Origin of the sequence: Neisseria sp. P0009.S008 (assembly GCF_051958615.1) — a bacterium.
GTDB classification, from domain to species: Bacteria; Pseudomonadota; Gammaproteobacteria; order Burkholderiales; family Neisseriaceae; genus Neisseria; species Neisseria subflava.
Map to the genome: position 1 here is coordinate 1 of NZ_JBQCVG010000005.1, position 57,285 is coordinate 57,285.

A 57,285-nucleotide genomic window follows, 5' to 3' on the forward strand; every position below is an offset into this window, starting at 1 on the left:
CATGGCTTGTGCGGTTTATTGAAAGAAGGTGGTCATGGAAAATCCCCTAAATGTCTTGGTAGGAATTTAGGGGATTTTGGGGAATTTTGCAAAGGTCTCGGCCTTTTGTTCTTTAAACTCTTAGTCCAGATTTAACACGGCAGAAGTGTAAATGTCTTGTACGTCGTCCAAATCTTCCAATGCGTCAATCAGTTTTTGCATTTTAACCGCATCTTCGCCGCTCAACTCGGTTTCGTTTTGGGCGCGCATGGTAACGTCGCCGTCAACAGATTTGTAACCTGCCGCTTCCAAAGCCGATTTCACACCGGCCCAGTCGTTCGGCGCGGTAACCACTTCGATGGAACCGTCGTCGTTGGTGATGACGTCTTCCGCACCGGCTTCCAAAGCCGCTTCCATCAGCGCATCTTCGTCAACGCCCGGTTCAAACACCAAATAGCCTTGATGAACGAAGTTGAACGCTACGCAACCGTCGGTACCCAAATTACCGCCGTTTTTAGTGAACGCATGGCGCACATCGGCAACGGTACGGGTTTTGTTGTCGGTCAGACAGTCCACCATCAAAGCCGCGCCGCCAATGCCGTAGCCTTCGTAACGCAACTCGATATATTCCACGCCTTCCAGATTGCCCGTACCTTTATCGATGGCACGTTGCACGTTGTCTTTAGGCATATTGTTTTCAGCGGCTTTTTCCAAAGCCAGGCGCAGGCGCGGATTTGCACCGGGGTCGCCGCCACCCATACGGGCAGCAACGGTAATTTCTTTAATCAGACGGGTGAAGATTTTGCCGCGTTTGGCATCTTGTCGGGCTTTTTTGTGTTGGATATTTGCCCACTTACTATGGCCTGCCATATTGATTCCTTTCGTTTTTTCACGCGTTGAGGCGGAATTTGCTTCATTTGTAAGGCGTGCATTTTATCATAAGTTGCCTTTAGCCAAAATATTCAGACAGCCCGAATATTTGCAAAAACAGGCCGTCTGAAAACAAAGAAACCTTTTTTAAATAAAGAAGCACATTGGCGGCAAACCTTTGTCAGTTTTTCGTTTTAATTCACGAAGGTTTACGGTATGATGACAAAATCGGTCAAAATTGTTAACAACTTAACCGGTATCGAATGGCAAAACGGCCTGCTCGCCGATATTGCCAAACGCGAAAAATGAGTGGGAGTAGTTACCCGTATCATTTTATTTTTATTGTTTTTATTAAAGGTTTTATTATGGAAGAAATATTGTCTGCTCTGGTGGGTGCAGTCAATCTGGTTCTTTGGGACTACCTGCTGATTTATGCCTTAATCGGCATCGGCCTGTTTTTTACCCTGTACTTGGGTGCGCCGCAAATAACCAAATTGGGGACGGGTTTCAAATCCGTTTTCGGTGGCTTGTTCAGCAAAAAAGACAAAGACCACGAAGGCAAATCTCTGTCTCAATTTCAAGCCCTTGCCGTGGCGATTTCCGCGCAAATCGGTACCGGTAACGTAGCCGGTGTCGCCACTGCGATTACCGCTGGCGGCCCGGGTGCCATTTTTTGGATGTGGTTGTCTGCCATTTTGGGCATGTCTACCATTTTTGCAGAAGCCGTTTTGGCGCAAAAATACCGCGTGGTCAGCCATGGCAAATACATCGGCGGCCCTGCGTTTTACATTACGCACGGCCTGACTCCGAAAATCGGCCGTGGCGCGGCGCGTTTTCTGTCCGGCTTTTTCTCCATCGCCTTGATTATCGCGCTGGGTTTCATCGGTAACGCGACCCAATCCAACTCTATTGCCTCTGCCATGAATTTGGCTTTCGATGTTCCTCCGATGGCTGTCGGTATTACTTTGGCGGTATTCGCCGGCCTGATCATCATCGGCGGCATCAACCGCATTGCCGGTATCGCGCAATTTGTCGTGCCGTTTATGGCGGTAATTTACATCTTGTGTGCCGTGATTATTTTGTTCAAATTCTCCGACCACATCATCCCGATGTTCCACAATATTTTTGTCGCCGCCTTCAATCCGGAAGCGGTATTGGGTGGTGCGGCCGGTATCGGTATGCGCGAGGCAGTCCGCTTCGGTGTGGCACGCGGCCTGTTTTCCAATGAAGCCGGTATGGGTTCGACCCCGCACGCTCATGCGACCGCCAACGTCAAACACCCTGTGCAACAAGGTATGGCTGCATTTATCGGTATCTTTATCGATACGCTGATGGTCTGCACGGCAACCGCGCTGATTATCCTGCTGACCGACGCCGACCTTTCCGGCGAAACCGGCGCTGCGGTTACCCAACTGGCGTTTAACAAAGCCTTCCCGGGTTTCGGCTCGCAACTGCTCGCCGTCTGTCTGACCTTCTTCGCCTTTACCACCATCATCGGCTGGTACTACTTCGGCGAATCCAATATCCGCTTCCTGTTCCGCGGCAAACATTTGGGCATCTACCGCGCGCTGGTTTTGGTGGCCATCGTATTGGGTACATTGGGCAAAGTGGATTTGGTTTGGAGTATGTCCGATATGTTCAACGGCTTTATGGTCTTACCAAACTTAATCGCCCTCTTCCTGCTGCGTAAGGAAATCCGTGCGGTTTACGACGATTATCTGGCGCAAACCAAAGCCGGAAAAGAGCTGACCTACAACTATGAATTCCACGAATTCCACGACAAAAACCCAGTTTAACGACAAACAAAAACCTCTCAGTCAAACTGAGAGGTTTTTTATTCCAGGCCGTCTGAAACTACAACACATAAAAATAAATGCTGATAAATTGCGTCAAACTGCCTGCTAAGACAAACAAGTGCCAAATACCGTGGCCATGGCGGATTTTCGTATCGTTGATAAACCAATAAATCCCCGCGCTATACAATACGCCGCCCAACACCAGCCAAAACAACCCGCCGGCCGAAAGCGACTGTATCAGCGGCCATACCGCCACCACAATCAGCCAGCCCATCAACACATAAATCACCATCGACAGCAGCCGCTTCTCGCTTTTGCGCCCAATTGTCAGCTCTTGAACAATGCCCAACAAAGCCAGCCCCCATGACACGCCGAAAAGCGACCAGCCCCAACCGCCCTGCAGGGTAATCAGCGTAAACGGCGTATAACTGCCTGCAATCAAAAGATAAATCATGCAATGATCGACCTTTTGCAAAATCGCCTTGGCCTTCGGCTGCGGAATACTGTGGTATAAGGTTGAGCCCAAATACAGGAGCAGCAGGCAGACTCCGTAAGTCAGTGCACCGGCAATCCGATAGCCGTCCGCCGATTCTACCGCTTTCACCAGCATCAGCACCAAGGCTGCCACTGCCAACAAGAAACCGGCCAAATGGCTGTACGCATTAAATCTCTCGCCGTGATACATAAACCATTCTCATTTATAAAAGACCAAAGTGTACGCCAAGACAGGCGCTTCGTCAGAGAAATCGGGTTAAAAATAAGTTAAAGCGTAAAGGCCGTCTGAAAAACACGGCCTTGCAATATAACAAAAACATCTTTGCAACAAACAAACCATTCTTTCCCTTTTTCAGACGGCCCCTATATATTTCAAACCCGAACAACACGGCAACGCCATCCGCCCCTGCCGTGTTGTTTGCTTTATTATTCTTGCAAATATCATTTAACAACAAAAGCTTAATCAACCATCCTTACAAAGCGGCAAACAATAAAACATAAACAAACATGGTATAATAAACGCTTACAGGCAGAGATTTAGACAAAATCTCAGGCCGTCTGAAGGAGGAGAAACATGAATCGACGCGTTTATATCGTACATGGCTTTGAAGGCAATCCGCACGGCAACTGGTTTGACTGGCTTTGCGCCCAAGTCAAAAGCACCGGCGCACAAGCAATCTCCCTCGCCATGCCCAATCCCGACAAACCAAGCACGACCGCGTGGCAGTTTACCCTTGACCAGCACATCGGCAAGCCTGATGCCCATACCTTCCTAGTCGGCCACAGCCTCGGTTGCATTACACTCCTTCACTTCCTCAGCCGCCAACAGCCGCAAAAAATCGGCGGTCTGCTGCTTGCCGCCGGTTTTGCCGATACGTTGCCGCCCCTGCCCGCGCTCGATGCCTACATTAAAGCAGCGTCCCCCGATTTCGACATCCTGCGCAAAATCGATATGCCCAAACACTGCCTGGTTTCCGACAATGACACCCATGTTCCACCCGAACTGACTTTGGACATGGCGGCCAAACTCAAAAGCCCTGTTACCCATATTCCAGAAGGCGGCCATTTGATGGCTTCGGACGGTTTTACCCAACTGCCGCAGGCTTGGGAAGCACTGAAACCCATGTTGACCGAATAAATACACACTCTAATCCTATTTTCAGACGGCCTTGACTGTCTTCCCTCCCCATAACAGGCCGTCTGAACGACAATAAAAAACAACCTGCCCTTTCAAGCAGGTTGTTTCTTTTTATGCCTAATTGGCGGCAAATTTAATATTGTACCGTCCATTCAATCTCGCCGCCGGCCCTCATCGGTACAAGCTCGCCATCGCCGTAAGGCACACTGGCAGGTACGGTTTGCGTTTGTTTGACCAATGTAATGGTATCGGTATTTTCAGGCAGACCGTAGAAACGTGGGCCGTTTTTAGAAGCAAAGGCTTCCAGTTTGTCCAACGCGCCTGCTTTCTCAAACACTTCGGCATAAAGCTCGATAGCAGTCATTGCGCTGAACATACCGGCGCAACCGCAAGCATTTTCTTTGGCAGTTTTAGCATGTGGCGCAGAGTCCGTGCCGAGGAAGAATTTGTGCGCCTTATCGCCGGTAACGGCGGCAACCAAAGCCTGACGGTGGGTTTCGCGTTTGAGTACGGGCAGGCAGAAATGATGAGGGCGCACGCCGCCGACCAAAAGGTCGTTGCGATTGAGCAGCAAGTGTTGCGGCGTCACAGACGCGGCCACATTATCGCCTGCTTCCAATACCAGTCGTGCAGCCTCGACAGTGGTGATGTGTTCAAACACGACTTTGAGGTTGGGCACTTGCGCCAAAACCGGCTTCATCACGCGCTCGATAAAGGCGGCTTCGCGGTCGAAAATATCGATTTCAGGATCGGTTACTTCGCCGTGAACCAAGAACAAAATGCCCTGTTTCGCCATTTCTTCCAACACGGGGATCAGCTTAAACAAGTCGGTCACGCCGGAATCGGAATTGGTGGTCGCGCCTGCTGGATAGAGTTTGAAAGCCACAATACCGGCAGCCTTGGCTTCACGCACGAGTTCGGGAGTGGCGTTATCGGTCAAATAAAGCGTCATCAACGGCTGGAAGCTACTGCCTTCTGGCAGGGCGGCCATAATGCGCTCTTTGTATGCTTGGGCATCGGCAACGCTGACGACGGGCGGCTTCAGGTTGGGCATGATAACCGCGCGACCCATTTGTCGGGCGGTGTACGGGGCAACGGCTTTGAGCGCGTCGCCGTCGCGCAGGTGTAAGTGCATATCGTCGGGGCGGATGATGGTCAGGGTTTGCATAGCTTACTTTCGAGTGGTTTGGTTTGATAATGTTTCAGACGGCCTTTATTCGGCGGTAACGTTTCTATCGATTTGATGTTTCAATCGTCAACCGGCCTAAGGCAAAACGGGGGCCTTATTGTCGTAAGAATGATGGGTCAAATAAAAAGCAGCCTGTACCGGAAAATGCTCGGACGACGTTGTTTTGACGGTCAGCAAGGTTTCTTTCGGACTGCCGGACGCGCGCCATGCGTAGGAAATCTGACGCATAGGCAACGGGGTTTCCGCCAAATTATCGGCACGCAACTCAGCGTTCAAACCTTGCGGCGGATTTTCTGCCAAAGCCAAAAATTGTTTGAAAATCAGATGGTCGTCGGCTTTAGCCGTGCGCACGCTGCAACTGTCTTCAGTCAGGCTCAAATAATAATCTGCGCCGTTTACCGTTTTCTTCCAAATGCTTAATGCCTCCAAATCCATCATTCCGGCAGGCAAATCGGCAATATCTTTTTTCGACAATAAAATCAGCTTGTTGGCATTGGCAAACTCGCCAACAAGGGCGGCATCGCCGTCTGCGGCCACGCAGCTTTGGCGGAACAAGTCGGTTACATTTTGGGCATAATCGGCAGCGTTCTGCGGCGAAACGCCTTCATTGCCGCATGCACTCAGGCAGACAGCCAATACAGCGGCAGACAACGCGACGGCTTTAGACATTTCAGACGGCCTTTATTTGTGCTTCAACACCAGCTTGAACACGCCGTCGGCTTCGCTCGATTCCAACAAGACATGTCCGGTCTGACGGCAAAACGCTTCAAAATCGCCGGGCGCGCCGCCATCGGTGGCCAATACGGTCAGCACTTCTCCTTCCTGCATTTGCGCCAAAGCTTTTTTGGCACGCAAAATCGGCAACGGGCATTTCAAACCAATGACATCCAGAGTTTGTGTATTCATGATGAAAACTCGTCATATTAATCAGAATTAACGTCAATTATACCGCACTTACTTGCACCCCACCCTGCAAGCCCATAAAATAAAGCCGTTTTTCACTTTGGAGCTGTCTATGCGCCGTTTTGCCCTTCTTGCCCTCAGCCTTGCCGCGACTCAAGCATTTGCTTTGGGTTTCAGCCAAAAGGATACGCTGACCAACACGCGTTATCAGGAAAGCCCTGAAGAAGTTGCCGCACGCGAGTTTAAAGAACACAAAGCCGAGTTGCCGCCCCTGCCCGATACCCAATCGGGCGATTGGTTCGACCTCTATGTCAACGAAACCTACGGCAAGCAGCCTAAAATCCTGCTCAGCAGCCTGCAAATCATGCCTGCGCCTGACAACAGCATCCGCTACGTCTTGAACGTGCGCTCCGACAAAGGCTACGACAACCTCTCCGTCGAAGGCCTCTATTGCGCCCGCACATCCTTTACTTACAGCAACGATAAGCGTTCGTCTTACAAAGTATTCGCTTACGGCGACACAGTAAACCACCGCTGGATCGAGCCGCGTAAAGGCGATTGGAAGCTGATCGGCAATGCGTTCAGCCGCAACGACGCCCTGCACACCGCCCTGTATCAGGCATTCTGTATCGACGGTATGCCGACAACGATCGAAGGCTTGGTACAACGTTTGAAAGAACGCGGCGGCCGTCACGGTACAACGCTGACCAAACACGACAAATAAACCGCTTTAATCAACAAAAAGGCCGTCTGAAATTTTTCAGACGGCCTTGTCTTTCAAGACGGCTTAGAATTTGTGATACAGGCCCACAGAAGCGGCTTTTTGTTCAACGCCGCCTTTGTTGGCTGCAGTCAGACGGGTTTTGTTGCCGACTTTCAGATACGCCAGTTGGGCAACTACGCCGGTGCGTTTACTGAAGGTGTATTGGCCGCCGACAACAACTTGGTCGAATTTATCCACCAATTTCTCGCCGCTGTTCACGCCCTTGGCAGGCCAGCCGTGTGCGTAAGTAATGCGTGGGGTGACATTGCCCAATTTGTAGCCGACAGTTACCGCTGCATCAACCACTTTCACGGCTTCAGATTTGCCTGAATCGGCAGTGATGTCACTGCCCTTGTACTCATTAAAACCATCGGTGAAATAGCCTAAATATTCGTTGGCTGTCTCATGGCCTTTGGCATAGTGTACGCCGCCGCCGACAAAGAGATTGTCTTTGTCGTAATAAGTTTCGACTTTGGCGATTTGTGCCGCTTTGACCTTGCCGGAATTATCGGTGTACGCGCCGTTATAGTGGCCGTAAGCCGCATTGGCAGTAAAGCCGTTTTTAGAGAAGCTCACGCCGCCGGTGTATTGATCCTTAGCCGCTTGGGTGTGCGTGTATTTGTCTGAAGGATTGCGGTTGTCGCGCGGTGCGTAAGACACGTTGAATTTAAATCCGCCAAAATCCGGGCTGTCGTAGCGTACAGCAGCATTGCGGTTGCCGGTACGGGTAAAGATGCCCAAGCCTGCGGCATTGGTTTTGTACATCCATGGATCGATGGTATCCATTTCATTCAGCATATTGCTGAGTTTACCGGCACGGACTTTACCGAATTTACCTTGCAAACCAATAAAGGAATCGCGATTGGCAAAACCTTGAGAGCCGCCGGTAATGGCTGTTTTTTGTTCAACTTGCCAGATGGCTTTCAAATCGCCGCCGAGGTTTTCGCTGCCTTTAAAACCGATACGGGAGGTATTGTCATTGATGCTGGTTGCGGTAGAGCTGGTTTCAGAACCTGCGTCACCTTTGATTTTTACTTGACCAACGGTCACGCTGCTTTTGATTTGACCATAAAGAATCACTTCTGCAGAGGCAGCCAGCGGCAAACCGGCAATAACCAAAGCGATAATCGATTTTTTCATTATTCTCTCCAAAACAAAGTTAAAATCTCGTGAAAACACGTTTGGCAATATTAATGTTTTCCAACGCTACAAACAACTACTTTCATCTTGATAGACACTTTTATTCATTAGAGTTTAGACTTTTTACAACATTTTTAAATAAAACAGGCCGTCTGAAAACAATTGAACTGGCCCCCAAATCTTGGACACTCATAAAAGCCTATTCAGGCGCTCTGTGCAAGCTGGGTTCTGTATGCGACAGGACTCAGCTTTTTCAATTTCAAACTGCAACGCTCGCGGTTGTAGTAATCCATATAGTCATCTATCTGTTTCATCAATTCGTCCACCGTCAATTCCCCTGCGTTATAGAAACACTCCGTCTTCAACACCGCAAAGAAGCTTTCCATCGGCGCATTGTCCCAACAATTCGCCTTACGCGACATGCTTTGAATCATGGAATGCTCCGCAAGCAATTCCCTATACCCCGCCGTACGGTACAGCACACCCTGGTCGGAATGCAGCATCGTTCCCTTATCAGTCAGACGGGGGGCGGCTTTTTCGAGCATTTCCTTCACCATTTCGCTGTTAGCATTGCGGCTCATGGCATAGGCGACGATTTCGCGGTTGAACAGGTCCAATATCGGAGAGAGGTACAGTTTGCCGTCCTTCCTTTGAGTTCGGTCACGTCGGTCAGCCATTTTTCGTTGGGCTTTCGGGCTTTGAACCGGCGTTTGAGGAGGTGTTCCGATATTGCGCCCATGGCGGGATGGCGGTAGGCTTTTTTCGCCCGTATGAGGGCTTTCAGTCCTAGCTGCCTCATCAGCTGCGCTGCTTTTTTGCGGTTCCAATCCAATGCTGCGGCAATGCGCCTTTGCCCGTAGCATCCTTTATGCCGTTCGTAGATTTCGGCGATAAGGGCTTTGTCGGCTGCGTCGGGGTCGGGCCGGTCTTGATGGTGGTAGTAAAAGCTGCTTTTGGGCAGGTTTGTGATGTGCAGCAGGTATTTGAGCGGGTGTTGCGCCCTCAGTGTTTGGACGGTTTGGCTTTGTCCTTTTCTGTCTGCTTTTGGCTTTGTCCTTTTCTGTCTGCTTTTGGCTGAGGGCTTTTAACTCCTTTAGGTAGGCGACCTCTGCGCGCATATAGCACAACTCTTCGATAAGCTCTGCCTGTGTTTTTTCTTGATCGGGTTTGTCGGCGATGAAGGGGTTTTTGCGGTGTTGGGGCATGGTTTTGGATTGGGGATGTTCGAGTGCACCGATACCGCCTTCCTGATAGGCGCGTATCCATCGTCGCAGGTGGGTTCGGGAAATGCCGTAATGATCTGCGGTACGCTGTTGGCTGCGTATGTGCAGGTAGTGGAGTACGGCTTGGTATTTGAAGTGTAATGTATATTTGCTCATAAAAAAAACTGCACCTTGTGAGTTGGAGGGGATGTCCAACTTTTGGGGTGCAGTTCAAAGCTTTCAGACGGCCTTTCCTATTTAAAGTTGCGACAAAGACAATCATCCCTATTATTGTAATCATTTAATCAAAAATGATTGCTTGATAAATGTTTGCCATATATCAACCCAATATTCCCAAATTGCCACTATCATTAACTTTCTTATTATGAAAAAGCTTTTTTATATCGATAATTTATTTTGTATAAATTTTTCATTTTACCTAATATAAATAAATAGAAGCCCTTATGTTGAACAAACATCTCTTTTTATCTTTGCTAATGGCTGTCTCTACTGCAACGGTATCCGCCGAAACCCATCATGCACATTGGTCTTACACAGGTGAAAACGGTGCTGCACACTGGGGTGATTTGAGTGAAGACTTTGCTGTCTGCAAAACAGGCAAACAGCAATCTCCTGTGGACTTCTCCACGACAAAAGCAGTAAAAGGCAAACAACTGGCATACCGTTACAACGTTGCCGACTACAAAGTAGAAAATAACGGCCATACCCTTCAAGCCACGCCGCAAGGCAAGGCCCAAACCATCGTGATTAACGGTAAAACCTATACCTTCAAACAATTCCACTTCCATACGCCGAGCGAACATACTTTCAAAGGCAAACATTTCCCAATGGAAGCGCATTTCGTCCATCAAGCCGAAGACGGTACTTTGGCGGTCATCGGCTCTGTATTTAAACCAGGCAAAAACAATCCTGCCCTGTCCGCACTCACTGCCAAAAAACTGAAAGCGGGCGAATCCGTAACGTTGAAAAACTTGAATATCCAAGCCCTGCTGCCTAAAGATAGCAAGTCCTTTCAACTGAAAGGCTCTTTGACAACGCCGCCTTGCAGCGAAAACGTTACTTGGGTTGTCTTAAAAACTCCGGTTCAGGCAGATGCGGCGCAGTTTAAAGCCATGCGCGACATTATCGGCGGCGAAAACAACCGTCCCGTACAACCTTTGAACGACCGTGAAGTCAATGAAGACAAATAACTTCTAAGGCCGTCTGAAAACAAAAAAGCACCCGGATAACGGGTGCTTTTTCAATCAAATCAATCAGGCTTTTTTGTTACCCAACGCGGCTTTCACAAACGCGCTGAACAAAGGATGGCCTTTGCGCGGATTGGAAGTAAATTCCGGATGGAACTGACACGCGAAGAACCAAGGATGATTTGGCAATTCGATGGTTTCAACCAAACGCTCGCGGCCTGCGGATACGCCGCCGATGACCAAACCGGCTTTTTCCAACTGAGGAACATAGTTGTTGTTAACTTCGTAGCGGTGGCGATGGCGCTCGCGGATATGTTCGCTGCCGTAGATTTTTGCGGCAAGGCTGCCCGGTTTGAGATCAACTTCTTGCGCACCCAAACGCATGGTGCCGCCCAAATCGGCAGATTCGTCACGGGTTTCTACGCTGCCGTCGGCAGTTTGCCATTCGTCAATCAGGGCAACGACAGGCGTGGCGCATTTCAAGTCAAACTCGGTAGAGTTCGCACCCTTCAAGCCTGCAACATCGCGGGCGTATTCGATCAGGGCGATTTGCATGCCCAAGCAGATGCCCAAATATGGTACGTTGTTTTCACGCGCATAGCGTACGGCGGCAATTTTGCCTTCCACGCCGCGTGAACCGAAGCCGCCCGGCACCAAAATCGCGTCCATGCCTTTGAGCATGGAAACGTCGCCATTGCCCTTCTCGATGCTTTCGCTGTCGACAAAGGTAATTTGTACGTCGGTTTCAGTGTGAATACCCGCGTGCTTCAGGGCTTCGATCAATGATTTGTAGGACTCGGTCAAATCAACGTATTTGCCGACCATCGCGATTTTGACGGTATGTTTCGGATTTCGAATCGCGTGAACGATTTTCTTCCATTCGGTCAAATCGGCTTGTTTGACATTCAGTTGGAGCTGCTCGGTAATAATGCTGTCGATGCCTTGGTTATGCAGCATTTCAGGACATTCGTAAATGCTGTCCACATCGTAACTGCCCACGATGGCACGTTCTTCAACGTTACAGAACAAAGCAATCTTACGGCGCTCGTCCGCAGGCATTTCTCTGTCCATACGGCAGATCAGGATGTCCGGTTGCAAACCGATGCTCAACATTTCTTTAACGGTATGTTGGGTCGGTTTGGTTTTGATTTCACCGGCAGCGGCAATGTAAGGAACATAGCTTAGATGGGCAAACAATGTATTGTTGCGGCCGAGCTGGCTGCGCATTTGACGGATGGCTTCCAAGAAAGGCAACGATTCGATATCGCCGACTGTACCGCCGATTTCGACAATCGCTACATCATAACCGGCTGCGCCCTCATGGATACGGCGTTTGATTTCATCGGTAATGTGCGGAATCACTTGTACGGTACCGCCCAAATAGTCGCCGCGGCGCTCTTTGGCAATCACGTTTTCATAGACTTGGCCGGTACTGAAGCTGTTGCGGCGGGTCATGGTGGCGTTGATGAAGCGCTCATAGTGACCCAAATCAAGGTCGGTTTCCGCGCCGTCATCGGTCACGAATACTTCGCCGTGTTGAAACGGGCTCATGGTACCCGGGTCAACGTTGATATACGGGTCGAGCTTAAGCATGGTCACGTTCAAGCCGCGCGACTCAAGAATAGTAGCAATAGAAGCGGCGGCGATACCTTTACCCAAAGAAGATACAACGCCGCCGGTTACGAAAATAAATTTAGTCATGATGTGATACCCATGTTGGAATGTGTGATTTTAACTTGAAGCAGCATATTCTGGCAAACGGCAAAAGCCTCAGGCCGTCTGAAAATAGCGTTTTCAGACGGCCTTATCATACTGATTTTATGTATCAGCGCAGCTCACGGCGCAGGATTTTGCCAACGTTGGATTTTGGCAACTCGTCGCGGAACTCGATGTCTTTCGGCACTTTATAAGCAGTCAGTTCTTTGCGGCAGAAATCGATCAGCTCTTCCTTAGTCAAAGACGGATCTTTACGTACGACAAAAACCTTAATCGCTTCGCCGGTTTTTTCACTTTTCACGCCGATACAGGCGACTTCCAAGACTTTATCGTTTCCGGCCACCACTTCTTCAATTTCGTTCGGATACACATTGAAACCAGATACCACAATCAAATCTTTTTTGCGGTCCACCAGCTTCAGCCAGCCTTTTTCATCCATCACGGCAATGTCGCCGGTCTCCAAAAAGCCGCGTGCATCGATTGCTTTGGCGGTTTCTTCAGGACGATTCCAATAGCCTTTCATCACTTGCGGGCCGCGCACCCACAATTCGCCCGGTTGTCCGATAGGCACTTCTTTGCCGTCTGCATCGCGCAATTCTATCTCAGTTGAAGGAACAGGCAGGCCGATACCGCCGCTGTAAGCTTCGATATTCAAAGGATTGCAACATACGCCCGGACTGGCTTCGGTCAAGCCGTAGGCCTCCACAATCGGCGTACCGGTGATTTTTTTCCATTTTTCCGCCACGGCTCTTTGCGTTGCCATACCGCCGCCCAAAGTCAGCTTCAAACGGGAAAAATCGACTTCGGCAAAATCCGGACGGTTGACCATCGCATTAAACAGGGTATTCACACCGATGAATACGCTAATCGGCTCTTTTTTCAATTCACCGATAAATCCTTTCATGTCGCGCGGATTGGTAATCAGGATGATTTTAGAACCGGTATTCGCAAAGATCATCAGGTTCACCGTCAAGGCAAAGATATGATACAGCGGCAACGCGGCAATAACCGTTTCTTTGCCTTCGTGCAGGCTGTTTTTAATCCATTCTTTTGCCTGCAACATATTGGCGCAGATATTGCCGTGAGTGAGGACGGCGCCTTTCGCCAAACCGGTCGTACCGCCCGTATATTGCAGCAAAGCAGTATCGTCGCGCGTCAACTCGACTGGTTTGAACGAATTGGCCGCACCTTGCTTCAAGGCCGTCTGAAAAGTCACGGTATTGGGAATGCGGTATTCCGGCACCATTTTTTTCACTTTGCGGATGACGAAGTTCATCAACGCGCCTTTAATCATGCCGAACATCTCGCCGACCGACGCGACAATCACATGTTTGATTTGCGTACGCGGCAACACCAACTCCAACGTATTGGCAAAGTTCTCCAACACGACAATCGTTGTCGCGCCACTGTCTTTCAACTGATGCTCCAACTCGCGCGGCGTATAAAGCGGATTGGTATTCACTGCCACCAAGCCTGCCTGCAAAATACCGAAAAGCGCAATCGGATATTGCAAAACGTTCGGCATCATAATCGCCACACGCTCACCGCGCGGCAGTTTCAATACGTTTTGCAGGTAAGAAGCAAAGTCGGTAGCCAACTTGCCCACTTCGGCATAAGTCAGCGTTTTGCCCATGTTTTGAAAAGCAGGTTTATCCGCAAATTTCTCGACACTTTGACGGAATACGTCGCTGATGGAGCTGTATTGAGAAATATCGATTTCAGGGTTTACGCCTTGTTCATAGCTTTTGAGCCAGAGTTTTTCCATATTGATCAGTCTTTTATTTAGTCGTTTTTTGAAATCGAGGCCGTCTGAAAGGCTTTATTCAATCTCCGCTTCGTTTTCAGACGGCCCTTTTATTAAGCAGTAATGATGACAGGCTTGTCGGTGGACATGATGATACCGCCGCCCAAGCATACATCGCCGTCATACAGTACCGCAGATTGTCCGGGGGTTACCGCCCATTGCGGCTCGTCAAAGACAAGCTCGACGGTTTCATCATCCAAGTAACGCAACGTACAAGGTGCGTCAGCCATACGGTAGCGCGTTTTGCAGGTATAGCGTCCTTCTTTCGGGCGTTCGGGCAATGTGAAACTCAAATCGTTCATCACCAGGCTTTGCGTATAAAGCAAAGGATGGTCATGGCCTTGTACGACAATCAGTTCGTTCTGGGTCAAATCCTTGGCCGCGACAAACCATGGCTCGCCTGCGCCGCCGATACCCAAGCCTTTGCGTTGGCCCAGCGTGTAAAACATTAAGCCGACGTGTTCGCCGACTACTTTTCCTTCAGGGGTAACCATTTTGCCATTATTGGTCGGCAGGTATTTTTGCAGAAATTCGCGGAACGGACGTTCGCCGATAAAGCAAATACCGGTACTGTCTTTTTTGGTTGCAGTCGGTAATTTGAATTCTTCGGCAAGACGGCGGACTTCAGGCTTTTCTAACTCGCCCAATGGGAAAATCGCGCGCTCAAGTTGGAAAGGTTTGAGGCGGTACAAGAAATAGCTTTGGTCTTTGTTTTGATCCAAGCCTTTGAGCAAGTAATGCACGCCATTGCGAACTTCTTTGCGGGCATAGTGTCCGGTGGCAATGGTATCGGCGCCCTGCTCAATGGCATAATCCAAAAAGCATTTGAATTTGATTTCGGCATTGCACAAGACATCCGGATTTGGCGTGCGGCCTGCGCTGTATTCTTTGAGGAAATAGGCAAATACATTGTCTTTATATTGCGCGGCAAAATTGACGATGTCGATATCGATACCGATGATATCGGCAACGGCAATGGCATCAAAGGAGTCTTGTTTGATGCTGCAATATTCGTCGTTGTCGTCATCTTCCCAGTTCTGCATGAACACACCGCTGATTTGATGGCCTTGCTGTTTGAGCAGGGCCGCGGTAACGGATGAATCGACGCCGCCGGAAAGGCCGACGATGATGTTTGTTGGTGTGTTGGTAGTATTCATGAGGGGAATGTGGGTTTTAAATACATTTTTTAAAGCGTGATTTTAGCACATTTTGATTTAACGACAGAAAAGGCCGTCTGAAAGCCTAATGACTTTCAGACGGCCTTTATATGAAAATTCAAGCAATTAGTGTTGATGCGCGCCACCGTGACCATGACCGTGACCGTGATCCATGCCGGATTGCGGTGCGGTTTTCACTTCCAGTTGTACGGTTTGAGGTTTGGCATTTTTGAATTTCAGGGTAACAGGTACTTTTTCGCCTTCTTTCAGCGGTTTTTTCAGACCCATGAACATAACGTGGTAGCTGCCTGGTTTCAGCTCGGTTACGTCTTTTGCTTCCAGCGGGATGCCGCCTTTAACTTCGCGCATGCGCATTACGCCGTTGTCGTTTACATGGGTATGTACTTCGATACGCTCGGCTACCGGGCTGCTGCCGCCAACCAAGAAGTCTTTTTTAGCTTCATCGTTGTGGATTTTCATGAATGCGCCACCCATTTTCATACCTTCAACGGTAGAACGTGCCCAACCGTCTTCAATATGGATACCGGCTGCAGATACGGAAGTTGCCAAGCCTGCCAGAATCAGGGTTGCCATTAATTTTTTCATGTTTTGCTCCTTATGTTTGCCAAATGGCTGGGATATACAGCTTTCATCTTACAACCGAAGGCCGTCTGAAAACTTTGATATAGATTAAGTAATACTATCTAATCCTAATGAATTACCATATTACCACATTTCTAAGCAGTTAATGCAACAATCCAAACAATAAATAACATTAACAAAGCCATCAGTTGCGCGGCCGAACCGGCATCTTTGGCACGCTTGGCCAGCTCGTGTTTTTCAGTAGAGGTATGGTCAACAGCTGCCTCGATGGCGGTATTAAACAATTCGGTAATCAGTGAAATAAACGATGCGACAACAAGCACCATTTTGGTGACCGGGCCGAAATCAAGGAACAAAGCCAAGACAATTAAAATCAGGTTCAGCCAAAAAACTTGGCGAAATGCGCTTTCATAACGATACGCGGCAGCCAGTCCGTCTTTGGAATAACCAAACGCATTGATAATGCGCTTGATACCGCTTTTTCCTTTTTTCTCTGAAGCGTAGGAAGATGGTTTCATCATATACTCAACATAAAAAGGCCGTCTGAAAAAAACGGTCGGATCAATTTTCAGACGGCCTTTGGATTTATTGTTTTGCCCAAGATGCCACGGCATCTGCGAACATGGCGGCAACGTCGAAATCTTTTTGCTTCATGATTTCTTGGAAGCCGGTCGGGCTGGTTACGTTGACTTCGGTCAGGTTGCTGCCGATGACATCCAAACCAGCAAGCAAAATACCGCGGTGCTTCAATTCAGGCGCAAGGGTTTCTGCAATCTCACGGTCGCGCTCGCTCAACTCCTGCGCCACACCGCGGCCACCGGCAGCCAAGTTGCCGCGTGTTTCGCCATTTTGCGGAATGCGCGCCAAAGCATACGGAACAACTTCCCCGCCGATAATCAGAATGCGCTTGTCGCCATGTACGATTTCAGGAATATAACGTTGTGCCATGATGGTGCGTGAATCAAGCTGTATCAGGGTTTCCAAAATACTGCCGATATTGGGGTCGGATTCGGTCAGGCGGAAAATGCCCATACCACCCATGCCGTCCAAAGGTTTGATGATGATGTCGCCGTGTTCTTTCAAAAAGGCACGGACATCGGCGGAACGTGTGGTAACCAAAGTCGGCGCGGTAAACTGGCTGAAATTCAAAATCGCCAATTTTTCATTGAAATCGCGCATTGCTTGCCCGCTGTTAAACACTTTTGCGCCCTGCTGCTGCGCCAACGTCAAAAACTGGGTCGCATACAGATATTGCATATCAAACGGCGGATCAGTGCGCATAATGACCGCATCGAAATCTTTTAAGGCCGTCTGAACTTTTGCCTCTGCTTTAAACCATTCATGATCGTCATCGTTCTTCGCGCCGACAAACTCAAATGCCGCTGCCTGAGCCACCACCAAGCCTTCACGGACGGACAATTCTCCGCTCAAGGTATGAAAAAGCTGCCAACCGCGCTTTGCCATTTCACGCATCATGGCGTAAGTAGTGTCTTTATAGGTTTTAAAACTTGCCATCGGATCGGCGATAAACAGGACTTTCATCAAAATTTCCTAGTAAACAGACAATATAATCATACCTTGTATTCTGCCTGCCTGAAAAGGTGGCAAAATATAGAAAAGGCCGTCTGAATTCTATTTTCAGACGGCCTTGAGGCTTTTAGGCGGCTGCCAAATGCAAGAGTTCGGCGGCATGGCTGCGTGTGGTATCGGTAATGATTTCGCCACCCAACATACGCGCGATTTCCTCAATGCGCTGATGATGGTTCAAGACGCTGATTTCGCTGACGGTTTGTTCGCCTTCGCTATGCTTGCGCACCTGCCAATGGTTTTCACCGCAAGAGGCAACTTGAGGAAGATGGGTTACCGCCAAGACTTGATGTTTTTTACCTAAGGCACGCAAAGCTTTACCGACCATTTCAGCGACGCCGCCACCAATACCGGTATCCACTTCGTCAAAAATTAATGTCGGCACTTGCGTGTATTGGCTGGCAACCACTTGCAAAGCCAAGCTGATACGCGCCAATTCGCCGCCGGAAGCCACTTTGTTCAAAGGGCGGGACGGATTGCCTTTATTCGCCGCCACTTGGAATTGTACCTGCTCCAGACCATGTGCGGTCGGCGAAGACGGCAACAAGACGATATCAAAACGTGCGCCTTTCATGGCCAAATGCTGCATATGCTCGGTGGTCTCTTCGCCCAAACGGCCGGCCGCCTGATGGCGCATGGCGGAGAGAATATGCGTGGCTTCGTGGTATTCTGCAAGATTACGTGCGACTGTATTTTCCAAGGCTTCCAAATCGGCAGCCGCTTGCAGGTTTTGCAGGCGTTCGTCGATTTCTGCCAACTTTTGCGGCAACTCTTCCGGTTCAATGCGGTATTTGCGCGCCATGCTCATTAATTCGCCCATACGACTTTCTTGTGCGGCCAATTCATTAGGATCGATATCGCTGCGACCGGCCACATCGCGCATATTGGCACTGATTTCACCCAATTCTGCTTCAATACTTGCCAACATATTCAGGCTCTCGGCAAAGCGCGGCTCAATGTTTTGCAGATTGCCCAGTAATTTTTGGCATTGGTAGATTTGACGTTGGATGCCGTTGTCCCCGTCTATACTGTCGCCTACTTGTTCGGCGGTTTGCAGCAACTCGGCCGAATGCGCCAGGCTGTCGTGGCTTTGGCTTAAGGTTTCCCATTCGTTGGGTTTGAGCTCCAATTGGTTCAATTCATTAAACTGCCATTCCAAACGCTCGCGCTCGATGGCCATGGTTTCTGCCTGCTCTTGCGCTTCTTGTAATGCCTTTTTCGCATTGACCCAATTTTGATAAAGCTGCTTGACTGTTTCTGCCTGCTCTTTGCTGCCGGCAAACGCATCCAACAACTCGCGTTGCGCAGATTCTTGATTCAATGAGTGATGGGCATTTTGGCCGTGAATATCGATTAGCTGCTCGCCGATGGCTTTCAGTTGCGCCAATGTTGCTGCCTGATTATTGATATAACTGCGGCTTTTGCCCTTGGCATCGATAATACGGCGGATGCTGAGCTCTTCGGCATCTTCTTCCAAAAGGCCTTGTTCCTGCAGCTGCGCTTTCAGTTCGGGCAAACCGCTGATGTCGAACAAAGCCGACAACTGCGCTTCTTTGGCGCCGCTGCGCACTTGGCTGTAATCGGCCTTATCGCCCAACAACAAGCCAATCGCATCCAGAGTAATCGATTTGCCTGCACCGGTCTCACCCGTCAATACGGTAAAGCCGTTTTGAAAATCAAGATTTAGGTTTTCAACAATGACAAAATCACGCAAAGAAAGTGCCAACAGCATTGTAGTATTCCTTAGTAAATTACCCGCACCTATGCGGAATAGCTTTAGATAATCTGATTATAACTAAGATTTTTTATAGTTTGAATCAGATTTTTCTTATAATTTATCTAAGATATTTATTTTAAACAAATTATTTTTAAAGCAGTCAATAAAAAGGCCGTCTGAATATTGCTACATGTTCAGATGGCCTAAATTTATTTTACTCTGCCAGTTCTACTTGTTCATGCCCCATCAATTTCTGCCCCACTCCGGCAAGCAGGTTCAGATAACGCTCATACTGCTTGAGCATATCGGCAATCAATTCTTTTTGCGTCATATATTGCACATCGTATCTATCGCGCCCATCTGAGAAATACGTCAACGGTATGAACGTTGCCGCATATTTGAAATGAGGCAGACCGTCTTCGCGAATCAACTGGTCGGTAATTTCCCGCTTTACGGATTTAATCCCATAGACAAAATCCCTTACCGTCCCTTTATGTACCACCAGCTCCACCGACGGCTCATCCTGTTGCAACAGGCAACGAATTTCTACGTCCATATTGTATTTTTCGGTCAATTCGTCTTTCAATTCCTGCATTGCCGGAAGCGCCGTATTTTTCATAAATTTGATGATATCGACTTCCTGCGTCTGATTCATCATTTGCCAAGGCGTTCCCTCCAATGATCGCCCGACCAGAAAATACTGCCCGGATTGACGGCGGTTGCAAAATATTTGGCATCGTTGTTCAGGGCTTTCCACAAAGAAACCATCATAAAAATCATCAACACAACAAACGGCAGAGACGCAATCAGAGTCATGGTTTGCAAGATGAGCAAACTGCCGGCACCCAGCAACACAATGGCCACAGCCGAAATCAACAAGCCCCACATAACATCATGATGTTATACAACAATAAAGGCCGTCTGAAACACGATTGTTTCAGACGGCCTTTACATTCAAATCAGTTAATCAGTCTATTTCCTGATTCAACTGCTTCTTCAGCTTCCTCATCGCCTGTCGGCGGCGTTTCCATCAAATCAGGCAACACCAGCTCGCCCAATTCAGTCAGCGGCGGCAATTCTTCCAAACTTTCCAAACGCAAATCGCTTAAGAATGTTGCCGTCGTCGCCCACAAAGCCGGACGGCCGACAGAATCACGGTGGCCGATGACTTCAATCCAGCCTCTATCCTGCAAGATTTGCATGACATTTTGCGACACCGCCACGCCGCGTATACCTTCGATATCGCCACGCGTTACCGGTTGCTGATAGGCAATAATCGCCAGCGTTTCCATCACGGCGCGGGAATAACGCGGCGCGCGCTGCTCTTGCAGGCTGCCCAGTCGTTCAAATGCGGCTTGGGCGATTTGGAAGCGCCAGCCCTCATGGGTATGCACCAGTTGCAAAGCCCTGCCCTGCCAGCGAGCCTTCAGTTGCGCCAACACATCAATCAGCTTGTCTTGCGACAACGGCGGCACGCACAATTCGCGCATGGTTTTTTCGTTTAAGGGTTCGACTTGCGTCAACAGCGCCGCTTCAATCAGCGCATCGGGAGAAAGTTTTTCAGTCATAATAAAATCAATGTTCAGACGGCATGAACAACCAAAGGCCGTCTGAAAGATAATATGGTCAACGGTTTGTTACGCGCTCAAATGCGCTTTCAGTTTTTCTTCGTCCAAAAACCAATGGCAGATTTCGGTATCGCCATCCAGTAAAACAGGCACCAGCTCATTGTACTTTTCTTCTAAAACCGGATCTTCATCAACATCGACAATATCCAGCTCAAATCCAAACTGCTCCTGATAAGGCTTTAATTGTTCGCGCATTTTGTGGCACAGGCTGCAATATTCCCGAAACATCAAGGTCAGTTTCATGGCGGTTACTCTCGGAGTGACAAAAGCGGCCATTGTATAGCAAAATGCTTCCAAACCATACAGGCATAACAAAGGCCGTCTGAACAGGCGCGAAACGAAATCAAGGATTTCTGTCACGCCTTCAGACGGCCTTTGTGTACATTCTAAAATTAAGACTGAACGTTGATACCGGCAGTCACAGTATTTTGGGCACTGCTTGCAGTCAAAAATGACGCTGCCAATTCGCCACAACAACCGCAACAAGTCGCCACACCTAATTGAGCCTGCAAATCGCTCATGGTGGTTGCACCAGCGGCGATAGTCTCTTTGATGTCGTGGTCAGTAATGGCATTGCAGATGCATACGAACATGATGTGCTCCAATTATTTTGTTACTCTCTATAATTGAGAGTAGGATTTATTCTTAAACGTAAATATAAATAAAAACGGTTTGCATTGCAATATTGACACAGCCCTTTTACTTTGAAATTTTTCTATGAAATTTTATATTTTGATTGATATTTTATAATTCTGAAGTTTGATAACCTTTCAGACGGCCTTAATAACAAAAAGTGGCATCTTCGAGATGCCGCCTTTATTTATGAACGGGAATGGTGTTCATCGACCATGTTTTTCAAACGGATATTGGCAACATGGGTATAAATCTGCGTGGTGTTGATATCGGAATGTCCCAACATCATCTGGACTGAGCGCAAATCGACGCCGTGATTGACCAAATGCGTAGCAAAAGCATGGCGCAAACCGTGCGGGCTGAGCGAAGTAATACCGGCCGCTTCGGCATATTCTTTGACTATCATCCATGCAAGCTGACGGCTGATGCCGCTGCGTTTTTGGCTGACAAACACTTCGTCGCAGATTTTGTTTTTCAGCAACAACGGGCGCGATTCGTTGCAATAGCGTTCCACCCAATATGCCGCTTCCTGTCCCAATGGAACCAGACGCAATTTGTCGCCCTTGCCTATGGTGCGGATACTGCCGCGATGTAAATCGATATCACTGAGCGTCAATTTGACGGCTTCGGTCACGCGCAAGCCTGTTGCATACATGACTTCGAGCAAGGCTTTGTCGCGCAGTCCGTGCGGCGTTTCCACATCCGGCGCAGCCAGCAGCGCGTCGATTTGGACTTCGGTAATCAGCGTGGGCAGTTTGCGTTCCGATTTCGGCGCTTTGAGAAAACGGGTGGGATTGTCTGCTCTTTGGCCCGTTTCTTCCAGCCAGCCGTACATGCGCTTGCAAGCCGACAATGCCCGCGCTTGGGACGTGCTTTTTTCCCCCTCCGCATACACGGAATCAGACAGGGCAAATTCATCGGCACTCAACCAATCCTGCCCGCACTCGGCCAAACGCGCTGCGATTTTAACCAAATCACGGCGGTAACTTTGCAGCGTATTGTGGCTGAGCCTGTCTTGCAACCAAAGGGATTCAAGCAGCTTGTCTATTAAATCGTCCATATTCATCAAACTGTATTGAAAGGCCGTCTGAACGGCATGACTTTACATCCATTCAGACGGCCTTAGGTTTTCAAAGCCCTATTTAAGAGGCTTGAGAAATGGTATCCAACACTTCCTGCGCGTGTCCGGCCACTTTGACTTTGCGCCATTCATGGGCGATTTCACCGTTTTCGTCCAACACAAATGTGCTGCGCTCGATGCCGAGGGATTCTTTGCCATAAAGCTTTTTCAGCTTGATCACGTCAAACAGTTTGCAGACGGTTTCTTCTTTGTCGCTCAACAATTCAAACTGAAAGCCTTGTTTGGCGCAGAAATTCTGATGCGATTTGACACCGTCGCGCGAAATACCGACAACGGTATAGCCCAATGCTTTGAATTGTTCCAATCGGGCATTGAAATCCAAGCCTTCAGTGGTACAGCCGGGCGTGCTGTCTTTAGGATAAAAATAGACAACCAACGGCAAATGTTCGGCGGAGTTAAAATCACTGCCGGAAGAAGATGGGAGTGTGAATTGATATTTTGACATATTATTCCTTTCAGACGGCCTAAACCTAGCCTGCATTTATTTTTCGCTTAAATTCAAATAACTTCGCGTACCTTGAAAATCTTCTAATGCGCGCAACAAAAGCTGGAAATGATCGTCATTGCCGGCTAAATCTAACTCATCGGCATTGACGGTCAGCAAAGGCGCACTTTGATACAAATGGAAGAAATGGCTGTATTCGTCATGCACCCGTCCCAAATAACCTTCGGGAAACAAGCTGATGATGCCTTCGTGACGTTTTTGCAGGCGTTTGCGGTTGTTTTCGACGGCGGTTTGCAGATAAATCACCACATCGGGCTCCGCGTATTGCGGCAGAATGCGTTGCTTCATATCGGCAAAAAGCTGCTGCTCGTCATCATTCAAAACGATAGGTGTAAAAATACGGTCTTTTTCCGGCAGAAAATCAGCCACAACCATTCCGCCTTGCGCGCATTGGTCTTCAATAATATTCACGCTTTCAGCGCGGCGCGTTAGGAAGAAAAGCTCGGCAGCCAAGCCATTATTGGAAACATTGCTGTAAAACTTCATGAGAAACGGATTGTGATCCGGATTCTCCGACAACAGCAACGCGCTGAAATGCTCTGCCAAACGGCGGCTCAAAGCGGTTTTGCCGCTACCGATGGCGCCTTCGACAACAATATAACGAGGATTCATAGTAACTCTTTGTAATGTGTTTCCCAACAATATTTTATAGCAAAAAAGGCGTGTCCAACACGCCCTTTCTTGTTTTAGTCCGTTTTCAGACGGCCTTTATTCTTTCAACAGGCGAATCCCCTGCCCGCCCAAAGCCTGAGCCAAATCAGCCGCACGGCCATGCTCGCCCAACTCAAAATCCGGCAGAATTTCAGCCAGCGGCAACATCACGAAACTGCGCTCATGCGCGCGCGGATGCGGCAAAGTCAGATGCGGGTCATCGCTACGGATACCGTCAAAATCGATGATGTCTAAATCCAAAGTACGCGGCGCATTACGGAAGGTACGTTCGCGCCCAAATTCGGCCTCGATGCGGTTTAACTCCGCCAACAGCGCCACGCCGTCCAATGAAGTTTTCACGGTACAAACGGCGTTCACAAAATCGGGCTGATCGTCATAGCCGACTGGTGCAGTCAGATACAGGGAAGAAGCCTTTTCGAGCCGGATATGCGGATGCGCGTCCAATTCGGCCAATGCAGCGCAAACCTGTTCGGCAGGATTGGCGAGATTACTGCCCAAAGCGATAACGGCAAAATGCGGATACATTTCAGACAGCCTCGTTTAAAACGGCAGCGTTTTGGTTTTAGCAAGGAAAACAATCGTGGCAACACACGACATGGCCAAAACGTAAACAATATAGAATTTCGGCGAACGCGGACGCGAACGCATCATAATCATGCCCAACACAATATAAACCAGCAACAGCAGGATTTTCATGCCGAGCCACGGCGCATTGAACGGCGAAAAATGGGTAATCTTCATCAGCCACAAGCCGGTAAACAGCAACATGGTGTCGTTCAAATGCGGCATGGCCTTCCAAATGCCTGCCAACGGCTTCTCAGGATGACGCCAGAGCAGGAAAAAACGGATGTTGAACAACAGGATGGTAATGGCAACGAAAATCTGATGGCTGTATTTTACAAACAGATATTGCATGGCAGTTTCTTATGTTGAGGGTTGAAAAACAAAGCAGCTATTTTACCGCAAACATCTATTTTTGACGCAACTTTTCAATCGCCAGCAGATAGGGCGGCGCATTGCGGCGGTTGACAAAGCCATAGCGTAACACGGCAAAGGCTTCCTGCGGCAAAGTTTCCGCCCATTGCACAATCGCTTCAGCCTCTATTCGGCCGGCTTCATGCCCCGGGTACAATACCGCCACGGTAAGGCCGCCCTCTTTCAGCAAACCCAAAGTATCCGTCAGCGCACGGATGCTGCTTTCCGCTTCAGTCGTACAGCTTTTATCGCCACCCGGCAGCCAACCGAAATTAAATACCGCGGCATCTAAAGGCTCGTCGATATAAGATAAAAGGTTTTCATGGCCGTCATGTATCAGGACTACCCAACCATCTACGCCGTTTTCTTTCAGACGGCCTTGGGTCTGCATTAATGCTTTAGATTGCACATCAAACGCCCACACCCTACCCGTCTCGCCAACCAACTGTGCCAACAGCAAAGTATCATGCCCGTTTCCGGCCGTCGCATCCAAAGCGCGGCCACCTAATTTTAAGGCTTGTCGTAACAGGGAGTGTGCAAAGGTAAGAATGTTTTCAAGCAGCATGATAAAGGTCGTCTGAAAATAAAAATACCCTACCGCAAAAGCGGTAAGGTATTGAAAAACAGGAATGCGTTACATCATTTATTCGGCAGGTTGTTGCGCAGTCTCAACTTGAACCGGAGCAGCTGCGACAGCGGCTTGAGGTTGTTTATTCTCGTGTTGCAGGCTGACTGCGCGTGCAGGAACGATTGTTGAGATAGCGTGTTTGTAAACCATTTGAGTGACGGAAGTATTACGCAGCAGAACAACGTACTGGTCGAATGATTCCACTTGACCTTGCAGCTTGATGCCGTTTACCAAGTAGATTGAAACCGGAACGTGCTCTTTACGCAACGCATTCAAAAAAGGATCTTGTAACATTTGTCCTTTAGCTGTCATATTCTTGAGCTCCATTATTATGATTGTAAAGACGCCAAAATCGGCGTTTGATGGGATTGTAGCCCCGAATAGGATAAATTACCAACTATTTTTTTCTATCACACCGTTTAGGAATCCAGCAATAAGGGAACTTTCAGTCAAACCGACTGTTTCATTTCCATATTCACAACAATCCCAAATTCAAATTGGATGATTTTTTAAAATTCGGCAAACCCTATCGAAAATATGCCATAAAGCTCTAACAATCTGTTTTTCATTATAAAAAGGCCGTCTGAAATTGTTCAGACGGCCTTTGTGTTTATTTGCTGAATTGTTTTTTCACGCTGACTTTGGTTTTCTTCTTGAAGCGGTTTTTCTCTTCCTTGCGGCCTTCGCGTTTCTCAATACGGTTGCTCAAGCTGACACGGCGCAGTGGTTTTTTCTTCGGTTTGTCTTCCGCATTTTCATACGGGTTTTCCGAAACATTGTATTGAATTCTGAGCGGCGTACCTTGCAGATTGAAGGCTTTGCGGAAGGTTTGGGTCAGATAGCGTGTGTAGCTGTCAGAAATGGCGTGCAACGAATTACCGTGTACCACAATCACCGGCGGATTCATGCCGCCTTGGTGGGCATAACGCATTTTCGGACGCACCAAGCCAGCACGCGGCGGCTGTTGACGCTCAATCGCGCTTTGCAATACGCGCGTGATTTTCGGCGTCGGCATCTTAATCATCGCCGCATTATAGGCAGCCTGAATGCTTTCAAACAAACCGTCTATACCGCGCTCTTTCAACGCAGAAATAAAGTGAAACTTAGCAAAATCAAGGAAATACAGTTTACGGTTGATATCGCGTTTCACTTGCTCGCGCCGCTCTTCGCTGATGCCGTCCCATTTATTGACTGCCACCACCAAGGCACGGCCTGCTTCCAAAGCGAAACCCGCAATCGTCGCATCTTGATCGGCGATATCTTGTTGCGCGTCCAACACCAAAACAGCAACGTTTGCCGCTTCAACCGCCTGCATGGCTTTAATAACGGAGAATTTTTCCACCGCTTCATCCACTTTGCCGCGACGGCGTACACCTGCGGTATCGATGATGGTAAACGGTTTGCCTTCACGTTCAAAATCAATATGGATACTGTCGCGCGTCGTACCTGCCATATTAAAGGCAATCACGCGCTCTTCGCCGAGGATGGCATTTACCAAGGTCGATTTACCGACATTTGGGCGGCCGATTACAGCAAAAACAGGATGTTTCGCTTCTTCCTCTTCCTTTTCAGGCTCAGGGAAGGTTTCCAAAATATCTTCAATCAGATAATACACGCCATCGCCGTGCGCACCTGAAATCACATAAGGGTCGCCCAAGGCAAGTTCGTAGAACTCGGCGGCAAGTACGGCCCTATTGCCACCCTCGCCTTTATTCACGGCCAAATAAACGGGGCGTGGGCTTTGGCGCAGGCGGTCGGCGATGATTTTGTCTTGCGGGGTCAAGCCGGTGCGGCCGTCCACCAAGAACACGACGGCGTCGGCCTCATCGACAGCCTGCAAAGTCTGCTTCGCCATTTCGTGCAAAATCCCGCTGTCCACAACCGGCTCAAAACCGCCGGTATCGATGACGAGATAAGGTTTGCTGCCGATTTTGCCGTGTCCGTAATGGCGGTCGCGGGTCAGGCCGGGCAGGTCGTGCACAAGCGCGTCTTTGGTGCGCGTCAAACGGTTGAATAAAGTAGATTTGCCGACATTGGGGCGGCCGACAAGCGCGATGGTTGGTTTCATGATTGAGTCTTTCTGTGTCAAGTGCCGCCTAAAAACGTGAGCGGAACACAAGCAGGTGTTTTAAAAACACGGTTGATAAGGATAAGTGTAGGCCGTCTGAAAAGTCATTGCAACTTCAGACGGCCTTGATTTCAAACAAACTTATTTCAAGCTGTCGATTTTCATTTGCAGCAATTCGCGGCCTACTGCGGTTTGCGGCATTTTGCTCAAAGCAGCTTCGTAACTTTGTACGGCTTCTTTGGTTTTATTTTGGGCAACGTAAACATCGCCTTTGGTTTCCAGCATCAAAGGCTCGAAGTCAGCCTCAACCTGAGCATTCAGGGCATTGATGGCGGCATCGTATTTTTTCTGCTGCAACAGGACAACGCCCAAACGTTGCGCTGCCAAAACTTGAACCAGCGGTGCGTTTTGATTTTTCAGCACCCAATTCAAATGACCTTCCGCCACATCATAACGGCCGGCATCAAACTCGGTCGCCGCTACCATCAACGTAGCTTGAGCTGTCGAAATAGAATCAGGATAGTTTTTTTGCAATTCGGCCAAATCGGCGTTGATGGCTTTTTGATCGGTTTTTTGCTGCGCCTTTTCCACCATTTGCGCCAATACAGCGGCGGCTTCCTGATCTTTTGAAGCTTTTTGGCCTTGGTAAATGGTGTAACCCAAATACCCCAAAGACGCCACGATCAGCAAGGCAAAGATCCAACGACCGGTGCGTTTCCAAAAATATTTAAAGTTGTCTAACTCTTGTTGTTCTTCCAAATGGGCTGCCATTTATGCGTTCTTCCATTGTTGTAAAGTGTCTGTCAAATCAGCAGCGGCAACGGTTTGTTGTTCGTGTTTGCCCTGCATATCTTTCAGGGTAACCGTACCGTTTGCCAGCTCATCCTGAGCCACAATCAGGGCAAAGCGTGCGCCACTGTTGTCTGCTTTTTTCATTTGCGCTTTCAGGCTCTGATAGCCGGAATGCTGCATTACATTGAAACCTTGGGCGCGCAAGGCTTGCGCGTATTTCATCACCTGCAAGTCCGCACCTTCGCCTTGGTGCATTGTATAGACATCAGGCGCGGCGTTCACTTCCAGCGAGCCGTATTCGTTCACCAAAAGCAGCAGGCGCTCAATACCCATTGCAAAGCCGATAGACGGCGCAGGCTTACCGCCAAGCTCTTCAATCAAACCATCGTAACGGCCGCCTCCGCACACAGTCGCCTGCGCACCGAGTTTGTCGGTCGTCCACTCAAAAACTGTCTGATTATAATAATCTAAACCACGGACCAAGCGCGGATTTTCAATATATTGAATACCCAAACCGTCCAACATCGCCTTGAAGCGTGCATAGTGGTTTTGCGAAACCTCGCCTAAGTAATCCACTAAACGCGGCGCCGCGTTGCAGATTTCCTGCAAATCAGGGTTTTTTGTATCCAAAACGCGCAAAGGATTGGTTTTCAGACGGCGTTTGCTGTCTTCATCCAGTTGCGCCTCATAGCGGGTCAAATATTCAACCAATGCCGCACGGTGTGCCGCACGCTCCTCACGGTTGCCCAAGCTGTTGATTTCCAAAGTCAGGTATTCGCGAATACCCAATTTTTCCCACAAGTCGGCCGACATCGCGATGATTTCCGCATCAATATCCGGCCCCTCAAAACCCAAAGCCTCGATACCGACCTGATGGAACTGACGATAACGGCCTTTTTGCGGACGCTCGCGGCGGAACATCGGGCCCATATACCACAGCTTTTGCGGGCTGTTATACAGAAGGTTGTGTTCGACTACTGCACGCAGACAAGAAGCCGTACCTTCAGGACGCAGGCTCAAACTCAAAGAATCGTTTGAATCTGAGAAGGTGTACATTTCCTTGCCGACCACATCGGTTTCCTCGCCGATGGAGCGGACAAACAAACCGGTTTGCTCGACAATCGGCGTACGGATTTGCTGATAGCCGTAAGCGCGTGTCCAACGGCCGACCGTATCTTCAAACGCCTGCCAAAACGCAGCCGTCAGTTTGAAATCTTTTTGTTCGACAGGTAAAAGGTCGTTCATACCTTTTACAGATTGAATTTTTTGTGCCATTTCAATATGGGATAAGCAAAAATCAAATAGTTGGGCATTATAGCTGATTTTTAAGGGTTTGTGAGGTTGGGAACAAATCAAAAGGCCGTCTGAAAATCGGTTTTCGCATTCAGACGGCCTTCGGTTTTAAACGGGTTTACCTTGCTATTACCGTTTTGGTGGCGGCGATTTTTTCATCGGCATAGTGCACCACATCTTTGATGACTTGTTTTTGTACGGCGGAAATCAGGGTTTGCATATAGCCATAGTCGGGCTTGCCGTTTTTAGATGGCAGGAAAACGGTATCTGTTTGAATTTTCTTATTGCTGATACTGTCTCCCCAAGAATATTTATGACCTAAATTCCGTTCAATACAGGAAATGATGCACAATTGATTTAGCTTGCTGGCTTCTTCCTTTTCCTTCAAATATAAACATAAATTATGACTGTCGTTAGAATAAAAATCTTCTGCCTGATAGGTAACAACAAATGTCTTTCCACCAATAAAAATACAGTTACCCTTATCTATCAGATTTTCTCTGTGGGAAATATAAGAGCTAACTGCGTTATTTTCTCGGCTTGCTGACAAATAAGGCGTATTACCACTGTTTGGTGTTACATCGCGAGAAAGGATATTGTTTGTATTTTTCACCGTAAATAAATCCACAACCTTATATTCGATGAACGTGATTTCTCTATTTTCCAACGCTGCTAATGCTCGCTCTTCTTCCGTCGTCAGCGTGTAGTCTTTCAGCCCTGCGGCTGAAAGGTAGGCTTCCAGCTCGGCGGAACGCCGAGCTTCCAGCTCGGCGGAACGCCGAGCTTCCAGCTCGGCCACGAAATTTTCCATAAAGTCAAGATTTATTTGACCACTTTTGATAGGAAGATGAATTTTTGTGGAACGCATCTCCTTTCTGTTGAATTTCGCTCCGTAATCATATTTTTTGGTTGTCGCAATTCTACTTGCCGTAATGATTATATGTGCAATTGCCCTGTTGAATCTCGCCATTATAGGCTTGGGGACAAAATGTTGAATATGCGAATAACCGATAAAGGCCTTCTCTTGATAAAACATTGTATCCGCACCAATCGTTGTATCAGAACAAGTTATCGTATTTCCTATATTATTTGCCGGAAGCTTGGAAAATCCCATTACTCCGTTATCTATGGAAGAATTTGAAACCAAAGGTACAGTACCATTTACTGAAATAATTTCTTCATTACTCAGCCGATAATATTTTGTCGGATTGATTTCAAATAAATCTCCTAGTTTAAACTCTCCCCACTCAACTTCATTCAACATCTCAGTCAAGTGGATATCTACTTTCCCAGCGTGTCATCTTCCTTATTTTGGCGTTTTAACAGATTGGAAACTTCCCAGGCGAGATAGTCGCTGACGGTTTTTTTGAAATCATCAAGCGTCGGCTTTGTGTCAATTGGAGCAGATTGGTTCCAGTCTGCGCCGTTTTTCGGGTCGATGGTGCCTTCGTAGTATTCTTTTTCACTAAATATGTTGAGTTTCTTTTTGCCGAAACGCACTAGTTGCACCAGTTCTTCATAGCGTCCGCGCGCATTACCCGTGTCTTTCAAATTGTTGCTGGCTTTTTTGCGGTTGGTGCGGGTGTAGCCGTCATTTGAAAAATCGATAAATTTAACAGTTTCGTCTTTCTCATGCGGTTCACCTACTTTGAAAACATAAATATTGGTTTGCACGCTGGATTTACCAATAAATAAATCAAGAGGCATTTTTATGCTAGCAAGCAGAGTATTGTTTTGCAGAATCCGCCTGTTAATTTCTCGGGCTTTTCCTGAACCTGCGGAATTTTGAATAATGATGGCGGCGTAGCCTTTTTCCATCATGTTCAATGCACGTTCAACAAAGTTCATGCCGTTGCCGTTGGCAGAATACGGAGGATTAAGGATAAAGGCATCAGCGGGGAATTTATGGTCGGTTTTACCGAAGCCGTATTTGCCGTCAAAATCGGTCAGTGAGTCTTTGTTTAAGATATTGGAGCTGCCGTCGCCCATCAGAATCATATTCAAAATGGCAAGCATATAGACGCTGGAAAGCAACTCTAAACCCAAAAGCTGTTCAGCTTTGATTTGGGCTTCTTTTTCTCGTAGTTCTTGTGGAGAATCTATGCTGTTTTTAGCATCTATCAGCATTTCATTCATGGCAGCAACCAACAGCCCGGCTGAACCTGTGGCGAAGTCCCAAACATAGGAATCTTTATTAACGCGTGCAAGTTTGGCAAGTAATGTGGCGACATAAGACGGGGTCAGCACCACGTCGTTGAGCTTATCTTGAGTAAAGCCCAGCCATGAGTACATTTCGTTAAAGAGCTTACCGGTAAAATCGGTAGTCAGCCCGATTTTGTAGTAGATGCCCAAGTCATCGACAATTTTGGTAAAGACACGTTTTAATTGGGTTTCGCCGCTGTGAACTTTGTTGATGTTTTCGGTCAGAAGGGTATTGGATAATGTGCGTAAAATCATCTCTTTCTTTTCTTTGGGTAGAGCTTTTTCTTCCAAGAAAGACTCGATTTTGCGCACAAGGATATCGCCGTCTCTCCAGCCGCGTTCGTTTGATGATTTGAGGTCGGATTTTTCCAGAGGCGCAACTTTTCCGGGTATGCCGATGGTGGCGATGATAGCGGCGGCGACGAGATAGACGCGGTCGTTTTCACCTAGGCCTTTTTCGTTTTGGTAGATGTCGTTGTTGAGCTTGGTTAGGCTGGCATCAATTTCTTTTTCACGCTTTTCTTTGAGCCTGTCCAATTCTTCGGGCGTGAGCGAGAGTTCTTCGACTTGGCTGATGAAATCTTCAAAGTGTTCTGCCGCCAAAAATGAAAAGTCATTAAAATCGCCGACGCGCTGTCCTACGCCTAAATTGCTTTTAGACACATAATACACGCCGATTTCATAACGAATTTCTCCCTGCTCGTCTTTGTAGCCCGTCATGCCGACGGCGATGATGTCAGTGTAACTGGTATGGTGCAGTACGGCGTTGGCGTAATGTACCGCGCCGTTTACGGCATAGCCGTTGATGTTTTTGAAAATTGGCTCGTTTTTAGCGTTGCGGTTTTCGACATTACCATCAGCATCAAGTTTTTCCAGTTTGTCTTTATGACCTTTATATTCGATAAGCACGGGGTAGTAACGCCCGTTTTTACTACTTTGTAGCAATAGCTTCACATCGGGACGGTTTCCGCCAATGCCGCCATTTTTGGAATAATAGTCGTCTAAGGCTTTGTCGATTTCAGTATTTAGACTTGCTTGTTCAAGTCTGTAATCGAGCTTATAGGATTTCAGCCAGCCGTTGGCAAGGTCAGCGATATTGGGTTCAATGGATTTGTTGGATTTGTTGGATTTGTTGGATTTTTTGCTTGCTTGGGTCATTGGTTTTATCCGACATATGAGATGTGTAAACAACCGCTATGATAATATACTCGCCCCTTTCATGCTTGATTTATTCCTACTAAAGTCGTTTGAAAACCATCCTCAAAATTTTCAAACAACCTTTAACTTGAATAGTTAATCTGTTTGCAATATCAAATCCGGAAAAGATGTCGTTCCTATTCTTCCTGAAAAAATACAGTTTTCCTACTTTACAACAGGTTGTCCTTTATAAAAGATAGATTTCCATCTACAACGAAAATCATGATAAAAAGTGCAATATCGCGTCAATAGCAATCACAAGGCCGTCTGAAAAAATCCTAAAAACCGAGTACAATCCGCCGCATGAAAAAACGTACCAATCCCCTACCCCTTTTAGACGGTGTCAAACCCAGCTACTTGGTTTTGCCGCACGAAAAGCAGTTTTACGGCTTGCCGCTGCTGCATTTTCTATGCGCTCATTTTCCCTTTGTCGGCGAAGAAAACTGGCGGCGGCGGCTGAACAGCGGTTTTGTGGTGGGCGCGGATGGCGTGCCGTTTGATGAGAATACCTTGTTCGAGCCCGGCAAGACGATGTTTTATTACCGTGAAACCAGCCGTGAGAGCGAGCCGCGTATTCCGTTTGAAGAAAAGATTTTGCATATTGATGAGCATTTGATTGTGGTGGACAAACCGCATTTTCTACCCGTCATCCCCAGCGGCAGGTTTTTGCGGGAAACCTTGCTCACGCGCCTGCGTTTACGGCCTGAATTGCAGCATTTGAATGTTGAAGACATTACGCCGATTCATCGCTTGGATAAAGATACGGCAGGCGTTATGTTACTCTCGCTCAACCCTGCCACGCGTCGCGATTATCAGACCATGTTCCAAGAAAAAACCGTCCGAAAAACCTATGAGGCAGTTGCACCGACGCGGACGGATTTGGACTATCCGCTGGATATTTCATCCCGAATGGAACGCGGCGAAAAATTCTTTCTCACACGGGAAACGGAAGGCGAACCCAATGCCCACACGACCATCGAACTTATCGAAAACCGCGGTGCATTCAGCCTCTACCGCCTCACGCCGCATACCGGAAAGAAACACCAGCTCCGCGTGCATATGATGAGTTTGAATATGCCGCTGATGAACGATGCGCTTTACCCTACCCCCTTGGCGGCCGGTGATGAAGACTACGACAGACCTTTAAAACTTCTGGCCAAAAGAATAGAGTTTACCGATCCTGTCAGCGGAGAAATCCGCGTATTTGAAAGCGGCTTTACGCTTTAAGTTATCCAATCCAATGAAAAAGGCCGTCTGAAATTGTTCAGACGGCCTTTTTATCACGGAATCATTTGATTAGTGATGAATACAGCTGCACTCTTTATTCATATCAATCACCATACGGCCGGTAATTTTACCTTCCCGCATTTCTTGGAAGATGGCAGGCGCTTCATCCAAAGCACGCAATTCGACTTTAGGCACAACCAAACCTTCTGCGCCGAATTGGAATGCTTCTTCCAAATCTTTGCGGGTACCGACCAGAGAGCCGACCACTTCGATGCCGTCCAAGACCAGACGCGGGATGGACAGGTCCATAGATTCGGGCGGCAGACCAATGGCAACGACGCGGCCGCCTGCACGAACGCAGTCCACAGCGGAGTTGAACGCGGCGGCGGATACGGCTGTTACCACGGCTGCGTGTGCGCCGCCGGTTTTCTCTTGAATCACTTTGGCTGCGTCTTCTTTGGCGGCGTTGATGACTAAATCTGCGCCGCTTTCTTTAGCGAATGCCAGTTTTTCATCGTTGATGTCGATGGCGACGACGTGTGCGCCGAATACTTTTTTCGCGTATTGGACGCCCAAGTTGCCCAAACCGCCTGCACCGTAAATCGCAATCCATTGACCCGGACGAACACCGGAAACTTTAATCGCTTTATAAGTGGTCACACCGGCACAAGTAATGCTCGAAGCTTGCGCGGGGTCAAGACCGTCGGGTACTTTAACGGCGTAGTCCGCATCGACGATACAGTGGGTCGCCATGCCGCCGTCGGCAGTATAGCCTGCGTTCAATACAGAGCGGCACAAGGTTTCGCGGCCGGTATTGCAGTATTCGCAAGAACCGCAGCTTTGGAATAGCCATGCGATGCTGACACGATCGCCAACTTTCAGATTTTTCACACCGTCGGCAACTTCTTTAACCAAACCGATGCCTTCGTGTCCCAACACACGACCCGGTTTGTCGCCGTAATCGCCTGCCGCAACGTGCAAGTCGGTGTGGCACACGCCGCAATACTCGACTTCCACCAACGCCTCGCCGTATTCCAGCGGACGTAATTCGCGTTCAACAACTTCTACATCACCTGCTACATCTTTATTTACTACCACAGCATGCATTTTCATGAGAAAGTCTCCTAGGGTGTTGAAAAACTGTTTAGCTATGAATGAGAATACTCCCCATATCCGAAGACGTCAACCCATAATCTTTTTTAAAACAATAAGTTATGATGTTATACCATAACAAAATCTATTTAATCCCTATAAATCTTTAAATATATTAACAAATATACTTTCATTTCAATTAAATCCTTTATTTTTCAGACGGCCTGCTACATGAAACAACATTGCAAATGTAAATTTTGAGAATATTCTCATTTTTAATACTTGAACTTAAAAAGAAAAAAGCATAAGCTGTTTTCATGGTGTTGAAACACCTATTCCCATTCATTAAGGAGACAGCATTATGGCAAAAGATTTAAATGTGTTTGATAAAGAATACGGCCTTTTGATCAACGGCGAATGGACAAAAGGTAGCGAAGGCAAACTTTTATCCTCTTACAACCCTGCCAATGGCGATGAGTTGGCCAAGTTCACAGACGCAACCGATGCCGATGTCGATGCTGCCGTAGCCGCTGCGCAAGAAGCGTTCAAAACATGGCGTAAAACCACGACTGCCGAACGCGCGGCCATTTTGAACAAAATCGCCGATGTGATTGACGAAAACGCCGAATTGTTCGCCCTGCAAGAAACCTTGGACAACGGCAAACCCATCCGCGAAACCCGCGCTGCCGACGTGCCTTTGGCCTCCGATCATTTCCGCTATTTCGCCAGCGTGATCCGCGGCGAAGAAGGTACTGCGACACAACTTGATGCCGAAGACCTGTCCATCGTTCTGCGCGAACCGATCGGCGTTGTCGGCCAAATCATTCCTTGGAACTTCCCATTCTTGATGGCCGCATGGAAAATCGCTCCGGCATTGGCCGCAGGTTGTACCATCGTCATCCACCCTTCTTCCAGCACTTCATTGAGCCTGTTGTCCCTCGCTCAAAAAATCAACCACTTGCTGCCTAAAGGCGTGTTGAACGTGATTACCGGCCGCGGTTCTAAATCCGGCGAATACATGCTGCACCACAAAGGCTTCAACAAACTGGCCTTTACCGGCTCAACCGAAGTCGGCCGCCGCGTCGGTATCGCCGCCGCCGAATTGCTGATTCCGTCCACTTTGGAATTGGGCGGCAAATCTGCCAACATCTTCTTCGACGATATGCCTTTCGATAAAGCCCTCGAAGGCGCGCAAAAAGGTATTTTGTTCAACCAAGGCCAAGTGTGCTGCGCCGGTTCGCGCATTTTTGTACAAGAAGGCATTTACGACAAATTCGTCAATGCTTTGGCTGAAGAATTCAAAAAAATTAAAATCGGCCTGCCTTGGGAAGACGACACCCAAATGGGTTCGCAAGTCAATGCCGGTCAACTCGAGACTATTTTGAAATACGTCAAAATCGGTGAACAGGAAGGCTGCCGCATTATTACCGGCGGTAAGAAAATCGAAGGCGAATTGGGCAAAGGCGAATTTGTCGAGCCTACTTTGATTGAAGCCAGCAGCAACGAAGCCCGTGTTGCCCAAGAAGAAATCTTCGGCCCGGTTGCCACCGTGATTAAATTCAAAACCGAAGAAGACGTCATCAAAATGGCCAACGACAGCGAATACGGCTTGGGCGGCGCAGTGTGGAGTACCGACATCAACCGCTGCCTGCGCGTTTCCAACGCATTGGAAACCGGTCGCGTTTGGGTAAACTGCTACAACCGCCTGCCTGCCGGTGCGCCGTTTGGCGGCTACAAAACTTCAGGCATCGGCCGCGAAACCCACAAAATGATGCTTGCCGCCTACACCCAAGTGAAAAACATCTACATCAGCACCCGTGAAGAACGCGAAGGCTTCTATTGATTCGGCGATTCACATTAATCTGATTTAGAAAATATAAAGGCCGTCTGAAACCTGTTTCAGACGGCCTTGCTTTATTCTGTTTTGCAATAAATGCTTCATATCTTTCTCAAAAAAAGCCCCATTACTTTCTCTCCGGCCACAGCCAGCAAGGCTCCGACCACAACCACCATGGCACCCACATAGCTGACGATATTCATATCCGAAGCAGCAAAATAATCGGGGGCGAGATGATGGCCGATGGTGGAAAATATCATGGTGAATACAGGAATCAGCGTGGTGACGATACTGACTTTTGAAGCGTCCCAATGATTGAGCGCTTCGCCGAATGAACCGTAGCCGATCAGCGTGTTCAGGCAGCAATAAATAAAGCAGCCCCATAAAAACGGATTGCCGATATGGGCAATTTGCGACGGTTCGGCAAACGGCAGGAAAACAAAGCTGCTACAAAAATAAATCATGAGCAGGATTTGTTGCGAATTGAAATGTTTGGACAAAAGTTTTTGCGCCACGCCGTAGCACACCCAAATCATGCTGCCCAAAGCCGCCATCATCACGCCGACTGCGTAGCTGCCCAAGCTGAAAAGTTCGCCGAATTTGTCGTTGAAAAACATGGCCAAACCCGTCAGCAAAAGCATCAAGCCGATTTTTTGCCAGTGCGTAAAAGCTTCTTTAAACACTCCTACTCCGACCAAAATCATGGTAAAGGGCGAGAGCTGCCACAACACCTGCGTGGTTGTCGGCGAAATATAGTGTAAACCCATGGCAACGAGAACGAAGTTGGCGGAAATACCAATAATGCCCAGCACCAATAAAAACAAGGTTTGCCTGGAAAATTCAGACGGCCTCGGCAGCTTGCCGGTCAGCCCCAACAACGCAAACAACACCAGCGAAGCCACTAAAAAGCGTACCCACACTAAAGTGGGTGCATCAACGGCTTTTAAGGCCTGTTGGGCGATGACCGGCAGCGAGCCCCAAGTCATGGTGGCAAGCAGCGCCAATGAAAAGCCGAGCCAAGGTTTTTGTTTCTTCATTTTTCAGACGGCCTTTGCTTACGCGGCTTCCCAGTAGTCGATATAAAGCTGCAATTCGAGATTATTCCGCCATTCGTTGGCAACGGGGCGGTACACCGTGCGGATGTATTCGGGAATGTCTTCGCTGCAACGCCAAAACATGGCTTCAAATTCGTAGCCGTCTTTTTGCAGCCAGACTTTTTTGTGTTTGCCCTCCGCGCCCAAAGGCTGCTGGCGGATGACGTGAAATTCATCGGTAAAACTCGGCGGCGCGAAGCCCTGCCCCCAAACGTGCCGGGCAAGGTTCTGCGCCTGTTCCAGCGTAATGTCACGGGCAGGCAGGCTGCCGTCGGTGATGAAGGTTTGCGACAAATCGTCTTCGCACACCATCTCGCGCACTGCTTCTTCAAAGGCGGTCTGAAACGCGGGAATATTGTGTTCGAGTATGCTCAAACCCGCCGCCATCGCGTGTCCGCCGAATTTCAAAATCAAATCGGGATGGCGTTTTGACACCAAGTCCAAAGCATCGCGCAGGTGTAAATTGGGAATGGAGCGTCCCGAACCGCGCACTTCGCCGTTGTCGGCAGGCGCAAACACGATGGCCGGACGATAAAAACGGTCTTTGAGGCGGCTGGCAACGATGCCGACCACGCCTTGATGGAAGTCGTCGCGATACGCCACCAAAGTCGCCTGACCTGGAGGCAGGGTTTCGGGAAAGGCGTTCAGCGCGTCTTGTAGCATGGATTGCTCGATTTCGCGGCGCTCGATATTGAGGTCGTTTAACTGCGCCGCCAGTTCCTGCGCTTCGGCATCATCTTGCGCCAACAGACAGGCAATGCCGACCGACATATCGTCCAGCCGTCCGGCCGCATTGATGCGCGGTCCCAACGCAAAGCCCATATCAAACGGCTGAGCCTTGCGCCAATCCCGTCGCGCCACTTCAAACAAGGCGCGGATACCGGGGCGCATTTTGCCCAAACGCATCCGTTTCAAACCTTGAGACACGAGGATACGGTTGTTGTGGTCTAGAGTGACAACATCGGCGACGGTACCGAGTGCGACCAAATCCAAAAGATCGCCCAGATTCGGCTCTTTCAGGCCGTCTGAAAAATAATGGCGGCGGCGCAGTTCGGCACGCAAAGCCATCAATACATAAAAAATCACGCCCACGCCCGCCAAGCTTTTGCTTTGGAAACCGCAGCCTTTTTGGTTCGGATTGACGATGATGCAGTCAGGCACGGTCTCGGCAGGCAGATGGTGGTCGGTAACAATCACATCCAAACCCAACTCCTGAGCACGCGCCACGCCTGCAATGCTGGCAATACCGTTATCCACCGTCACCAACAAATCCACACCTTGCTCGGCAGCGATTTCAGCCAGCTCGGGCGTTAAGCCATAGCCGTGTTCAAAGCGGTTGGGCACAAGGAAATCCACTTTTGCCCCCATTACCGCCAAACCGCTCATACCGACGGAACACGCCGTCGCACCGTCGGCATCGTAGTCGGCGACAATCAAGATTTTTTCCTGACGCTCAATCGCATCCGCCAGACGGCCGGCGGCGGCTTCGCAGTTTGTCAGCGTTTGATACGGCAAAAGCGCAGCAAGCTTGTCGTCCAATTCGGCCGGACTTTGCACATCACGCGCAGCACACAGCCGTGCAATCAAAGGATCGGCACCGGCAGTAAGCAAGTCGTTAAAAACAGCCGGATTAATGGAACGTGTTTGGATTTTGACGGACATGGTGTGTGGGATTAAATAGAGAGAAAATTAATTTTTTTAAGCATTTATTTTAAGGAGGAGGCCGTCTGAAACCTGCAATCCGTTTTCAGACGGCCTTGGATATTATTTGCGTGAAGCATCGACAATTTCACCAATCACGACAAAGGGGACTGCTATCACTGCGCCGACTGCATCCAAAGCCAATGTGAATGGCGTTTGCAGGATATTCTCCGTCAACTTCTGAACATCGGTGCTTTTTTTGGTTTCCGTATAATAAATTCTGACCGGGACGGCAGTATCAAAACGGCGGTCTTCGGCAACATTTTTGGGCGTTGCATAATAATGACCTTCAGTAGAAATACACCGCGTGTAGACAGTTTTGTTATCGAGTTCGACCGGCTTGAACGCCAGCTGTTTCAACTTGGCAATCTCGGCAGCTTTTTGAGTATCGTAACGCAGGCAGAATTTTGAGCGGAAAGTTTGCGCTTCAGGGGATTTCAATTCGACCGGCAAAGCCTCATACGCATATCTTGGGTTTTGCTGAACCATTTGAAACTGTTTGTCCAATTTAACATCCAAGACCGCCTTCAATTTGGCCGAATCTTTAGGATTAACGACAAACCAATATTTTTTGCCCATCATGACCAAGCTGCCTGTTTCCAGTTGCGTATTGTCTTTGGCAACCACGCCAAATGCGTGAATATTGTCTTTGGCAACGGTTTTCTCGGTTGTGGTTTGATGGAACGGGTTGTTCTCTCCCCAAAGAAAGGCAGTACATCCATTGAGGGTCAATACACTAATCAGCAAGGTGGTTGTAGAGCGGCAAAATTTCATGGTCATCCTCCTTCAGTATTACGATACAGGCCGTCTGAAAACCGCAATCCGTTTTCAGACGGCCCTAAGGTTTATTCTTCCCAATCCTGCCCTTCTTCTGAAGCCTCGGATTGACCGGCCTCCATCACTGCTTTAATTTCTTGGAACAGCGCGCGGAAGTTTTTCGGCGGTTTGTTTTGTTCCTGCTCTTTTTTGGTATTGCGAATCAAGGTGCGCAATTTGCCGGCATCGGCTTGCGGAAAATCTGCCATAAATTGGGTAATCGCGCCATCGTCTGCCAACAGTCGGGTACGCGCCTGCTCGACGCGTTGCAAAAAGGCATTGTGCGCCGTATTGTCGCCGCGCAGTTTGGCTAAATAGGCTTCGATGGGCGCAGGGTCTGTATCGCGCATCAGGCGGCCGATAAATTGGGCTTGGCGTTTGAGCGCGCTGTTGGACGTGATTTTTTTATAGGTAACGATAGCCTCGAACAGCTCTTCGTCCAAGCCGATTTTTTTCAGCGTATCGCTGGAGAGCTTGGTCAATTCCATACCCAAAGCCTGCAAATCGTTCATCTGCTTTTTCATTTGGGTTTTGCTGACCCATTCGTCTTCTTGTTCAAACATTGTGTTTCCCTGATTTTCTGAATCTGCCTATTTTATCAGTTTTCAGACGGCCTTTCCGTGCGATTTTTGCAGAGGCCGTCTGAAACGGTTAAAATGCCGCAAAACCCTGTCAGGAAACCTTTTTATGCTGTTTAACCACACACCGGACGAGCTGTTGCGCTTGTGCGGACACACGCTGGATTTGGCCAAACAATCCGGCGCCACCTCGGCCGAAGCCGATTTCAGCGAGTCGCTCGGTCAAAGCGTCAGCGTACGCTTGGGCGAAATCGAACAAATCGAGTTCCAACAAGATAAATCTTTAGACATTACTGTCTATGTCGGCCAACGCAAAGGCCGCGCCAGCACTGCCGACTTCTCCGAACGCGCCTTGCAAGATACGGTTAAAGCCGCCATCGATATTGCACGCTATACCGCCGAAGATGATTGCGCCGGCCTTGCCGATGCTGCCTTGATGGCAACCTATATCGGCGACCTCGACCGCTACCACGAATGGGATTTGAGTACCGAATCCGCCATTGATTTGGCCAAACAATGCGAACAGGCCGCGCTGTCAACGGACAAACGCATTGAAAATTCCGAAGGCGCATCGGTTCATACCGGCCATTACCAATACGTCTACGGCAACACCCACGGCTTTGCCGCACACCAGCAAAGCACGCACCACAGCATTTCTTGCAGCGTGGTCGCCAGCGACGAACACGGCATGCAGCGCGACTATTGGTACAATTCTTCCTGCCGTCACGAAGACATGGACGCGCCCGAACTCATCGGTAAAACCGCGGCCGAACGGACTTTACGCCGTCTGAACAGCCGCAGTGTTCCGACCGGCAGCTATCCCGTACTGTTTGACACCACCGTCGCCGTCGGTTTAATCGGCCACCTTATCGGCGCACTCAGCGGCGGCGCGCTTTACCGTCAAAGCAGCTTCCTGATTGACAGCATCGGCAAACAGGTGCTGCCCGAGTTTCTCAGCCTGCGTGAAGAACCGCATATCCTGCGCTCGTTCCGCAGCACTTATTTCGATGCCGAAGGCGTGGCCACGCAGCCACGTTTTGTGGTGAAAGACGGTATCGTCGAAGGCTATTTCCTCAGCAGTTACAGCGCGAAAAAGCTCGGTATGCAGACAACGGGCAACGCCGGCGGCGCGCACAATCTGTATCTGAACCACACCCACGCCACGCAGGCCGACCTGTTGAAAGAAATGGGAACAGGTTTGCTGGTTACCGAATTGATGGGACAAGGCGTCAACGGCATTACCGGCGACTACTCGCGCGGCGCGGCCGGTTTTTGGGTGGAAAACGGCGTCATTGCCTATCCGGTTCAGGAAATCACCATTGCCGGACGTTTGCAGGACATGTACCGCGACATCATCGGCGTGGCAGACGACGCATTACGCCGTTCGTCCAACCAAATCGGCTCCATCTTGGTTTCAAAAATGACGGTTGCCGGCAACTGATTGAACTAAATATACAAAAGGCCGTCTGAAAGATATCTTTTCTTTTCAGACGGCCTCGCCGTTATCTATTTCCATAAAAAACACATCATGCATATTGTCGTTATCCCCTCTTGGTATCCTTCTTCCGAAACCGACGTGGACGGAATCTTTTTCCGTCTCCAAGCCCAAGCCCTGCAACGCGAAGGCATGAAAATCGGCATGGTCGTGCCCATGTTCCGCTACTTGAGAAGCCAGCCGAAAACCATCTTCTCACGCTTCTACGGCCTGCGCCGCCATCAGCAAGGCGGACTCAACACTTACGCCTACGACAGCATGTATTTCTTCCCGCGCTGTCCGGTTGTCGATATCGACCGCATCCGCTGGGTCAACGCAGGCATGAAAGCTTTTGAAGCCTATATCGCCGACAACGGCAAACCCGACGTAATTCACGCCCACTGCGTCAACTACGCCGGCATTTTGGCCTGCGCCATCTTCAAAAAATACGGCATTCCCTATGTGATTACCGAACACAGCAGCGCCATTTCACGCGGCCTTGTCCGCAAAAACCAATGGCCGTCCATGCACGAAGCCGTGCGCCACAGCGCGGCACGGTTCGCCGTCAGCCGTGATTTCTGCCGTATTCTCGAAAAAACCTACGCCGGTACAGACTGGCAATACCTGCCCAATATGCTGGGCGGCAATTTTGAACAGGATTTCGAGTTCCCCGAAAAAAACAATCAAGACTTTACCTTCTGCAGCGTCTCCCACCTGCGCCACCTCAAAGGCCACGACCTGCTCCTACCTGCTTTTGCCGAAGCACTCAAAACCCATCCGCAGCTCAAACTCAAAATCGGTGGCGGCGGCGCAGAAGAAGGCCGTCTGAAACAACTGGCAAGCGACTTGTGCATCAACCACGCCGTTACCTTTACCGGCGCATTGACCACCGACCAAACCTTAGACCTCATGCACCACAGCAACGCATTCGTCCTCGCCAGCCGTACCGAGACCTTCGGCGTCGTCTATATCGAAGCTCTGTCGCAAGGTTTGCCCGTTATCGCCACACGCTGCGGCGGCCCCGAATCCATCGTCACTTCCGACAACGGCCTGCTGGTACCAATCGAAAACATACCGGAGCTGACCAAAGCATTGCTCACCCTCTACGAAAACCATGCACAATACGATCCCGTCCGTTTGCGCCAAGATTGCCTGCAACAATTCGGCAGCCGTGCCATTGCGCAACACCTGATCAACACCTTCCAAAAAGTGCTTAATAAGTAGGCATAAACCATACAGGCCGTCTGAAACCCTTCAGACGGCCTGTCTGCTTCCAAAAAGACAAATCTAGTGTAAAATTAAGACAATAACTAAACTTTTTGATTTAAAATCAGTCCAAAGAAAAACTGTTACCTATAATAATATCCCCACATACATTATGCGCTATTACGGAACGATTACTCGCTGGAACAGCAAGCGCGGCTTCGGCGCCGCTACCATAGAAGACACAGGCCAAGAAATCTTTCTTGCCCTTGCCGCCTTCACCACCCTTACCCGCCTTCCGGCCGAAGGGCAACACATCTCCTTCAACATTACAGAAGGCCGGCGCGGCCGCAAAGAGGCCGAAAACGTCTGCTTCGCCCTCGATTGCGCCGACTGCTTTGATGTCCTCGTCCCTCCCCCTGAAAAACCCCTCGCCGGCAAACAAGCCATCATCGGCCTGATTGCCGTTATCTTCGTCTGCAGCATTTTCTCCGCCTTGTGGTACGGCCTCCACTTTTCCGATAACACACCGAAAGAGCCAGCCGTCAAAAAACAAGAAACCATGGTTCACGAAGTAGCCGCCAAAATCGAAGCCGAACGCAAAGCATGGCGTGATGCCGTCAACCGCAGCAACCAACGCTCGGGACAGCCTCAACGCGCCAAAGATAATACTTCAAAACAATAACGCTGTATCCAATACAAAAAAGGCCGTCTGAAAAAATGGGAAGATGAAATTATAGATTTCTTCCTCATTCTTTCAGACGGCCTTTATTCTTACCTCAATTCGGCTCCGCCATTTCCAACGCCTGCTTGATGTCCACGGCAACGACGCGCGAGACACCTTTTTCCTGCATGGTTACGCCGACCAGCTGCTCCGCCATTTCCATGGTCAGGCGGTTGTGGGAGATGTAGAGGAACTGGGTTTGCGCCGACATTTCTTTGACCAGGTTGCAGAAACGCGATGTGTTGGCGTCGTCCAGCGGGGCGTCGACTTCGTCCAGAAGGCAGAAGGGGGCGGGGTTGAGGCTGAACAGGGCGAACACGAGGCTCATGGCGGTGAGGGCTTTTTCGCCGCCGGAGAGAAGGTGGATGGTGCTGTTTTTCTTGCCGGGCGGGCGCGCCATGATGGATACGCCGGCAGTCAGGAGGTCGTCGCCTATCATTTTGAGGGTGGCTTCGCCGCCGCCGAACAGGGTGGGGAAGAAGGTTTGGACTTTTCCGTTGACGGCGTCGAAGGTTTCTTTGAAACGCGCTTTGGTTTTGTCGTCGATTTGGGCGATGGCTTCTTCCAAAAGGGTGATGGCCGCCTGCACGTCTTCGCTTTGGCTGCGGTAGTAGCCGTCGCGTTCGCGCGCTTCTTCGAGTTCTTGCAGGGCGGCGAGGTTGACGGCGCCGAGTGCTTCGATTTGCTGGGTAAGGCTGCCGATGCTGCTGTTCAATACTTTCGGCGATTCTTTCGCCAACGCTTCGAGCGCGTCCAAATCGGCAGCGCGTTCGGTCAGGTTTTGATGGTAGCGTTTGGCGTTAATCAGGGCTTCCTGCTGCTGCAACAGGGCGGTTTGGGTAGCGGCCTGAAGCTGCGGCAGCTTGGTTTGCAGGGTTTGTACGCGGGCGTATTGCTCCCTGCCCTGTTCCTGAATCTGCGCGAGTTTTTCCTGCACGGCGATGTATTCTTCGTCCAGCGTGTGCACGGCTTCGGTCAGCTCGTCGAGCTTGATGTGCTGCTCGTCGTTTTGGAACTCGGTTTCATAGGCGAGGGCAAGCTCTTGCTGGCGTTCCTGCCAGTCGAGGGTTTGCTGTTCGAGTCGGGCAATTTGCTGTTGGTAGTTTTGTTTTTGCTGATTGAGTTTGTGAACGGCGACTTCGGCCAGTCCGTATTGGCGGTTGGCTTCCAACAGGGCAAGCTGCGCCTGTTTCAGACGACCTTGCTGATCTTGGCGGCTGTGCGCGGTAGTTTGCTGTTGGTGTTCGAGTTCGGCGGCGGCTTCCTGCAAAGTAACGATGTCGTCTGAAAGCCCGTCGGACGTGTGTTGCAACACGGTCTGTTCTTCTGCCAACTGCGCAAGTTCGCGCTCGATGTGTTCACGGCGGATTTGCCCTTGGTTGGTGCGCGCCAGAAGTTCGGCGGCGCGTTGCTGCGCTTGGCTGTATTGGCGCGTGTGCTGCTGTTGCTGCTGTATCAGATTTTTGTGCTGAGTTTCAGACGAGCGCACGGCGGCCTCCGCCTGTTTGAACGCGGCTTCGGCGGCGGAAAGTTCGGGGGCGAGGTTTTCCAGTTCGGACGCGATGCCGTCGAGACGGGCTTTTTGGGCAATCAGGCTTTCCTGCGCGGGTTTGGCATAGAGCAGGACGCTGACTTTGTCGACCTGATGGCCTTCGGGCGTAAGCCAGATTTGATGTGCGCCCAAATCGCTTTGATGCGCGAGGGCGTAACTCAAATCGGGTGCGCACAATACGCCGTCGAGCCAGTGGTGCAATGCCGTCTGAAACGGCGGCTGCGCTTGGATTTGGTTAAGCAATGCCTGTACGGGCAGGGATTTTTTGATGCCGCCGGAGAGGTCGTCTGAAAGCCATGCCGCCTGCCCTTGCGGCAAAGGCGCGGGGGGAACGAAACCAGACGGCACGGCGCGGGCGTGCAGGCGTTCGGCAAGGATGACGGACAAGGCGTGCTGCCACTCGGCGGGCGCGGTGATGTGTTGCCACAGCTGCGGCGCGGCGGCGTGGTCGGTTGCCTGCCAGAAGTCGGCAGCTTCCTGCTGCTGCGACAGGATTTGCGACAACGCCTGCTGCTGCGCCTGCAAGGTGATGTGTTGCTGCTTCAGGCTTTGGAAGCGGTTTGAGGCCGTCTGAAACGCTTCGCGGGCGGCGTGCAAGGCTTCTTCGGCGGCAATGATTTGTTCTTCGTAATGCTCTTGCTGGCTTTGCAACAAGACGGCGGCTTCCTGCGCGGCGGCGGTTTCGGCTTCGTCGGGCAGGTTCAGGGCTTGGTTTTCCTGTTTCAGACGACCTTTGCGCTCTTCGTGCTTGGCAACGGTTTGTTCGGCATGGGCAAGCTGCTGCTGCTTCAACGCCAGTTCGCGGCGGATGCGGTTTGCCTCGTCCTGCTGGGTTTGGAAGGCGGCGTTGAGCGTGGCTTGGGCTTCTTCCAATTCAGGCAGACGCTCTTCGTATTCGGCAACCTGCATCGCCCATTCCGCCAATTCGGTTTGCTTTTCTTCCGCCTGCAACTCGTTTTCTTCAAGCTGCACACGGATTTGCTGCTGCTCCTGATGGATGCGCTGCATCTGCGCCTGCGCCGCCTGCTTGTCGCGTTCGATGCGTTGGTGCAGGTTTTGCTGATGGCGGATTTGTTCTTCCAAACGGGCAATCTGCTCGCGCAACACGCCGCGTTTGTTGCTCAGTTCATGTACCGTCTGCTGCTGCGACTGTTCGGCAGTCTGCAAGGCGTGTACTTCGTCGTTCAACGCCTGAACCTGCGCGGCGGTTTCGTCCTGCTGCGCCTGCAAAGACTGATGCTGCGCGGTCGCCTTATCTGCGGCAGCAAGCGATTGCTGCCATTGGGCGTAATCGAGCAAATCCTGTTGTTGGTTCAACTGCGCGGTCAGGTATTTGTAGCGTTCGGCAGTTTCCGCCTGTTTTTCCAGCTTTTCCACCTGACGCGCCAACTCATTCTGCAAATCGCCCAAACGCTGCAAATGCTCGCGCGTGTCTTTCAGACGACCTTCCGTCTCCTTGCGGCGTTCCTTATATTTGGACACGCCCGCCGCCTCTTCGATATAGGCGCGCAACTCCTCCGGCCGCGCCTCGATGATGCGCGAAATCATCCCCTGCTCGATGACGGCATAACCGCGCGCGCCCACGCCCGTACCCAAGAACAAATCGGTAATGTCGCGGCGGCGCACGGTCTGATTGTTGATGAAATAAGTCGATTCGCCCTGACGCGTCAGCTGCCGCTTGATGCTCACCTCGGCATACTGCCCCCATGCACCCTGCAAACTGTGGTCGCTGTTGTCAAACACCAGCTCCACCGAAGCCCTCGGTGCAGGACGGCGCGTTGCCGCACCATTAAAAATCACGTCCTGCATACTCTCGCCGCGAAGCTGCTTCGCCGAAGCCTCACCCAGCACCCAGCGCACCGCGTCAATCACATTCGACTTGCCGCAGCCGTTCGGCCCGATAACCGCAACAAGCTGCCCCGGAACATGAATCGTGGTCGGGTCGGTAAAAGATTTGAAGCCGGAGAGTTTGATGTGGGTCAGGCGCATGGCAATGTTTCGAATCGGAAAAGAAGGCGTATTTTAACGGAAATACGCTTATCCGTTGAGAGAAAATCTGACAACTCAAATCAAATAAAAAGGCCGTCTGAAGTTTCAGACGGCCTTTTTATTTTTAATTTGAATTACACCGATACGGCTGCTTTGATGTGCGGATACGGATCATAGCCTTCCAACTCGAAGTCTTCAAATTTGAAGGCAAATAAGTCTTTGACTTCAGGGTTGATTTTCATGGTCGGCAGGCTTCGGAAATCGCGGCTTAATTGCAGTTGGGCCTGCTCGATATGGTTGCTGTACAAATGCGCATCGCCAAACGTATGGATAAACTCACCTGCTCCCAAGCCGCATACTTGCGCCATCATCATGGTCAACAATGCGTAGCTGGCGATGTTAAACGGTACGCCAAGGAAAATATCGGCGCTGCGTTGGTAAAGCTGGCAGGACAGTTTGCCGTTGGCAACGTAAAACTGAAACAGCGCGTGGCAAGGCGGCAAGGCCATTTCGTCGACCAAAGCCGGATTCCATGCCGATACAATCAGACGGCGCGAGTCGGGATTTTTCTTGATTTGTTCCACCACATTGGCAATTTGGTCGATATGGCGGCCGTCAGGTGCAGGCCAGCTGCGCCATTGGTAGCCGTAAACCGGGCCCAAATCGCCGTTTTCATCCGCCCATTCGTCCCAAATGGAAACGTTGTTATCTTTCAGGTATTTGATGTTGGTATCGCCTTTGAGAAACCAAAGCAGCTCATGAATAATCGAGCGCAGATGCAGTTTTTTGGTGGTCAACAGCGGAAAGCCTTCACTCAAATCAAAACGCATTTGGTAACCGAACACGGAACGCGTGCCGGTGCCGGTACGGTCGGATTTATCGATACCATTGTCGAGAACATGGCGCATAAGGTCGTGATAGGCTTTCATGTGTTTCCTTAATGTATGTGTTGTGGGAATTTCGTGTGTATTGTACCGAATTTTCAGACGGCCTGCCTCTCTGTCTTCAATGAGGCAATCTTCCCTATATTCGCGTAGTACACTCATTAACAATTTTGACAATTCCGCACTAATTTACAGAAATTTTTGAGCTGAATTAAATTTTTACAAAAAAATTTTTCAGTATTCTCCAATTTAAATGATTAGAATTTTATTTTTTATAAAATCTATTTTACAAAATATATTTGAATATTTTTAGTTAAATTTAAAATATAATTCCATTTTTACAAATTAGTAAAAAAATAATGTCAACAATCTAGGCAAAATTTTTCTTGGCAAGTAAAATTTTTACGGCTATATTTCAAAACATAAATATTGAAATATCTCACTCAATAGGAGTAGAAAAATGACCGACCTGAACACTCTATTTACCAATCTCAAACAACGCAACCCCAACCAAGAACCCTTTCATCAAGCCGTTGAAGAAGTGTTTATGAGTTTGGATCCGTTTTTGGCGAAAAACCCGAAATACACCCAACAAAGCCTGCTTGAGCGTATTGTTGAGCCGGAGCGCGTGATTATGTTCCGCGTCACTTGGATGGACGACAAAGGCCAAGTCCAAGTCAACCGCGGCTACCGCATTCAAATGAGCTCCGCCATCGGCCCTTACAAAGGCGGCTTGCGCTTCCACCCGACCGTCGATTTGGGCGTATTGAAATTCCTCGCTTTTGAACAAGTCTTCAAAAACGCGCTGACCACCCTGCCTATGGGCGGCGGCAAAGGCGGTTCCGACTTTGATCCTAAAGGCAAATCCGATGCCGAAGTAATGCGCTTCTGCCAAGCCTTTATGACCGAACTCTACCGCCACATCGGTGCCGACACCGACGTCCCTGCCGGCGACATCGGCGTAGGCGGCCGCGAAATCGGCTATCTGTTCGGCCAGTACAAAAAAATCCGCAATGAATTTGCTTCCGTCCTGACCGGCAAAGGCCTCGAATGGGGCGGCAGCCTGATTCGCCCTGAAGCCACCGGCTACGGCTGCGTGTATTTTGCCCAAGCCATGTTGGAAACCCGCAACGACAGCATTGAAGGCAAACGCGTGTTGATTTCCGGCTCCGGCAACGTGGCGCAATACGCTGCCGAAAAAGCCATCCAACTGGGTGCAAAAGTATTGACCGTTTCCGACTCCAACGGCTTTGTCCTCTTCCCTGACAGCGGTATGACCGAAGCGCAACTGGCCGCTTTGATCGAGCTGAAAGAAGTACGCCGCGAACGCGTAGCCACTTACGCCAAAGAACAAGGCCTACAATACTTTGAAAACCAAAAACCGTGGAACATCGCGGCCGAAGTTGCCCTGCCTTGCGCCACCCAAAACGAATTGGACGCAGACGCTGCCAAAATCCTGCTGGCCAACGGTTGCTATGTGGTTGCCGAAGGTGCCAACATGCCGTCAACTTTGGGCGCAGTCGAACAATTTATCAAAGCCGGCATCCTCTACGCTCCGGGCAAAGCCTCCAACGCCGGCGGCGTAGCGACTTCAGGTTTGGAAATGAGCCAAAACGCCATCCGCCTGTCTTGGACACGCGAAGAAGTGGACAGCCGCCTGTTTGACATCATGCACAACATCCACGAATCCTGCCTGAAATACGGTAAAGTCGGCGACAAAGTAAACTACGTCAATGGTGCGAACATTGCCGGTTTCGTCAAAGTAGCCGACGCCATGTTGGCGCAAGGTTTCTAAAAGCTGCATCAACGCAAATCATAAGGCCGTCTGAAATATTTCAGACGGCCTTTTTCTTTATAAAGCAAATTTTATACACCCAAATAACCTTCCCTGCTGGAAAGCCATCTTGCCAAATGCGCTTCGACGATTTCAGGGTTTTGTTCAATCAGCATCGGGGCGATTTCGCGCGCTTGTTCTAAAAGGTGCAGGTCTTCTTCAAGGTTGGCAAAGCGTAGCATGGGGACGCCGCTTTGGCGCGCGCCGAGAAATTCGCCGGGGCCGCGGATGTTGAGGTCTTGGCGGGCGATTTCGAAGCCGTCGGTGTGTTCGTAGATGACTTTTAACCGCGCTTTGGCGAGTTCGCTCAAGGGTTCGGCAAACAGGAGGACGCACACGCTTTCTGCCGCGCCGCGCCCTACCCGTCCGCGTAATTGGTGTAGCTGCGCCAAGCCCATGCGCTCGGCGTGTTCGATCACCATCAGGGCGGCGTTGGGCACATCTACGCCGACTTCGATGACGGTGGTGGCAACCAAGACGTTCAGATGGCCTGCGGCAAACTCCGCCATGACTTCGGCTTTTTCGGCGGCCTTCATGCGCCCGTGTACCAAGCCGATGTTGAGTTCGGGCAATGCCGCCTGAAGCTGCTCGAGGGTTTCGGTAGCGGTTTGCAGTTGCAGGGTTTCGCTTTCTTCAATCAGCGGGCAGACCCAGTATGCCTGCTGCCCTTTGCGGCAGATGTTGAGGACGAAGCCTTCGACTTCGGCGCGGCGGACGTTGTTGACGAGACGGGTTTTAATCGGGGTGCGCCCGGGCGGCAATTCATCGATGACGGACACGTCCAAGTCGGCGAAGAAACTCATGGCGAGCGTGCGCGGGATGGGCGTGGCGGACATCATCAACTGGTGGACGTCGCGCCCTTTGTTTTTGAGGGCGAGGCGTTGGGCGACGCCGAAGCGGTGTTGCTCGTCCACAATCACCAAGCCCAGATTTTGGAACTCGACGTCGTCTGAAAACAGGGCGTGCGTGCCGACAGCGATTTTAACGGTGCCGTCGGCAAGTTTGGCTTTGGCTTCGTCTTTGGCTTTTTTGCGCTGGCTGCCGGAAAGCCAGACGACTTCGAGTCCTAAAGGTTCAAGCCATTGTTTGAACTTGATGAAATGCTGTTCGGCAAGGATTTCAGTCGGCGCCATCACAGCCGCCTGCGCGCCGGATTCGATGGCGGTCAGCGCGGACAAGGCGGCGACGATGGTTTTGCCACTGCCGACATCGCCTTGCAGCAGGCGGTGCATCGGGTGGGTTTGCGCCATGTCGCGGCGGATTTCGGACACGACTCTTTCTTGGGCATCGGTCAGGGCAAACGGCAAAGCGTGGCGCAGGGCTTGGGTCAACGTACCGTCGCCGCCCAATGCCGCCGCCGTGCCGCTGACGCGCTTCTGCCGCGCCAGCCGCATGGAAAGCTGTTGCGCCAAAAGTTCGTCAAATTTGAGCCGTTGCCATGCAGGTAGCGTGCCGTCTGAAAGTTGATGAATAGTGAAACTCGGTGGCGGCGAATGCAAAAGGCGCAGGCTTTCGGCAAGGTGCGGCAGTTTCAGACGGCCTAATAAAGCATCAGGCAAGGTGTCGTGCAACGGCGTAACGTCCAAGGCTGTCTGAATGATGCGGCGCAAAGTGGGTTGATTTAAACCGTTTACGGTCGGATAAATCGGCGTGAGGCTTTCCGCCAAACCGCTGCTCTCGGCATCACGGATTTTGGGATGAATCATCTCGTCGCCGTAAAACCCGTGTTTGATTTCGCCCACGGCGCGGATGCGTTTGCCGGCCGCCATCTGCTTCTGATGGCTGGCGTAAAAGTGGATGAAGCGCAGAAAAAGGACGCTGCCGGAATCGTCGGCGATTTGGACAATCAGCTGCTTGCGCGGTTTGAACGTGACTTCCTGATGGATGACCTCGCCCTCGACCTGACACGGCACGCCGATCGGCGCGTCCTTAATCGGCATGATGTGCGTCTCATCCTCGTAACGCAACGGCAGGTGCAACACCAAATCCCATGCGGTATGGAGGTTGAGTTTGTCGAGTTTCTTGGCGGAAACATCGGTAATTTTGAGCTGTTTTTGGGTTTCGGGCGTCATCTTAAAAGGCAGCTGATTGAAAGTTTGCTGTATTTTATCCGAAAACAAAAAGGCCGTCTGAACGTAATGTTTCAGGCGGCCTTCAAAGCTGAATACTTGAAACAAATTAATATTTGAAAATACGCCGGCTATCGAATCAACTTCAGCCATTGTTAGAAAACAGCTTTCAAAAAAGAAGGATGTTCAATCCATACTTTTATCAGGAATTTGGCCAATAATGTTCACATACCCAATCATCACCCATTCACTCTAGAAATGCCAATCCAATTTCAATTTGACTGTCCGCGGTTCGCCATAGAAATTGTTTTGACCTCGCGTACGGTTGTAGTTATTTTCAAAATACGTCCTGTCAGCCAGGTTCGTTCCTATCAGGCTGATTCTACCGTGTTTGTGAAAATCATATTGAACAAAGCCATCTATAAGTCCGTAGCCTCCTTGGCGAATATTGTAAAGGCTACTTGTGCGACTTTGCGCGGATATTCTGCCGCCCAAGGTCAATTTAGTTTGAGGCAAGCGGTAGCTTGTACCGAGGCGGAACATATGTACCGGCGTGAAGTTACTGAAGTTATACGGATCGGCAGTCGTGTTTTTCTCCAACCGCTCCGCATTGACTTCTGCAGCATTTTTATACTTACTTTTGTTATATGTGTAGCCAACAAAAATACGCCAGTTTTCCGACAATTCGCCAGCCAATTCAAGTTCTGCGCCACTGCTCTTAACCTTACCCACAGGTTTAGCGATGGTTTGGAATGAACCTCCGTTACGACCGGTATCAGGAACAAATCCGAAATCGACAACGGTACGGTTTTTCTGCTGTAAGACAAACAAGGCAAGCGAAGCATTCAGACGGCCTTGCAAGAACGACCCTTTCCAACCTATTTCATAGTTAGTACCGATGAGTGGTGGAAGAACGGATTTGCTGGTTACATCAACGTTATCCTGTTGTTTAAAAATCTTAGTATAGCTGGCATACAAGCTTTGTTGCGGCGTCAGGTCGTAGGTAATACCTGCATATGGCGTGAATCTATGACTTTGCATTTTTGAGGTGTAGTGTTCTTTGTCGATTTTGTTACTACTCTCAGTTTGAAATGCCGTAGCAGGCTGGCCGTAGCGTACAGGCATTTCTTTGGCTTGTGTGGTTTCATAGCGCGTATAGTGCATACCACCCAAGAGATGCAGACGGTTGGTTGCATTAAAGCGGGTGCTGAAAGTCAAAGAATGTGTTTTATTCGTGTTAAGGTATTTCGAATAATTGTATAACGCCGGAACATGATCATCTGCAACCTGAACAGTTTTCCACAACGGCGTTTTCAGATATTGGTTTGCCCATTTCAAATTTCCCTCTTCATCCCGCTCCTGTATTTTGTTTCCATTTGCATCCAATTCGTAAACAGGATCTTGCACCATTACGCGCTCACCATTGTCGTTGACTGTCCAGACAGGCTTACCCTCCGCATCCAATCGGGGAGTATATTTGGTAATATGCGCGCCACTACATTCCGGCACATAGATCTTGTTATTACCTTTTTCGTTATAAATATGCCAATCTGGTTCGACAATGCCTTTTTCTAAAGGATTACGCTCCGGACCATCGGGATGAATGCCGCAACTGCCTGCACCTGCATAACCTTGAGGACGGACAAAATAACGGTTTTGATATATTTCCGTATAGGCAGAACGGATTTTTTCATTGTTATACGCATAACCGACAAAGAAATCATGTTCACGTCCAAGCAGGCGGTAGTTACCTGTCAGATCCAGCTTAAAGCCCCATTGCACATCATGTTTGGTATAGTGCAACGGCATGAAATTGTAACGGCGGTTGTATGTATGGCGAAGATTGTATGCTGAGTCGTATAGACGGTTGGGAAACAGGCCTTCTGCATTGTTAATAATGCCTTGCTTTGCAAGCTCCTTATCAACAAACTCTTTTTTATCTACTTCTACACCCGGATCCTGCCAGTCGTTGCACAGGAAATCCAAACCAATGTCCTGCATACATTGATCAAAACCTGCCCGACGTGCTGCTGCCCTTTGAGAGCGATATTGTTCAAAAGCAGATGCATCGAAACGATGGGCAACGTAATCTGCTTTTTTCTCTTCATATGTTTTAGTGACGCCATCACGATATTCTTTTAATTTTGCCAACGCCTTGTCTTTAGGCTCAAAAGGGATCACCTCTCCCTTCTCGGTTAAGAAACCCGTTGCCGCAGATGCTGAAATACCTGCCGCGTGTTCGTTTTTCAGAAAAAATTGTCCGACTTTGGCATCTGAATCATTACGCGTATAAGAAATTTCGGCATTGAGTTGCCATCCATTGTCAAAAACATGTTTGAAACCGGAAAAAATATTGTATTTATCAGCATTCAGGCGTGACCATGAGGTTTCACCCAAATAAGTATTACGTGGCAATTTCAAAGGATTGTTACAGGCCGGACTGGAGCTGAAGGCCGCAGTTTTTTGATCCTCACAAGGTAAAATCACGCCGGCAAAATCGGGAATATCTTTATTTTTCTGATAAGTACCACCCAAAGTCAGCATACTGTTATCACTCAAATCCGTATCAATCACACCATAAACCATGTCTTTCTTGTTCCATACACCCTCTTTAAAAGAACGGTGGTCCTCATGAACACCAACCAGCCTACCGCGTACCGTATGTTCATTATTCAAGCTTCCAGATACATCCAAAGCCAAACGCTTGCTGCCCCTATGGTCAGTGCTGATTTCACCTGTATGCTTAAACAGAGCTGTTGGCCGCTTACGGATTAAATTAATGGTTCCACCCGGTTCAGAATTGGACTGAGTAAGACCGGTCGCACCTCTGACAACCTCAATGTGATCATAAACAGCAAGATCTGTACTTGGTGAGACATCGATTTTTGCCGTATAGCCCGAACGTCCAGACACATTAGTGGTAATACCGTCTTCACCAATTTGATCAACATAGAAACCACGAGACAAAAAACGAGTTTGTAGGCCCGAATCGCGAACCACGTTGATTCCCGTAGTGTTTTTCATTGCATCTTCTAAAGAATATATTGCTTTATCATCTAGCTGCCGACGCGTCATTACGCTCACCGACTGCGGTGTATCCTTGCCTGAAATACGTAACCCGGTCGCCGTTGTCATCGTTCCGATTGTATAAGACTGACTGCGCTCGGTATTCCTTTGTGCCTGCCGTTTGCCACTGACCTTGACCGTATCCATATCTACATGTTCAACTTCTTGATGTCCCGTATCTGCAAAAACAGCTTGGCAAGGCAGCACCAATAACAAACAAATTGTTTTCATTTGAAAATCAGGTTTCACAACTATTTCCTTAATTAATAGAATCTACTTGCTGGATAAAATTCTAACTTGTTGATTTTAAATGGTATATAAACTTATAAAAATTAAAAATGTTATCGTAATGATAAACGATATCATTATATACTTATTACATTAATATATGAACTTTTTATTATAGATTTTTCTTATGCCCTAATTTTCAAATAAAAAAGGCCGTCTGAACGTAATGTTTCAGACGGCCTTAATTTAGGTATAACGCGATTAAGCGTTAGCTCCCTGTTGTTCTTCGTAGATTGCTTCGAAGTTGATCGGAGCAAGCAGTACAGGTGGGAAGCCGGCGCGGGTTACGCTGTTGGAAATGGCTTCGCGTGCGTAAGGGAACAGGATGTTTGGACAAGCAACGCCCAGCAGCAGTTGTACGTCTTCTTCAGGAATGTTTTCCAGACGGAAGATGCCGCTTTGGGTTACTTCGTTCAAGAACATGGTGCGCTCTTCGTTCAGTTTGGCAGTCACGGTCACGGTAACGTCAACGCTGTAGAAGCCGTCTTCCAGTTTGGTGCTGCCGGTAGAAACGCGCATATCCACTTCAGGCTCGCCTTGTTCCAAGAAGATTTGTGGTGCGTGAGGCACTTCCAAAGACAAGTCTTTTACATACAGACGCTCAATGCTGAATACGGGTTGCAATTCTTCGCTCATTTTATTTTCCTAAGTTAAGGGTTAAGGATTCAGTAATTCGTCCAACTTGCCTTCCTGCTGCAAGCGGTACAAATCGGTAAAGCCACCGACATGGGTGTCGCCGATAAAAATCTGCGGCACGCTGCGCTGGCCGGAAAGCTGCTGCATTTCGGCAAAAACTTCCGGATTGCCGTCGATGCGGATTTCGTTGATTTCTTTCACACCCACCGCCTGCAACAGT

Annotated in this window: 54 protein-coding genes (1 of these 54 only partly in view); 10 read left to right on the top strand and 44 right to left on the bottom strand. The window is 49.4% G+C overall.

Annotated features, from left to right (window positions below):
* Positions 1-120: 120 nt before the first annotated feature.
* The gene (locus ACTHSQ_RS05025; protein WP_440371581.1) at positions 121-849 is read right to left on the bottom strand and encodes a YebC/PmpR family DNA-binding transcriptional regulator; all 729 of its coding nucleotides are present in this window, start codon (positions 847-849) and stop codon (positions 121-123) included.
* 365 nt (positions 850-1,214) lie between these two features.
* Here ACTHSQ_RS05025 and ACTHSQ_RS05030 point away from each other — a divergent pair, with 365 nt between their 5' ends.
* A complete protein-coding gene (locus ACTHSQ_RS05030) occupies positions 1,215-2,645 on the top strand; it encodes an alanine/glycine:cation symporter family protein (RefSeq protein WP_440371582.1) in 1,431 nt (476 codons plus the stop codon).
* A 58-nt stretch (positions 2,646-2,703) separates the two neighbouring features.
* Here ACTHSQ_RS05030 and trhA read toward each other — a convergent pair whose 3' ends face one another.
* Complete coding sequence (gene trhA, locus ACTHSQ_RS05035) at positions 2,704-3,330, bottom strand: PAQR family membrane homeostasis protein TrhA (protein ID WP_049329915.1); 627 nt, start codon at positions 3,328-3,330, stop codon at positions 2,704-2,706.
* Positions 3,331-3,714: 384 nt separating this feature from the next.
* Between trhA and ACTHSQ_RS05040 the strand changes: the two genes are divergently transcribed.
* Positions 3,715-4,278 carry an RBBP9/YdeN family alpha/beta hydrolase gene (locus tag ACTHSQ_RS05040; protein WP_003681918.1) on the top strand — a complete coding sequence of 188 codons (564 nt, stop codon included), beginning with the start codon at positions 3,715-3,717 and terminating at the stop codon, positions 4,276-4,278.
* A 133-nt stretch (positions 4,279-4,411) separates the two neighbouring features.
* Here ACTHSQ_RS05040 and pyrC read toward each other — a convergent pair whose 3' ends face one another.
* From pyrC to ACTHSQ_RS05055, 3 genes are all read right to left on the bottom strand, one after another.
* Positions 4,412-5,446 (bottom strand): dihydroorotase, encoded by a 1,035-nt coding sequence (gene pyrC, locus ACTHSQ_RS05045; protein ID WP_440371583.1) that lies wholly within the window; start codon positions 5,444-5,446, stop codon positions 4,412-4,414.
* Between the two features lie 96 nt (positions 5,447-5,542).
* The gene (locus ACTHSQ_RS05050; protein ID WP_440371584.1) at positions 5,543-6,136 is read right to left on the bottom strand and encodes an NMCC_0638 family (lipo)protein; all 594 of its coding nucleotides are present in this window, start codon (positions 6,134-6,136) and stop codon (positions 5,543-5,545) included.
* 12 nt (positions 6,137-6,148) lie between these two features.
* Complete coding sequence (locus ACTHSQ_RS05055) at positions 6,149-6,373, bottom strand: sulfurtransferase TusA family protein (RefSeq protein ID WP_003681929.1); 225 nt, start codon at positions 6,371-6,373, stop codon at positions 6,149-6,151.
* 109 nt (positions 6,374-6,482) lie between these two features.
* On the opposite strand from ACTHSQ_RS05055, the gene ACTHSQ_RS05060 reads away from it, so the two are divergent.
* Entirely contained in the window at positions 6,483-7,094 is a 612-nt protein-coding gene (locus ACTHSQ_RS05060; RefSeq protein WP_440371649.1) for a CNP1-like family protein, read from the top strand.
* A gap of 63 nt (positions 7,095-7,157) precedes the next feature.
* Here ACTHSQ_RS05060 and ACTHSQ_RS05065 read toward each other — a convergent pair whose 3' ends face one another.
* From ACTHSQ_RS05065 to ACTHSQ_RS05080, 4 genes are all read right to left on the bottom strand, one after another.
* Positions 7,158-8,273: a porin gene (locus ACTHSQ_RS05065; RefSeq protein ID WP_070747755.1), complete on the bottom strand. Its 1,116-nt coding sequence runs from the start codon at positions 8,271-8,273 to the stop codon at positions 7,158-7,160.
* A gap of 203 nt (positions 8,274-8,476) precedes the next feature.
* Positions 8,477-8,950 carry an IS3 family transposase gene (locus ACTHSQ_RS05070; RefSeq protein ID WP_440371650.1) on the bottom strand — a complete coding sequence of 158 codons (474 nt, stop codon included), beginning with the start codon at positions 8,948-8,950 and terminating at the stop codon, positions 8,477-8,479.
* Positions 8,851-9,252 carry an IS3 family transposase gene (locus ACTHSQ_RS05075; RefSeq protein ID WP_440371651.1) on the bottom strand — a complete coding sequence of 134 codons (402 nt, stop codon included), beginning with the start codon at positions 9,250-9,252 and terminating at the stop codon, positions 8,851-8,853. Before ACTHSQ_RS05075 ends, ACTHSQ_RS05070 begins: the two co-directional genes overlap by 100 nt.
* The gene (locus ACTHSQ_RS05080) at positions 9,140-9,652 is read right to left on the bottom strand and encodes a helix-turn-helix domain-containing protein (protein ID WP_440371585.1); all 513 of its coding nucleotides are present in this window, start codon (positions 9,650-9,652) and stop codon (positions 9,140-9,142) included. Before ACTHSQ_RS05080 ends, ACTHSQ_RS05075 begins: the two co-directional genes overlap by 113 nt.
* A gap of 287 nt (positions 9,653-9,939) precedes the next feature.
* On the opposite strand from ACTHSQ_RS05080, the gene ACTHSQ_RS05085 reads away from it, so the two are divergent.
* On the top strand, positions 9,940-10,686 hold the full coding sequence (locus tag ACTHSQ_RS05085) for a carbonic anhydrase (protein ID WP_440371453.1): 747 nt from the start codon (positions 9,940-9,942) through the stop codon (positions 10,684-10,686).
* Positions 10,687-10,749: 63 nt separating this feature from the next.
* Here ACTHSQ_RS05085 and ACTHSQ_RS05090 read toward each other — a convergent pair whose 3' ends face one another.
* The 24 genes from ACTHSQ_RS05090 to ACTHSQ_RS05205 all read right to left on the bottom strand — a co-directional run bounded on the left by ACTHSQ_RS05090 (position 10,750) and on the right by ACTHSQ_RS05205 (position 32,962).
* Positions 10,750-12,384 carry a CTP synthase gene (locus ACTHSQ_RS05090; RefSeq protein ID WP_440371452.1) on the bottom strand — a complete coding sequence of 545 codons (1,635 nt, stop codon included), beginning with the start codon at positions 12,382-12,384 and terminating at the stop codon, positions 10,750-10,752.
* A 124-nt stretch (positions 12,385-12,508) separates the two neighbouring features.
* A complete protein-coding gene (locus tag ACTHSQ_RS05095) occupies positions 12,509-14,164 on the bottom strand; it encodes an AMP-binding protein (RefSeq protein ID WP_440371451.1) in 1,656 nt (551 codons plus the stop codon).
* A gap of 92 nt (positions 14,165-14,256) precedes the next feature.
* On the bottom strand, positions 14,257-15,360 hold the full coding sequence (gene mnmA, locus ACTHSQ_RS05100; protein ID WP_003683155.1) for a tRNA 2-thiouridine(34) synthase MnmA: 1,104 nt from the start codon (positions 15,358-15,360) through the stop codon (positions 14,257-14,259).
* Positions 15,361-15,486: 126 nt separating this feature from the next.
* Positions 15,487-15,966, bottom strand: a complete 480-nt coding sequence (locus ACTHSQ_RS05105; RefSeq protein WP_003683197.1) for a copper chaperone PCu(A)C — start codon at positions 15,964-15,966, stop codon at positions 15,487-15,489.
* Between the two features lie 131 nt (positions 15,967-16,097).
* Entirely contained in the window at positions 16,098-16,481 is a 384-nt protein-coding gene (locus tag ACTHSQ_RS05110) for a diacylglycerol kinase (RefSeq protein WP_036472350.1), read from the bottom strand.
* A 67-nt stretch (positions 16,482-16,548) separates the two neighbouring features.
* Positions 16,549-17,505 carry a glutathione synthase gene (gshB, locus tag ACTHSQ_RS05115; RefSeq protein ID WP_003683249.1) on the bottom strand — a complete coding sequence of 319 codons (957 nt, stop codon included), beginning with the start codon at positions 17,503-17,505 and terminating at the stop codon, positions 16,549-16,551.
* Between the two features lie 115 nt (positions 17,506-17,620).
* Entirely contained in the window at positions 17,621-19,282 is a 1,662-nt protein-coding gene (gene recN, locus ACTHSQ_RS05120) for a DNA repair protein RecN (RefSeq protein ID WP_440371450.1), read from the bottom strand.
* 199 nt (positions 19,283-19,481) lie between these two features.
* Positions 19,482-19,925 (bottom strand): hypothetical protein, encoded by a 444-nt coding sequence (locus tag ACTHSQ_RS05125; protein ID WP_440371449.1) that lies wholly within the window; start codon positions 19,923-19,925, stop codon positions 19,482-19,484.
* Entirely contained in the window at positions 19,922-20,155 is a 234-nt protein-coding gene (locus ACTHSQ_RS05130; RefSeq protein ID WP_440371448.1) for a BCCT family transporter, read from the bottom strand. The genes ACTHSQ_RS05125 and ACTHSQ_RS05130 overlap by 4 nt, the downstream gene beginning before the upstream one ends.
* Positions 20,156-20,226: 71 nt before the next feature.
* On the bottom strand, positions 20,227-20,835 hold the full coding sequence (gene scpB / locus ACTHSQ_RS05135) for an SMC-Scp complex subunit ScpB (RefSeq protein WP_003683204.1): 609 nt from the start codon (positions 20,833-20,835) through the stop codon (positions 20,227-20,229).
* A gap of 69 nt (positions 20,836-20,904) precedes the next feature.
* A complete protein-coding gene (locus ACTHSQ_RS05140) occupies positions 20,905-21,138 on the bottom strand; it encodes a glutaredoxin family protein (RefSeq protein ID WP_036472354.1) in 234 nt (77 codons plus the stop codon).
* 149 nt (positions 21,139-21,287) lie between these two features.
* Positions 21,288-21,488: a (2Fe-2S)-binding protein gene (locus ACTHSQ_RS05145; RefSeq protein ID WP_003681978.1), complete on the bottom strand. Its 201-nt coding sequence runs from the start codon at positions 21,486-21,488 to the stop codon at positions 21,288-21,290.
* 227 nt (positions 21,489-21,715) lie between these two features.
* Positions 21,716-22,594, bottom strand: a complete 879-nt coding sequence (xerD, locus tag ACTHSQ_RS05150) for a site-specific tyrosine recombinase XerD (protein WP_440371447.1) — start codon at positions 22,592-22,594, stop codon at positions 21,716-21,718.
* A gap of 76 nt (positions 22,595-22,670) precedes the next feature.
* Entirely contained in the window at positions 22,671-23,114 is a 444-nt protein-coding gene (locus ACTHSQ_RS05155) for a peroxiredoxin (protein ID WP_003683206.1), read from the bottom strand.
* Between the two features lie 36 nt (positions 23,115-23,150).
* Complete coding sequence (locus ACTHSQ_RS05160; protein WP_070590983.1) at positions 23,151-23,786, bottom strand: deoxynucleoside kinase; 636 nt, start codon at positions 23,784-23,786, stop codon at positions 23,151-23,153.
* Between the two features lie 96 nt (positions 23,787-23,882).
* Complete coding sequence (gene folK, locus ACTHSQ_RS05165) at positions 23,883-24,371, bottom strand: 2-amino-4-hydroxy-6-hydroxymethyldihydropteridine diphosphokinase (protein WP_070631607.1); 489 nt, start codon at positions 24,369-24,371, stop codon at positions 23,883-23,885.
* 15 nt (positions 24,372-24,386) lie between these two features.
* Positions 24,387-24,761 (bottom strand): SirB2 family protein, encoded by a 375-nt coding sequence (locus ACTHSQ_RS05170; protein ID WP_003681989.1) that lies wholly within the window; start codon positions 24,759-24,761, stop codon positions 24,387-24,389.
* 55 nt (positions 24,762-24,816) lie between these two features.
* Complete coding sequence (locus ACTHSQ_RS05175) at positions 24,817-25,386, bottom strand: class I SAM-dependent methyltransferase (RefSeq protein WP_440371446.1); 570 nt, start codon at positions 25,384-25,386, stop codon at positions 24,817-24,819.
* A 78-nt stretch (positions 25,387-25,464) separates the two neighbouring features.
* Complete coding sequence (gene hfq, locus ACTHSQ_RS05180) at positions 25,465-25,761, bottom strand: RNA chaperone Hfq (protein WP_308111459.1); 297 nt, start codon at positions 25,759-25,761, stop codon at positions 25,465-25,467.
* Between the two features lie 298 nt (positions 25,762-26,059).
* Positions 26,060-27,517, bottom strand: coding sequence for a ribosome biogenesis GTPase Der (gene der, locus ACTHSQ_RS05185; RefSeq protein WP_003683162.1), 1,458 nt, complete (start codon positions 27,515-27,517; stop codon positions 26,060-26,062).
* Between the two features lie 141 nt (positions 27,518-27,658).
* The gene (locus ACTHSQ_RS05190) at positions 27,659-28,288 is read right to left on the bottom strand and encodes a YfgM family protein (RefSeq protein WP_440371445.1); all 630 of its coding nucleotides are present in this window, start codon (positions 28,286-28,288) and stop codon (positions 27,659-27,661) included.
* Positions 28,289-29,584, bottom strand: coding sequence for a histidine--tRNA ligase (hisS, locus tag ACTHSQ_RS05195; RefSeq protein WP_440371444.1), 1,296 nt, complete (start codon positions 29,582-29,584; stop codon positions 28,289-28,291).
* Positions 29,585-29,720: 136 nt separating this feature from the next.
* Positions 29,721-30,866, bottom strand: coding sequence for a restriction endonuclease subunit S (locus tag ACTHSQ_RS05200; RefSeq protein WP_440371460.1), 1,146 nt, complete (start codon positions 30,864-30,866; stop codon positions 29,721-29,723).
* Between the two features lie 17 nt (positions 30,867-30,883).
* Positions 30,884-32,962 carry an HsdM family class I SAM-dependent methyltransferase gene (locus ACTHSQ_RS05205; RefSeq protein ID WP_440371443.1) on the bottom strand — a complete coding sequence of 693 codons (2,079 nt, stop codon included), beginning with the start codon at positions 32,960-32,962 and terminating at the stop codon, positions 30,884-30,886.
* Between the two features lie 342 nt (positions 32,963-33,304).
* On the opposite strand from ACTHSQ_RS05205, the gene ACTHSQ_RS05210 reads away from it, so the two are divergent.
* Positions 33,305-34,228 (top strand): RluA family pseudouridine synthase, encoded by a 924-nt coding sequence (locus ACTHSQ_RS05210; RefSeq protein ID WP_440371442.1) that lies wholly within the window; start codon positions 33,305-33,307, stop codon positions 34,226-34,228.
* Between the two features lie 69 nt (positions 34,229-34,297).
* Here the strand turns inward: ACTHSQ_RS05210 and adhP are convergent, their stop codons facing one another.
* The gene (gene adhP / locus ACTHSQ_RS05215; protein WP_167480304.1) at positions 34,298-35,341 is read right to left on the bottom strand and encodes an alcohol dehydrogenase AdhP; all 1,044 of its coding nucleotides are present in this window, start codon (positions 35,339-35,341) and stop codon (positions 34,298-34,300) included.
* Between the two features lie 340 nt (positions 35,342-35,681).
* Here adhP and ACTHSQ_RS05220 point away from each other — a divergent pair, with 340 nt between their 5' ends.
* Positions 35,682-37,163 (top strand): aldehyde dehydrogenase family protein, encoded by a 1,482-nt coding sequence (locus ACTHSQ_RS05220; RefSeq protein ID WP_440371441.1) that lies wholly within the window; start codon positions 35,682-35,684, stop codon positions 37,161-37,163.
* A 95-nt stretch (positions 37,164-37,258) separates the two neighbouring features.
* On the opposite strand, the gene ACTHSQ_RS05225 is transcribed toward ACTHSQ_RS05220, so the two are convergent.
* From ACTHSQ_RS05225 to yjgA, 4 genes are all read right to left on the bottom strand, one after another.
* Positions 37,259-38,194: a DMT family transporter gene (locus ACTHSQ_RS05225; RefSeq protein ID WP_440371440.1), complete on the bottom strand. Its 936-nt coding sequence runs from the start codon at positions 38,192-38,194 to the stop codon at positions 37,259-37,261.
* Positions 38,195-38,212: 18 nt separating this feature from the next.
* Positions 38,213-39,913 carry a single-stranded-DNA-specific exonuclease RecJ gene (gene recJ, locus ACTHSQ_RS05230; protein ID WP_440371439.1) on the bottom strand — a complete coding sequence of 567 codons (1,701 nt, stop codon included), beginning with the start codon at positions 39,911-39,913 and terminating at the stop codon, positions 38,213-38,215.
* Between the two features lie 102 nt (positions 39,914-40,015).
* On the bottom strand, positions 40,016-40,726 hold the full coding sequence (locus tag ACTHSQ_RS05235; protein ID WP_440371438.1) for a hypothetical protein: 711 nt from the start codon (positions 40,724-40,726) through the stop codon (positions 40,016-40,018).
* Between the two features lie 71 nt (positions 40,727-40,797).
* Positions 40,798-41,331: a ribosome biogenesis factor YjgA gene (gene yjgA, locus ACTHSQ_RS05240; RefSeq protein WP_440371437.1), complete on the bottom strand. Its 534-nt coding sequence runs from the start codon at positions 41,329-41,331 to the stop codon at positions 40,798-40,800.
* Positions 41,332-41,455: 124 nt separating this feature from the next.
* Between yjgA and pmbA the strand changes: the two genes are divergently transcribed.
* From pmbA to ACTHSQ_RS05255, 3 genes are all read left to right on the top strand, one after another.
* Positions 41,456-42,787, top strand: a complete 1,332-nt coding sequence (gene pmbA / locus ACTHSQ_RS05245; protein WP_440371436.1) for a metalloprotease PmbA — start codon at positions 41,456-41,458, stop codon at positions 42,785-42,787.
* An 87-nt stretch (positions 42,788-42,874) separates the two neighbouring features.
* Positions 42,875-44,044: a glycosyltransferase gene (locus tag ACTHSQ_RS05250; RefSeq protein WP_440371435.1), complete on the top strand. Its 1,170-nt coding sequence runs from the start codon at positions 42,875-42,877 to the stop codon at positions 44,042-44,044.
* A 154-nt stretch (positions 44,045-44,198) separates the two neighbouring features.
* Positions 44,199-44,708 carry a cold-shock protein gene (locus ACTHSQ_RS05255; protein ID WP_440371434.1) on the top strand — a complete coding sequence of 170 codons (510 nt, stop codon included), beginning with the start codon at positions 44,199-44,201 and terminating at the stop codon, positions 44,706-44,708.
* 94 nt (positions 44,709-44,802) lie between these two features.
* Here the strand turns inward: ACTHSQ_RS05255 and smc are convergent, their stop codons facing one another.
* Positions 44,803-48,288, bottom strand: coding sequence for a chromosome segregation protein SMC (gene smc / locus ACTHSQ_RS05260; RefSeq protein ID WP_440371433.1), 3,486 nt, complete (start codon positions 48,286-48,288; stop codon positions 44,803-44,805).
* A gap of 134 nt (positions 48,289-48,422) precedes the next feature.
* Complete coding sequence (locus tag ACTHSQ_RS05265) at positions 48,423-49,217, bottom strand: thymidylate synthase (RefSeq protein ID WP_440371432.1); 795 nt, start codon at positions 49,215-49,217, stop codon at positions 48,423-48,425.
* Positions 49,218-49,632: 415 nt separating this feature from the next.
* On the opposite strand from ACTHSQ_RS05265, the gene gdhA reads away from it, so the two are divergent.
* Positions 49,633-50,967 (top strand): NADP-specific glutamate dehydrogenase, encoded by a 1,335-nt coding sequence (gene gdhA, locus ACTHSQ_RS05270; RefSeq protein ID WP_049331398.1) that lies wholly within the window; start codon positions 49,633-49,635, stop codon positions 50,965-50,967.
* 71 nt (positions 50,968-51,038) lie between these two features.
* Here gdhA and recG read toward each other — a convergent pair whose 3' ends face one another.
* From recG to grxC, 4 genes are all read right to left on the bottom strand, one after another.
* On the bottom strand, positions 51,039-53,078 hold the full coding sequence (recG, locus tag ACTHSQ_RS05275; RefSeq protein WP_440371431.1) for an ATP-dependent DNA helicase RecG: 2,040 nt from the start codon (positions 53,076-53,078) through the stop codon (positions 51,039-51,041).
* A gap of 249 nt (positions 53,079-53,327) precedes the next feature.
* The gene (locus tag ACTHSQ_RS05280) at positions 53,328-56,372 is read right to left on the bottom strand and encodes a TonB-dependent siderophore receptor (protein ID WP_440371459.1); all 3,045 of its coding nucleotides are present in this window, start codon (positions 56,370-56,372) and stop codon (positions 53,328-53,330) included.
* A 258-nt stretch (positions 56,373-56,630) separates the two neighbouring features.
* Positions 56,631-57,065 carry a protein-export chaperone SecB gene (gene secB / locus ACTHSQ_RS05285; protein WP_440371430.1) on the bottom strand — a complete coding sequence of 145 codons (435 nt, stop codon included), beginning with the start codon at positions 57,063-57,065 and terminating at the stop codon, positions 56,631-56,633.
* A 21-nt stretch (positions 57,066-57,086) separates the two neighbouring features.
* Positions 57,087-57,285, bottom strand: partial view of a glutaredoxin 3 gene (grxC, locus tag ACTHSQ_RS05290; protein WP_003684090.1) — the 3' portion only. Its footprint extends 59 nt past the window's final position; the window shows 199 of its 258 coding nt (coding positions 60-258); its start codon lies beyond the right edge, outside the window — the gene reads right to left on this strand; it ends in the stop codon at positions 57,087-57,089.

Excerpts from the sequence above, each read along its gene's own strand:
- trhA (WP_049329915.1), bottom strand. The coding sequence starts at position 3,330 with ATGTATCACGGCGAGAGATTTAATGCGTACAGCCATTTGGCCGGTTTC.
- scpB (WP_003683204.1), bottom strand. The coding sequence starts at position 20,835 with ATGACTGAAAAACTTTCTCCCGATGCGCTGATTGAAGCGGCGCTGTTG.
- ACTHSQ_RS05025 (WP_440371581.1), bottom strand. The coding sequence starts at position 849 with ATGGCAGGCCATAGTAAGTGGGCAAATATCCAACACAAAAAAGCCCGA.
- ACTHSQ_RS05190 (WP_440371445.1), bottom strand. The coding sequence starts at position 28,288 with ATGGCAGCCCATTTGGAAGAACAACAAGAGTTAGACAACTTTAAATAT.
- ACTHSQ_RS05255 (WP_440371434.1), top strand. The coding sequence starts at position 44,199 with ATGCGCTATTACGGAACGATTACTCGCTGGAACAGCAAGCGCGGCTTC.
- mnmA (WP_003683155.1), bottom strand. The coding sequence starts at position 15,360 with ATGAATACTACCAACACACCAACAAACATCATCGTCGGCCTTTCCGGC.
- ACTHSQ_RS05105 (WP_003683197.1), bottom strand. The coding sequence starts at position 15,966 with ATGAAAAAATTAATGGCAACCCTGATTCTGGCAGGCTTGGCAACTTCC.
- pyrC (WP_440371583.1), bottom strand. The coding sequence starts at position 5,446 with ATGCAAACCCTGACCATCATCCGCCCCGACGATATGCACTTACACCTG.
- ACTHSQ_RS05210 (WP_440371442.1), top strand. The coding sequence starts at position 33,305 with ATGAAAAAACGTACCAATCCCCTACCCCTTTTAGACGGTGTCAAACCC.
- gshB (WP_003683249.1), bottom strand. The coding sequence starts at position 17,505 with ATGAAAGTCCTGTTTATCGCCGATCCGATGGCAAGTTTTAAAACCTAT.
- recN (WP_440371450.1), bottom strand. The coding sequence starts at position 19,282 with ATGCTGTTGGCACTTTCTTTGCGTGATTTTGTCATTGTTGAAAACCTA.
- ACTHSQ_RS05130 (WP_440371448.1), bottom strand. The coding sequence starts at position 20,155 with ATGTGGGGCTTGTTGATTTCGGCTGTGGCCATTGTGTTGCTGGGTGCC.
- der (WP_003683162.1), bottom strand. The coding sequence starts at position 27,517 with ATGAAACCAACCATCGCGCTTGTCGGCCGCCCCAATGTCGGCAAATCT.
- ACTHSQ_RS05030 (WP_440371582.1), top strand. The coding sequence starts at position 1,215 with ATGGAAGAAATATTGTCTGCTCTGGTGGGTGCAGTCAATCTGGTTCTT.
- ACTHSQ_RS05205 (WP_440371443.1), bottom strand. The coding sequence starts at position 32,962 with ATGACCCAAGCAAGCAAAAAATCCAACAAATCCAACAAATCCAACAAA.
- hfq (WP_308111459.1), bottom strand. The coding sequence starts at position 25,761 with ATGACAGCTAAAGGACAAATGTTACAAGATCCTTTTTTGAATGCGTTG.
- ACTHSQ_RS05155 (WP_003683206.1), bottom strand. The coding sequence starts at position 23,114 with ATGTCAAAATATCAATTCACACTCCCATCTTCTTCCGGCAGTGATTTT.
- ACTHSQ_RS05055 (WP_003681929.1), bottom strand. The coding sequence starts at position 6,373 with ATGAATACACAAACTCTGGATGTCATTGGTTTGAAATGCCCGTTGCCG.
- ACTHSQ_RS05140 (WP_036472354.1), bottom strand. The coding sequence starts at position 21,138 with ATGAAACTGACCTTGATGTTTCGGGAATATTGCAGCCTGTGCCACAAA.
- ACTHSQ_RS05220 (WP_440371441.1), top strand. The coding sequence starts at position 35,682 with ATGGCAAAAGATTTAAATGTGTTTGATAAAGAATACGGCCTTTTGATC.
- ACTHSQ_RS05065 (WP_070747755.1), bottom strand. The coding sequence starts at position 8,273 with ATGAAAAAATCGATTATCGCTTTGGTTATTGCCGGTTTGCCGCTGGCT.
- ACTHSQ_RS05225 (WP_440371440.1), bottom strand. The coding sequence starts at position 38,194 with ATGAAGAAACAAAAACCTTGGCTCGGCTTTTCATTGGCGCTGCTTGCC.
- ACTHSQ_RS05160 (WP_070590983.1), bottom strand. The coding sequence starts at position 23,786 with ATGAATCCTCGTTATATTGTTGTCGAAGGCGCCATCGGTAGCGGCAAA.
- xerD (WP_440371447.1), bottom strand. The coding sequence starts at position 22,594 with ATGAATATGGACGATTTAATAGACAAGCTGCTTGAATCCCTTTGGTTG.
- ACTHSQ_RS05095 (WP_440371451.1), bottom strand. The coding sequence starts at position 14,164 with ATGGAAAAACTCTGGCTCAAAAGCTATGAACAAGGCGTAAACCCTGAA.
- ACTHSQ_RS05170 (WP_003681989.1), bottom strand. The coding sequence starts at position 24,761 with ATGCAATATCTGTTTGTAAAATACAGCCATCAGATTTTCGTTGCCATT.
- ACTHSQ_RS05060 (WP_440371649.1), top strand. The coding sequence starts at position 6,483 with ATGCGCCGTTTTGCCCTTCTTGCCCTCAGCCTTGCCGCGACTCAAGCA.
- ACTHSQ_RS05235 (WP_440371438.1), bottom strand. The coding sequence starts at position 40,726 with ATGAAATTTTGCCGCTCTACAACCACCTTGCTGATTAGTGTATTGACC.
- ACTHSQ_RS05280 (WP_440371459.1), bottom strand. The coding sequence starts at position 56,372 with ATGAAAACAATTTGTTTGTTATTGGTGCTGCCTTGCCAAGCTGTTTTT.
- ACTHSQ_RS05090 (WP_440371452.1), bottom strand. The coding sequence starts at position 12,384 with ATGACTAAATTTATTTTCGTAACCGGCGGCGTTGTATCTTCTTTGGGT.
- folK (WP_070631607.1), bottom strand. The coding sequence starts at position 24,371 with ATGTATCCGCATTTTGCCGTTATCGCTTTGGGCAGTAATCTCGCCAAT.
- smc (WP_440371433.1), bottom strand. The coding sequence starts at position 48,288 with ATGCGCCTGACCCACATCAAACTCTCCGGCTTCAAATCTTTTACCGAC.
- ACTHSQ_RS05085 (WP_440371453.1), top strand. The coding sequence starts at position 9,940 with ATGTTGAACAAACATCTCTTTTTATCTTTGCTAATGGCTGTCTCTACT.
- ACTHSQ_RS05070 (WP_440371650.1), bottom strand. The coding sequence starts at position 8,950 with ATGGCTGACCGACGTGACCGAACTCAAAGGAAGGACGGCAAACTGTAC.
- secB (WP_440371430.1), bottom strand. The coding sequence starts at position 57,065 with ATGAGCGAAGAATTGCAACCCGTATTCAGCATTGAGCGTCTGTATGTA.
- hisS (WP_440371444.1), bottom strand. The coding sequence starts at position 29,584 with ATGGCACAAAAAATTCAATCTGTAAAAGGTATGAACGACCTTTTACCT.
- ACTHSQ_RS05200 (WP_440371460.1), bottom strand. The coding sequence starts at position 30,866 with ATGTTGAATGAAGTTGAGTGGGGAGAGTTTAAACTAGGAGATTTATTT.
- recJ (WP_440371439.1), bottom strand. The coding sequence starts at position 39,913 with ATGTCCGTCAAAATCCAAACACGTTCCATTAATCCGGCTGTTTTTAAC.
- ACTHSQ_RS05080 (WP_440371585.1), bottom strand. The coding sequence starts at position 9,652 with ATGAGCAAATATACATTACACTTCAAATACCAAGCCGTACTCCACTAC.
- ACTHSQ_RS05050 (WP_440371584.1), bottom strand. The coding sequence starts at position 6,136 with ATGTCTAAAGCCGTCGCGTTGTCTGCCGCTGTATTGGCTGTCTGCCTG.
- pmbA (WP_440371436.1), top strand. The coding sequence starts at position 41,456 with ATGCTGTTTAACCACACACCGGACGAGCTGTTGCGCTTGTGCGGACAC.
- ACTHSQ_RS05040 (WP_003681918.1), top strand. The coding sequence starts at position 3,715 with ATGAATCGACGCGTTTATATCGTACATGGCTTTGAAGGCAATCCGCAC.
- ACTHSQ_RS05110 (WP_036472350.1), bottom strand. The coding sequence starts at position 16,481 with ATGAAACCATCTTCCTACGCTTCAGAGAAAAAAGGAAAAAGCGGTATC.
- gdhA (WP_049331398.1), top strand. The coding sequence starts at position 49,633 with ATGACCGACCTGAACACTCTATTTACCAATCTCAAACAACGCAACCCC.
- adhP (WP_167480304.1), bottom strand. The coding sequence starts at position 35,341 with ATGAAAATGCATGCTGTGGTAGTAAATAAAGATGTAGCAGGTGATGTA.
- yjgA (WP_440371437.1), bottom strand. The coding sequence starts at position 41,331 with ATGTTTGAACAAGAAGACGAATGGGTCAGCAAAACCCAAATGAAAAAG.
- ACTHSQ_RS05265 (WP_440371432.1), bottom strand. The coding sequence starts at position 49,217 with ATGAAAGCCTATCACGACCTTATGCGCCATGTTCTCGACAATGGTATC.
- recG (WP_440371431.1), bottom strand. The coding sequence starts at position 53,078 with ATGACGCCCGAAACCCAAAAACAGCTCAAAATTACCGATGTTTCCGCC.
- ACTHSQ_RS05125 (WP_440371449.1), bottom strand. The coding sequence starts at position 19,925 with ATGATGAATCAGACGCAGGAAGTCGATATCATCAAATTTATGAAAAAT.
- ACTHSQ_RS05175 (WP_440371446.1), bottom strand. The coding sequence starts at position 25,386 with ATGCTGCTTGAAAACATTCTTACCTTTGCACACTCCCTGTTACGACAA.
- ACTHSQ_RS05145 (WP_003681978.1), bottom strand. The coding sequence starts at position 21,488 with ATGTTCGTATGCATCTGCAATGCCATTACTGACCACGACATCAAAGAG.
- ACTHSQ_RS05250 (WP_440371435.1), top strand. The coding sequence starts at position 42,875 with ATGCATATTGTCGTTATCCCCTCTTGGTATCCTTCTTCCGAAACCGAC.